Genomic DNA, 57,671 nt, shown 5'->3' on the forward strand with positions numbered 1-57,671 from the left:
CACTTATCAATATAAAGAAATCCGCACACCGATTTTTGAGCATACAGAACTGTTTGCCAGAGGCGTCGGAGAATCAACGGATATCGTACAAAAAGAAATGTATACCTTCGAGGACCGCAAAGGCAGAAGCCTGACGCTTCGTCCGGAGGGAACAGCTGCTGCGGTTCGCGCTTTTAATGAAAACAAGCTGTTCGCAAATCCTGTACAGCCGACAAAGCTTTATTATGTCGGGCCGATGTTCCGTTATGAACGTCCTCAGACGGGCCGTTACCGCCAGTTTTATCAGTTTGGAATTGAAGCGATTGGTTCGAAAGACCCTGCAATCGACGCTGAAGTAATGGCGCTTGCGATGAGTATTTATGAAAAAGCAGGTTTAGAAAACGTTAAGCTTGTCATAAACAGTCTCGGCGATCAAGATAGCCGCAAAAGCTACAGAGAAGCGCTTGTGAAACACTTCGAGCCTCGCATCGAAGAATTTTGTTCAGACTGCCAGTCCCGGCTGCACACGAACCCGCTTAGAATCTTGGACTGCAAAAAAGACCGAGATCATGAGCTGATGAAATCGGCACCTTCGATTTTGACATATTTAAATGAAGAATCAGCCGCTTATTTTGACAAAGTGAAACAATACTTAAATGATCTTGGCATTTCGTATGAAATCGATCCGAACCTTGTGAGAGGGCTGGATTATTACAACCACACCGCATTTGAAATTATGAGCAATGCGGAAGGCTTTGGCGCGATTACGACACTTGCCGGCGGCGGACGCTACGACGGGCTTGTCGAACAGATCGGCGGACCTGAAGCACCGGGCATCGGATTTGCGATGAGCATCGAACGCTTGCTTGCCGCAATTGATGCTGAAAAAAGAGAGCTGCCTGTTGATAAGGGAATCGACTGCTATATCGTCACACTCGGCGAAAAAGCAAAGGATTATTCTGTTTCATTGGTGTACAAACTGAGAGAAGCAGGCATTTCCAGTGAAATCGATTATGAAAATAAGAAAATGAAAGGCCAGTTTAAAACAGCTGATCGCTTAAATGCCAGATTTATTGCGATTTTGGGTGAAGATGAGCTTGCCCAAAACAAAATCAATGTAAAGGATGCACAGACGGGCGAACAGATTGAAGTGGCACTTGATGAATTTATACATGTGATGAAGGCAAACCAAAAGGGATAAGGAGTGAAACGCATTGTTTGGAAGAACATATTATTGCGGTGATATAACTGAAAAAGCAATTGGCGAATCTGTAACGCTGAAAGGCTGGGTCCAAAAAAGACGAGACCTCGGCGGATTGATTTTTATTGACTTGCGTGACCGTACGGGAATTGTTCAAGTCGTTTTCAACCCCGATGTGTCAAAAGAAGCGCTTGCTGTTGCGGAAGGCATCAGAAATGAATACGTGCTTGATGTTCAAGGAAAAGTAGTGGCGCGGGAAGAAGGAACAGTCAATCCGAATTTGAAGACAGGTGCGATCGAAATTCACGCTAACGGAGTGACAGTACTAAGTGCTGCAAAGACGCCTCCATTTGCGATTTCTGATCAAGCAGAAGAAGTGTCAGAGGACGTTCGTTTAAAACACCGTTACTTAGATTTGCGCAGACCGGCTATGTTTCAAACGATGCAGATGCGTCATAATGTGACGAAAGCTGTCCGCAGCTTTTTAGATGAAAACGGGTTTCTTGATATTGAAACGCCGATTTTAACAAAAAGCACGCCTGAAGGCGCACGTGACTACTTGGTGCCGAGCCGTGTGCACGAAGGTGAGTTCTACGCGCTGCCGCAGTCTCCGCAGCTATTTAAACAGCTTCTGATGGTATCAGGCATTGAACGGTATTATCAGATTGCCCGCTGTTTCCGTGATGAAGACTTGCGTGCGGACCGCCAGCCTGAGTTCACGCAAATTGATATTGAAATGTCCTTTATGAGCCAGGAAGACATTATGTCATTGGCTGAGGATATGATGGCAAAGATTATGCGTGAAACAAAAGGCGTGGAAATTAAGCTTCCTCTTCCCAGAATGACGTATGACGAAGCAATGAACAAGTACGGTTCTGATAAACCGGATACGCGTTTTGACATGCTTTTGACAGATGTGTCTGACATTGTGAAGGATACGGAATTTAAAGTATTCTCATCAGCTGTAGCAAACGGCGGTGTGGTCAAAGCCATCAACGTAAAAGGCGGTGCCGGCGATTACTCCAGAAAAGACATCGATGCTCTTGGCGCTTTTGCTGCAAACTATGGGGCGAAAGGACTTGCCTGGGTGAAAGTTGAAGCAGACGGAGTGAAAGGACCGATCGCTAAATTCTTTGATGAAGAAAAGCAGTCTAAGCTGATTGAAGCACTTGATGCTGCTGAAGGTGATTTGTTGCTGTTCGGAGCGGATCAATTTGAAGTTGTGGCCGCATCACTCGGCGCGCTGCGTTTAAAGCTTGGGAAAGAGCGCGGGCTGATTGACGAAAACCTGTTCAATTTCTTATGGGTCATTGACTGGCCGCTATTAGAGCATGATCCTGAGGAAGGCCGTTTCTACGCAGCGCACCATCCGTTCACAATGCCTGTCCGGGAAGACCTTGAGCTGATTGAAACAGCGCCTGAAGACATGAAAGCACAAGCTTATGACCTCGTCTTAAACGGCTATGAGCTTGGCGGCGGTTCAATCCGTATTTTCGAAAAGGATATTCAGGAAAAAATGTTTGCGCTTCTCGGCTTCTCACCAGAAGAAGCGGCTGAACAGTTCGGATTCCTGCTGGAAGCATTTGAATACGGCGCTCCTCCGCACGGCGGAATCGCACTTGGCTTAGACCGTCTCGTTATGCTTCTCGCAGGACGTACGAACCTGAGAGATACGATTGCATTCCCGAAAACGGCAAGTGCAAGCTGCCTGATGACAGAGGCGCCTGGAGAAGTAAGCGACGCTCAGCTTGACGAGCTTCATCTTTCTATCAAGAAAAAAGTTAAGAACTGAATGTGCAGTTGGATTCTTGAAAATCAAAATCGTCTGTGATATGATTTTGACAAGTTAAATAAAGTCCTGATGTGTTAGTTGTACACCTAGTTTTGACCGAACATTTTTTTGATTTGGGAGCCCGCATTTTTAAATGGCGTACATGCCTCTTTTCATTCGGTAAAGAGGACTTACAAGATTTAAAAGAGGGCACCCACCTGCTGAGAGCGGGTTCAAAACAAAGGAAAGCTGCAACGGCACTATTGGGACTTTATTTTTTGTGCGCAGAAAAACGGCTGCTCATGGATCAGCCATTTTATAGATGAAACCAGAATACGAATGTGGAGTGAGGTTCTTGTTACACCAGTTTTCACGCAATGAATTAGCTATCGGAAAAGAAGGCCTTGAAACGCTGAAAAACAGCACAGTTGCTGTGCTTGGAGTCGGAGGAGTTGGGTCGTTCGCGGCGGAAGCGCTCGCGCGGTCAGGCGTCGGCCGCATTCTGCTTGTCGACAAAGATGATGTCGACATTACAAATGTAAACCGTCAGCTTCACGCGCTGCTTTCAACTGTCGGACAGCCGAAAGTTGATTTAATGAAGGCGCGGATCGCAGACATTAACCCGGAGTGTGAAGTAATCTCGTTAAAAATGTTCTATACGGAGGAAACGTATGAGCAGTTTTTTGACTATGATCTTGACTATGTCATTGATGCGTCAGACACCATTTGTTATAAAATTCATTTAATGAAAGAATGTCTAAAACGGGATATTCCGCTCATCTCCAGCATGGGTGCTGCAAATAAAACGGATCCGACACGCTTCCAAATCGCTGATATCTCAAAAACGCACACTGATCCAATTGCGAAGGTCGTCCGTACGAAATTACGCAAAGAGGGGATCAAAAAAGGCGTCCAAGTGATTTTCTCTGATGAAAGCCCGATTGTCATTCGGGAAGATGTCAGAAAAGAAGTGGGAAATGACGAAGCGAAAATCCGTAAAGCAAAAATGCCGCCTTCCTCTAATGCTTTTGTGCCGTCAGTTGCAGGTTTGATTATGGGCGGACATGTTGTCATGGATCTTTTGAAAGACATAGAAATCAAACGTGTGAAGGATAAATAATGTATAAAAACAGCCTTGATGATCAAGGCTGTTTTTGTTTTATTTTCTTTTCATTAATTTATCATACACCTGCTTTAAGGCGGATTCGAATTTTCCTGTCTGTTTCGGCTTATAGTATTGCTTATTTTTCAGAGAATCAGGGAGGTATTGTTGTTCGACCCAACCGCTGTCGTAATTGTGCGGGTATTTATAGTCGATTCCTCTTCCTAATTCCTGAGCTCCTTTATAATGCGCGTCTTTTAAATGCTTCGGGACATCACCAATTTTTCCGGCTCTGATATCTGCCAGGGCCTCATCGATTGCCAGAATGGCAGAGTTTGATTTCGGTGAGAGGCAAAGCTCAATAACTGCGTTGGCCAGCGGGATTCGCGCTTCAGGAAACCCGACTCGCTCAGCGGTCTGAATAGCGTTCAGCACTCTAGGGCCGGCTTGCGGGCTTGCTAAACCGATATCTTCATAGGCGATAACAAGCAATCGTCTTGCGATGCTCTCCAGATCACCGGCTTCAATTAATCTAGCCAAATAGTGAAGAGCAGCGTTGGCATCAGAGCCGCGGATCGATTTTTGAAAAGCGGACAGTACATCATAATGCGCGTCACCATCTTTATCGTGAGAAAAGCTTTTTTTCTGCAAGCATTCTTCCGCGGTTTCTAATGTAATGTGAATTTCACCGTCTGCTGACTCCTTCGTTGACAACACGGCAAGCTCAAGCGCATTTAAAGCGGAGCGGACATCTCCTCCGCATCCGTGGGCAAAATGCTCCATCGCCTGATCATCAATGGATACAGAATAGGTGCCAAGGCCCCGATGCTCATCATGGAGCGCGCGTTCCAGTGCCTGTTTAATCAGATCAGGTGTTAACGGTTCAAGCTCAAAAATCTGGGTCCGGCTTCTGATCGCCGGATTAATGGCATGATACGGGTTAGCCGTCGTTGCTCCGATCAAAATGATCATCCCGTTTTCTAAATAGGGTAATAGAAAATCCTGTTTTCCTTTATCCAGCCTGTGGACTTCATCCAGAATCAAAATCACTTGGCCGGACATCTTGGCTTCCTGAGCTACGATTTCCATATCTTTTTTATTGTTAATGACAGCATTCAGCTTTCGAAAAGCAATACTTGTTGAACCGGCGATTGCTGTTGCGATTGATGTTTTTCCAATTCCGGGCGGCCCGTACAAAATCATGGATGACAAATGTTTTGCCTGGACCATTCTGCCAATAATTTTATCTTCAGCCACCAGATGCTGCTGGCCGATAATATCCTCTATTTTTGTCGGACGCATCCGATATGCCAATGGCTTCATCTATCATCTCTCCTTACTTAATTACAGGGTAACGGAAAACCGTACATTAGAAAAGGGTAAAGGCCCCTTTCCTTCTGCCTCAATGAAAATTCGCTGAAGGTATGTTATAATAACAGTTGGTCTATAAGATAATAAACGGACGAAACATATAGAAATTACCATTATAAATGTGGAAAATCATGAAATAACAGAGGTGTTCATGTTGAAAATATCAACTAAGGGAAGATACGGGCTCACCATTATGATCGAGCTTGCAAAAAAGCACGGTGAAGGCCCGACTTCATTAAAAAGCATCGCACAGACGAATAATTTGTCCGAGCATTATTTGGAGCAGCTGGTATCGCCGCTCAGAAATGCCGGTTTAGTGAAAAGCATCAGAGGCGCATATGGCGGATATGTATTAGGCAGTGAGCCGGATGCCATTACCGCGGGAGATATTATCCGTGTGCTTGAGGGGCCGATCAGCCCTGTTGAAGTGCTGGAAGATGAGGAGCCTGCCAAGCGTGAGCTCTGGATTCGCATCCGGGATGCTGTAAAAGAGGTTTTAGACAGTACAACATTAGAGGATCTTGCCAGCTATACAGACGGAGAGCAAGAAGCTTATATGTTCTATATTTAGATCAGAGGTGTAAACATAATGGAACGGATTTATTTAGATCATGCCGCAACGTCTCCGATGGATGAGCGCGTGCTGGAAAAAATGATACCGCACTTCTCCGGCAGTTTCGGTAATCCCTCCAGTATTCATTCATTTGGCAGAGAATCTCGAAAATGGGTGGATGAAGCAAGAGCGCAGATCGCAGCAGAAATCGGAGCGGCAGAGCAGGAGATCATTTTTACAAGCGGGGGAACGGAAGCTGATAACTTGGCGATCATGGGAACCGCACTTGCAAGAAAAGATCTTGGCAGACATATCATCACAACAAAAATTGAGCATCACGCCGTGCTTCACACATGTGAAAAACTTGAGGAAGACGGATTTGACATAACGTATCTGGACGTTGACCAAAATGGAAGAGTCAGTGCAAAACAGGTGAAAGAAGCACTGCGTGATGATACAATCCTTGTGACAGTGATGTATGGAAATAATGAAGTTGGAACAGTGCAGCCGATCGAAGAAATCGGTGAGCTGTTAAAGGAACACAAAGCTTATTTTCATACCGATGCTGTTCAGGCATTCGGGTTGCTGCCAATTGATGTGAAAAACAGCCATATTGACCTTCTGTCTGTTTCCGGGCACAAGCTCAACGGGCCAAAAGGGACAGGCTTTTTATATGCTAGTAAAGATGTGAAGCTTTCACCGCTTTTATTCGGAGGAGAGCAAGAAAGAAAACGCCGTGCCGGAACCGAAAATGTTCCAGGCATTGTCGGGCTGAAAGAAGCGATCAAGCTGTCAAGTGAAGAACGGGACGAAAAAAACGAGAAGTATCAATCGTTTAAAGCAATCTTTGCCGACACGCTTAGAGATGCAGGTGTGGCATTCGAGATCAACGGGGACAAAGAGCATAGTCTGCCGCATGTTCTGAATCTTTATTTCCCCGGTGTGTCAGTGGAAGCGCTGCTGGTCAATCTTGATATGGCGGGTGTCGCTGTCTCCAGCGGTTCAGCGTGTACGGCCGGTTCAGTCCTGCCGTCACATGTTCTGACTGCTATGTTCGGCGAAGAGAGTGACCGGCTGACGTCCTCTATTCGAATCAGCTTCGGCCTCGGCAATACGGCTGAGCAAGTGAAAACTGCTGCCAAACATGTGGCCGACGTTGTCAAACGGCTGACATAATAAGGCGGCGTAGTAATTGGAGTGAATGAAATGGAAAAACGGCCGGAGGATACAAGAGTCGTCGTCGGCATGTCCGGCGGAGTAGACTCATCTGTGGCGGCCCTGCTGTTAAAAGAACAGGGCTATGATGTAATCGGAATCTTTATGAAAAACTGGGATGATACGGACGAAAACGGTTTTTGCACGGCGACAGAGGATTATGAAGATGTGATCCGCGTCTGCAACCAAATCGGAATTCCGTATTATGCCGTAAACTTTGAAAAGCAATATTATGAGAAGGTATTTCAATACTTCCTTGATGAATATAAAGCAGGCAGAACACCAAACCCGGATGTATTGTGCAACAAAGAAATTAAATTCAAGGCCTTTTTGGAGCATGCATTGTCACTTGGCGCCGACTATTTAGCGACTGGCCACTATGCAAGAGTAGACAGAAGCGGCGAAAAAGTCAGAATGCTGCGCGGCATTGATGAAAACAAGGATCAAACGTACTTCTTGAATCAGCTGACAGAAGATACGCTGAGCAAAGTCATGTTCCCGATCGGCGAACTTCAAAAAAGCCGTGTGCGTGAAATCGCCAAAGAAGCAGAACTTGCAACGGCGACGAAAAAAGACAGTACAGGCATCTGCTTTATCGGCGAACGCAACTTCAAAACGTTTCTCAGCCAATATCTCCCTGCACAGCCGGGCGATATGATGACGATGGACGGCGAAGTAAAAGGCCGCCACGACGGGTTGATGTACTATACGATCGGACAGCGTCACGGCCTTGGCATCGGCGGAAGCGGCGAGCCGTGGTTTGCGGTAGGGAAAGATCTTGAAAAGAACATCCTCTACGTAGATCAAGGGTTCCATAACCCTCTTTTATATTCCGACAAAATCACAGCAACAAATATCAGCTGGGTACGTTCGGATATCATGAAGGGCGAAGAGATTTCCTGCACGGCTAAATTCCGTTACCGCCAAGAGGATCATAAAGTAACAGTGCGCATGACTGGCGAAGGTGAAGCGGAAGTCATCTTTGATGAACAAGTCCGCGCTGTAACGCCGGGACAAGCCGTTGTCTTCTATGACGGCGAAGAATGCCTTGGCGGCGGGACAATTGATGATGTGTACAAAGACGGAACAAAATTGTGGTACGTATAAAAGATGAAAAACCTCAACACTGAGTTGGGGTTTTTTAATGAAAGGAAGATGATCGGTGGATTATAATCAACTCGGTATAGAGGCGATGCAGGAAGGCGATTACGAGAAAGCGGCAGAGGCATTTACAAAAGCGATTGAAGAAAATAAAGAAGACGCGATTCCGTATATCAATTTTGCCAACCTGCTTTCATCCGTAAACGAGCTGGAACGTGCGCTTGCGTTTTATGATAAAGCGCTTGAATTAGACAGTAGCGCAGCCACTGCTTATTATGGAGCAGGAAATGTCTATGTTGTAAAAGAAATGTACAAAGAAGCGAAAGACATGTTTGAAAAAGCGCTTCGTGCGGGGATGGAAAACGGCGACCTATTTTACATGCTCGGAACGGTACTTGTCAAGCTCGAACAGCCTAAGCTTGCACTGCCATATTTACAAAGAGCGGTCGAACTGAATGAAAACGATACGGAAGCGCGTTTTCAATTCGGGATGTGCTTAGCCAACGAGGGCATGCTGGACGAAGCGCTCAGCCAATTCGCAGCTGTGACAGAGCAAGACCCGGGGCATGCAGATGCATTTTATAATGCCGGTGTCGCTTATGCTTATAAAGAAAACCGAGAAAAAGCGCTTGAAATGCTGGACAAGGCAATTGATATCCAGCCAGATCATATGCTTGCGCTTCATGCTAAAAAACTGATTGATCCATCATAACAGGCACAGGAGGAGGGACAGCTCGTGCAGCAGCATCCGGATCAGCTTAAACTGGAGGAAGAGCCCTATTTAAAAGGGACAGTCAACACAGTCATCTATCATAATGACACCAATTTATATACGGTTCTGAAAGTGAAAGTCACAGAGACCTCCGAAGCCATTGAAGATAAAGCCGTATCCGTGACGGGCTACTTCCCTGCGCTTCAAGAAGAAGAGACCTACACGTTTTACGGAAAGATCGTAACCCATCCAAAGTTCGGGCTCCAATTTCAGGCGGAGCATTTCAAAAAGGAGATTCCAACGACTAAGGAAGGCATCATTCAATATTTATCGAGTGATTTATTCGAGGGGATCGGCAAAAAAACAGCTGAAGAAATTGTGAAAAAGCTGGGCGACAGCGCCATTAATAAAATATTGGCTGATGCTTCAGTGCTTTATGATGTTCCCAGACTCTCAAAAAAGAAAGCCGACACGCTGGCTGGCGCATTGCAGCGGCATCAGGGACTGGAGCAAATCATGATTTCCTTGAATCAGTTTGGCTTTGGCCCGCAGCTGTCTATGAAAATCTATCAAGCCTATGAATCCGAGACGCTTGAAAAGATTCAGGAAAATCCTTATCAGCTTGTGAAGGATGTAGAAGGCATCGGGTTTGGGAAAGCGGATGAGCTGGGCAGCAGAATGGGTCTTTCGGGTAACCATCCTGAGCGGGTAAAAGCTGCTATTTTGTACACGCTTGAAACGACTTGTCTGTCAGAGGGGCACACGTACATAGAAACGGAACAGCTGATCATCGACACTCAATCACTGTTAAACCAGTCAGCAAGGGAAGGGCAGCGCATCACAGAAATGGATGCCGCTAACGCGATTATTGCCCTTGGAGAAAATAAAGACATTGTCATAGAAGATGGCCGCTGTTATTTTCCTTCGCTGTTTTACGCAGAACAAAACGTTGCAAAGCGTGTGAAACATATCGCTAGCCAAACCGAATATGAGAACCAGTTTCCCGAATCAGAGTTTTTGCTCGCGTTGGGAGAACTGGAAGAACGGATGAATGTTCAGTATGCCCCCAGCCAGAAGGAAGCGATTCAAAAAGCCCTTTCCTCGCCGATGCTTCTTTTAACAGGCGGCCCGGGAACAGGAAAAACGACGGTAATCAGAGGGATTGTCGAGCTCTACGGAGAGCTTCACGGTGTGTCACTAGATCCGTCAGCTTATAAAAAGGATGAAGCTTTTCCGATTGTTTTGGCCGCTCCGACAGGGAGAGCAGCAAAACGGATGAGTGAATCAACGGGACTCCCTGCAGTCACGATACACAGGCTGCTTGGCTGGAACGGTGCTGAAGGCTTTACTCATACAGAGGATCAGCCGATCGAAGGGAAGCTGTTAATTATCGATGAAGCCAGTATGCTTGATATATGGCTGGCGAATCATTTGTTCAAGGCGATCCCTGATCATATACAAATCATCATTGTCGGAGACGAAGACCAGCTGCCTTCCGTCGGTCCGGGACAAGTGCTCAGAGACTTGCTGGCATCCCAGGTGATTCCGACTGTGAGACTGACAGACATCTATCGCCAGGCGGAGGGGTCATCAATCGTCGAGCTTGCCCACCAGATGAAAAATGGATTGCTGCCGAACAATTTGACTGCCCCGACAAAGGACCGTTCCTTTATTCGCTGCGGCGGGTCGCAAATCAAAGAAGTAGTTGAGAAGGTTGTCGCCAATGCATTGAAAAAAGGCTATACAGCAAAGGACATTCAGGTCCTCGCTCCGATGTACAGAGGAAAAGCCGGCATTAATGAATTGAATGTGATGCTGCAGGACATTTTAAATCCTCCTAAAGAAAAACGGAGAGAATTGAAGTTCGGGGATGTTGTCTACAGAACCGGAGATAAAATTTTGCAGCTTGTCAATCAGCCGGAAAACAATGTGTTCAACGGAGATATTGGCGAAATCACGTCGATATTTTATGCAAAGGAAAATACAGAAAAAGAAGACATGGCCGTCGTTTCTTTTGACGGCAATGAAATGACATTTACGAAAAAAGATTTTAATCAATTTACCCATGCGTATTGCTGTTCTATTCATAAATCGCAGGGAAGTGAATTTCCGATTGTGGTTTTGCCTGTTGTGAAAGGCTATTATAGAATGCTCAGAAGAAACCTTCTTTATACCGCGATTACAAGAGCGAAGAAATTTCTCATTTTATGCGGGGAAGAGGAGGCGCTGGAGTGGGGCGTGAAAAATAATGATGCAACTGTCAGACAGACCTCCTTGAAAAACAGGCTGTCCGTACAGGTTGAGGAAATGGATGCCGAGCTTGAAGCTTTGCAAAAAGAGCTCCCGTTCAGCGTACACGACGCCAACATTGGCATGGAAGGCATTACACCATTCGATTTTATGAAAGAAGAACAGCAATAAAATGCTCCCGTGTAAGCGGGAGTTTTTTTCATTTGCAGTGGAATTGATTTCATCGTATGAGTCTAAGGCGCAAAGCAAAACCTAAGCCTGTTCAACAAAAGGTGGTTGATCACACTTTGAGAACATGCCATGAAGTAGAAGGATTCCCAGTATACTCAGAACGAACTTCTTGTTATCTCGGGGCAATTTCCGATATTTGTTTTTCTCTGAAAGGAGATTGTCTTGGGTTTATTCTTGCACAAAAACGCTTTTTGCATCATCATCATACGCTATTACGGGCGTGTGATATCTCTTCCATTCTTGATGACCGCATATTGGCTTCGGTCAGTTCAGAACAGCTTTTGCCTCTTCCGAAATCATGCTTCACATACGAGCAGATGAAGATGAAGCTTGTGAAATCGCAAGAGGGCGATATATTGGGGATGCTGGAAGATGTATACTTTTGTTTGGACAGGGGCATAATCGTAGCATATGAACTCTCGGACGGTTTCTTTTCTGACCTGGCGGGAAGCAAGCGCCAGATCCAAAGAGCGGATTCGCTTGTCGAGGTGCGGAAAGACGAGATCGTTCTGAACGGATAGAGGTGTGAGGTATGCTTATATGCCCGAATTGCAAAAGTAAGGATATCGGCAAAATCGGCGTGAACCAATATTATTGTTGGGGCTGTTTTATTGAACTGACAGTGGCGAAAGGGAAGATTGCAACTCATCAGGTGGAAGAAGACGGAACGTTAAGCAGCTTGGATGATTTGTTTTCTGAGGATGAACGCAGCATCAATTTTTAATCATGAAAGGAGATGCGCAGGATGAATCGGACGATGACTTCTCTTTTGGCAATGGGAGCCGGAGCTCTCGTGTACCGAATGGCGACTCAATCTGACATGCTGAATAATCGAAGCATGAAGCGGATGAGAAGAAGAATTACGAAAATGTTTTAATGCAAAAAGGATACTCTCCAAAGAGTATCCTTTTCTATGTTTGCCGGACCTCGAGGCGTCTTGCTGCGAGTGAAAGGCTGTAGTTGACTGCGAAATACATAAGGGCCGCAAGTAAAAAGATCGGGAAAAAATAACTGCCGTCTGCGCTTTGGCCGTTAATAATTTGCGCGTTGTGAATCAGTTCAGGCAGGGCGATCACAACAGCGAGCGATGTATCTTTTAATAAAGAAATAAACTGGCTTACGATGGGCGGAACCATGCGGCGAAGCGCTTGCGGCATAACGATAAAGAACAGGGTCTGTGTATAGCTCAGCCCGGAGGAGCGCGCCGCTTCAATTTGTCCTTTGTCAATTGATTTCAGTCCGCTTCGGATAATTTCAGATAGCATAGCGGATTCAAAAATCGTTAGTGCTGTAATTGCAGCAGCTGTAATTTCAAGCTTAATACCAATTTCCGGAAGGGCAAAAAACGTAAAGAAAATAATTAACAGCAAGGGGAGGTTTCTGATCGTTTCAACGAGAACCGCAATCAATTGAGAAAGAACGGGTACTTTCGCATATCGCAGGGTGCCTGCGATTAAACCGAAGAAAAAGCTCAGAATGATGGAGATGAAAGCAACGTACAAGGTGACGAGAAAGCCATCCCATAAAAACGCTAAATGCTCCTGTGAATAAGCACCGATGAAATCCAATGTAACTCACTCCTTATCAATAGCTTTTTTCCAGCCGTTTTTCCAGATAGTTAACACCGATGCTAAGCGGAATCGTCAGCACTAAGTAAAAAAGCGCCACGAAAATATAAACATCAAATACAACGAGTGTGCTCGACGAGACTAAATCAGCCTGGTACATAAGATCCAATCCGGCCACAACCCCAAGAATCGAAGAGTTTTTGACTAAGTTTAAAAATTGATTGCCTAAAGGCGGCATGACGATTTTGATTGCCTGCGGCAAAATGATATGGAGCATGGCTTGGCTGTAGGTAAAGCCTGACGAGCGTGCCGCTTCCATCTGCCCTTTTGAAACAGACTGGATTCCTGCTCTGATGGCTTCAGCGATAAACGCAGAGGTATAAATGGTGAGAGCAACCGTTCCCGCTTGAAAACCGTCAAGCCTCAGGCCTGCGTTTGGAAGTCCGAAATAGAAAACAAAGGTAATTAAAAGAAGAGGGATGTTGCGGATGAATTCTACATATACGGTCCCGAGCCATTGCAGCGGCTTAAAGACTGTTATTCTCATAACCGCTACAGTAACGCCGAGGACAAAACTGCCGGCCAGCGCGATAACACTTGCAAGCAAGGTATGGTAAAAACCGTCCATATACATGCCGAAGTTATCGAAAAGAATTGACACATTCATCTGCCTATTCACTCCTTATCAAATTGGGATGAGCATCGCCTGCTCATCCCGGGATGGTTGTTATTCAGCTGGGTCTTCTTTGATCCATTTTTTATAAATTTCATCGTATCTGCCATCCGACTTCATCTTTTTAAGTGAAGCGTTGATTTCTTTCGCGAGAGCAGATTGCCCTTTTTTCACGGCGATCCCGTAAGGCTCATCTGTAAAAGGCTTTCCTGTTAATTGATAATTTTTATTTTCATCAGCCATTCCATATAAAATCGCATTATCTGTGGTGAGGGCATCGCCTTGCCCCGATTTAAGGGCTGTAAAGGCTTCTGCGTAGTTTTCAAATTCTAAAACAGATGCTTCAGGCGCCTTTTCACGAATGTTTTGAGAGGAGGTGGAGCCTTTTACTGCAAGAACTTTTGAGCCTTTGTCAAGATCCTCGACACTCTTGATTTTGCTGCCTTTTTTCACGAGAAGCGATTGCCCGGCCTCGAAATAGACATCAGAAAAGTCAACTTCCTTTTTTCGTTCATCAGTGATCGTCATTGTGGCGACAATGGCGTCGATATCCCCGTTTTGCAGCATAGGAATCCTTGTTTTTGAGGTGACCTCTTTAAATTCAGCTTTTTTCTCATCAACTAAAATGTCTTTAGCGATTTGTTTGGCAATATCAATATCAAAACCCTCAATCTCACCTGAGCTTGGATTTTTAAGACCGAACAGTCGAGTGTCCGTTTTTACGCCGAAGACAATTTTGTCATTGTCTTTAATGGCGGCTAGCGTATCTTTTTTGCTCTCCTTTGAGGCTTCTCCGTTTGATCCCTTGCTGCTGCAAGCGGCAAGCAAGATGACAGCGAATAAAGAAATCAATGCTAAAGAAAAAATCTTTTTCATACAAGCTCCCCCATTCTGTTTTAATGATTTAAAATACGGCTTAAGAATAAGCGGGCCCGTTCTTCCTTTGGGTTCGCGTAAAACTCAGCCGGCATTGCTTCTTCTAAAATCTTTCCTTCGTCAATGAAGACAATCCGGTCGGCAACTTCTTTGGCAAACCCCATTTCGTGTGTCACGACAACCATTGTCATGCCTTCTTTGGCGAGTGTTTTCATGACATCTAGCACCTCACCGATCATTTCAGGATCAAGTGCTGATGTCGGCTCGTCAAACAGCATGACCTCCGGCTTCATCGCCAGTCCTCTTGCGATGGCAACACGCTGCTGCTGCCCGCCGGAAAGCTGGGAAGGATAGGCGTCAGCCTTGTCTGGGATGCCGACTTTTTCAAGATAGTACCGCGCCGTTTCCTTTGCTTGTTCAGGTGATTGTCTAAGCACTTTTACCGGAGCCAGCATGATGTTCTGCAGCACTGTTTTATGTGGATATAAATGAAAGTGCTGAAACACCATCCCGATATTTTGCCGCACTTTATTGATATCAGTTTTTCTGTCGTTAATGGCGGTGCCGTTTACTGTAAGCACTCCCTCATTGATCGTCTCAAGTCTGTTGATGCATCTGAGCAATGTGCTTTTACCGGAACCGGATGGGCCGATGATAACAACGACTTCACCTTTTTCGATTTGAAGATTAATTTGTTTTAACACGTGAAAATCTCCGTAATGCTTGTTTACATTTTGAAATGTGATCATCGCAATCCTCCTATCAGAAAATTTGACCAAAAAAGTAAATGATCAAACTTTTCTGAAAATTAAAAGCGAAAAAATGTCCATGACTTCTGACTGACTAAAGAAACATAAAGAATAATTCCGTGTAAACCTCAAAAGATATAGGTGAGGTGAAAGCAGATGCTCCAAAAACCGGTGCAGCTTTTGTTGTGGGTGGCTATTTGTTTGCTGGTTCTGTTAACAGTCTATGTCTTTTTTATGCTTGATATGTTATGGTCACCCTTTTGGCTCGTCATAAAAACGATCTTTATTCCCTTGATCATTTCTATTTTTATATCTTATTTATTGCTTCCGGTCACGGAATGGCTGCATGGCAAAGGATTGCCTAGGACTTTGAGCATCTTGGTCATTTATGTTCTTTTTTTTGGCGGGATTGGCTGGGCGTTGTATAAAGGGGTGCCTGTTTTAATCGTGCAGCTGACGGATTTGTCAGAAAATATACCCATGTTTGCCGAAACGTATAACGGGCTTCTTCTTCATGTGCATAACCATACGGATGACTGGCCTGATGGTATGCATCACCGTATAGATAAAATGATCCGCCAGACGGAGACGTTTTTTGCGGGAACGATCGAGGGTGCGATCAGCGGGATCCGCAATGTGCTTGATTACTTCTTAATTGCTGCAACAATCCCTTTTCTCGTGTTTTATATGGTGAAGGACATTGAATTAATGAAAAAGACAGTATGGTACTTGACTCCGAAGTCGTGGAGAAAGCGGGGCAGCGCCTTTTTGCGGGATGTGGATGATTCGCTTGGCGATTATATCCGCGGCCAGCTTTTGGTCTGCTTGATTCTTGGCGTGATTGCAGGCATTTCGTTCTGGGTATTTGGGCTTCCGTATCCACTGATACTTGGCCTTATCTCTGGAGTAACGAATGTCATCCCGTATTTTGGCCCTTTCATCGGAGCTGTTCCTGCGTTGTTAATTGCGATGACGATCTCAGTGAAGGCGGTTCTTGTTGTGGTGATTACGGTGTTTATTCTGCAGTTTATGGAAGGAAATATCCTCAGTCCGTTCATTGTCGGCAGAAGCCTTAAAATGCATCCGGTCGTTATCATGCTTGCACTCCTTGCCGGAGGGGAGCTTGCGGGAATCGTCGGGATGATTCTGGCTGTTCCTGCGACGGCTGTTTTAAAAGTAATGATGATCCATTTTTTGCGGATGAGGACGGAGCATTGACATCGGCGTGCCGCTTGTCTATAATTTCTCGTAGAATACATACGAATCTCGAGTGACGGATCTGAGTACGCCGAAGCCCTGTTAAAGAGAGAAGCTCCATAAGCTGAAAGGAGCTTTATCAGAAGATCGGAGGAAGCTAATCCTGAGTGCAGTTAATCACTGCCGCTTATCCTGCGTTACAGGGTTAAAGGTGACGGGCGAATAATGCCCGTAATCAGGGTGGTACCGCGAGACAGCTCTCGTCCCTGTGTAAACGTTGGTTTGCATAGGGGGGAGGGCTTTTTTGCTGTCACTGAAGAGAATTTCGATTTTTATAGAGGAGGAAATACAATGAAACACTTAACTTCTGCGGAAGTGCGTCAAATGTTTTTGGATTTCTTTAAAGAAAAAGGACATGCGGTAGAGCCAAGCGCGTCATTAGTGCCTCATGAGGATCCTTCACTGCTTTGGATCAACAGCGGTGTTGCGACGCTGAAAAAATATTTTGACGGCCGTGTCGTGCCGGAAAATCCAAGAATCGTAAACGCTCAAAAAGCGATCAGAACAAACGATATAGAAAATGTAGGTAAAACTGCGCGGCATCACACTTTCTTTGAAATGCTCGGAAACTTTTCCATCGGCGATTATTTCAAAGAAGAAGCCATTACATGGGCTTGGGAGTTTTTAACGAGCGACAAGTGGATTGGCTTCGACAAAGAGCTTCTCTCTGTTACGGTTCATCCTGAAGATGAAGAGGCATATGAGTTTTGGGCGAAAAAAATCGGTATTCCTGAAGAAAGAATTATCCGTCTGGAAGGGAACTTCTGGGATATCGGTGAAGGGCCGAGCGGACCGAATACGGAAATCTTTTACGACCGCGGTGAAGCATACGGTAATGATCCAGAAGATCCGGAGCTTTACCCAGGCGGAGAAAACGACCGTTACCTGGAAGTATGGAACCTTGTGTTCTCAGAGTTCAACCATAACCCTGACGGCACGTACACACCGCTTCCGAAGAAAAACATTGATACAGGCATGGGTCTTGAAAGAATGGTATCTGTCATCCAGAATGTTCCGACAAACTTTGACACCGATTTGTTTGTTCCGATCATTAAAGCAACAGAATCGATTTCTGGTGAAACATATGGCAAAGACAATGTGAAAGACACTGCGTTTAAAGTGATTGCTGACCATATCAGAACGGTTGCCTTTGCTGTCAGTGACGGTGCGCTGCCGTCAAATGAAGGCCGCGGCTATGTATTAAGACGCTTATTACGCCGTGCCGTGCGTTATGCCAAAACGATCAACATCCATCGTCCGTTCATGTTTGATTTAGTGCCGGTTGTCGCAGAAATCATGGCTGATTTCTATCCTGAAGTGAAAGAGAAAGCGGATTTCATCGCAAAAGTCATTAAAACCGAGGAAGAACGCTTCCATGAGACCCTTAATGAAGGGCTTGCGATCCTGTCAGAAATGATCAAAAAAGAAAAAGACAAGGGCAGCAGCGTTATCTCAGGTGCTGATGTGTTTAAACTGTATGATACGTATGGATTCCCGGTTGAATTGACTGAAGAATACGCAGAAGACGAGAACATGACGGTTGACCATGAGGGCTTTGAGGAGGAAATGAACCAGCAGCGTGAACGGGCAAGAAACGCCCGCCAGGATGTCGGCAGCATGCAGGTGCAGGGCGGCGCACTGCGCGACGTGACCGATGAAAGCACATTTGTCGGCTACTCTCAAACCAAAGCTGATGCCAATATCATTGTGCTTCTTCAGGACGGCCAATTAATCGAAGAGGCTTATGAAGGAGAAAGCGTTCAAATCATTCTTGATGAAACACCGTTCTATGCAGAAAGCGGCGGCCAAATCGGGGATAAAGGCTATCTCCGAAGCGAGCAGGCAGTTGTAAGAATTAAAGATGTTCAAAAAGCGCCAAACGGCCAGCATGTGCATGAAGGTGTTGTGGAGAGCGGTACTGTTCAAAAAGGCCTGCATGTTACGGCTGAAGTTGAAGACCATATGAGAAGCGGCGTCATTAAAAACCACACGGCAACGCATTTATTGCATCAGGCTCTAAAAGACGTTCTTGGAACTCATGTCAATCAGGCTGGCTCTCTTGTAACGGAAAACCGTCTTCGTTTTGACTTCTCGCACTTTGGCCAAGTGACAAAAGAAGAGCTCGAACAAATTGAAAGAATCGTAAACGAAAAGATCTGGGCGAGCATTCCGGTCAGCATTGATTTGAAACCGATCGCTGAAGCAAAAGAAATGGGTGCGATGGCACTGTTCGGCGAAAAATATGGCGATATTGTCCGTGTCGTTCAAGTTGGAGATTACAGCTTAGAGCTGTGCGGCGGCTGCCATGTCAGAAATACAGCAGAAATCGGCTTGTTTAAAATCGTTTCTGAATCCGGAATCGGAGCAGGCACAAGACGGATTGAAGCTGTAACGGGACAAGGCGCTTACGTCGAAATGAACAGCCAGATTTCTGTATTGAAGCAGACCGCTGACGAGCTGAAAACAAATATCAAAGAAGTGCCGAAACGGGTTGCGGCTCTGCAGGCTGAACTGAAGGAAGCACAAAGAGAAAATGAATCTCTTCTTGCAAAACTAGGCAACGTGGAAGCAGGAGCAATCCTGTCGAAAGTAAAAGAAGTTGACGGCGTAAACGTGCTTGCGGCAAAAGTAAATGCAAAAGACATGAATCATCTCCGCACTATGGTCGATGAACTCAAAGCAAAGCTTGGCTCTGCGGTGATCGTGCTTGGTGCGGTACAAAACGATAAAGTTAATATCTCTGCCGGAGTCACAAAGGACCTCATTGAGAAAGGCCTTCACGCCGGCAAGCTGGTTAAACAAGCTGCGGAAGTTTGCGGCGGAGGCGGCGGAGGCCGTCCGGACATGGCGCAGGCAGGCGGTAAACAGCCGGAAAAATTAGAAGAAGCTTTGGCTTCTGTAGAAGATTGGGTGAAATCCGTTTTATAATTCGCCCATGTAGTGTAGAATGATGGTAAGATTAGGACCCCAGGCTGAACTTTGCCTGCGAATTTGGGAAAGAGGTGCAAAACGGTGAGCTCGTTTGATAAAACGATGAAATTTAATTTCTCCGATGATTCTGCTGAGACTAACGTAAATGAGGTGCTGATTACAGTGTATGACGCGCTTCAGGAAAAGGGCTACAATCCAATCAACCAAATTGTCGGGTACTTGCTGTCAGGTGATCCCGCTTATATTCCTAGGCATCGTGACGCTCGCAATTTAATTCGCAAACTTGAAAGAGACGAATTAATCGAGGAATTGGTAAAGTCTTATTTAGAACAGCATAAAGAGGCGTAAATAAACAATGAGAATATTAGGGCTCGATTTAGGAACCAAAACACTCGGTGTTGCTCTGAGCGATGAAATGGGCTGGACTGCTCAAGGCATTGAGACCATAAAGATAAATGAAGCAGAGGGCGATTATGGTTTATCCCGTTTATCTGAACTGATAAAGGACTATACTATAGATAAAATCGTGCTCGGCTTTCCTAAGAACATGAACGGAACAGTCGGCCCAAGAGGCGAAGCCAGCCAAACATTTGCGAAAGTGCTTGAAACAACGTACAATGTTCCTGTTGTGCTGTGGGACGAGCGTCTTACCACAATGGCGGCTGAAAAAATGCTGATTGCAGCTGACGTCAGCAGGCAAAAACGAAAAAAAGTCATTGATAAAATGGCGGCTGTTATGATTTTACAAGGATATCTTGACAGCTTAAATTAAAGCCAGAGGTGAAGAAAATGGAACACGGCGAAAAAAATATTACAATTGTTGACGATCAAGGAAATGAACAGCTTTGTGAAGTGCTGTTTACATTTGAAAACGAAGAGTTTGGCAAGTCTTATGTCTTGTACTATCCAATCGAATCAAAAGATGACGAGGAAGTAGAAATTCTTGCTTCCAGCTTCACGCCAAACGAAGACGGTGAAAACGGTGAGCTATTCCCGATTGAAACTGACGAAGAATGGGATATGATCGAAGAAACACTAAACACATTCTTAGCGGACGAAGACGAAGAATAAAACATCGCGCCAAACCAAAGCCGGAGCTATACTGCTCCGGCTTTTTTCTGCTTTATGCAGGCCTCTTTTTGTAATAAATTGCCGAAATACAATGAATCATGTAGTATAAGAGCTGATGGGAGGAGACCTAATGTATATCAATCAGCAAAAAAAATCGTTTTTTAATAAAAAAAGAATCATACTGTCTTCCATTGTTGTGCTGTTTCTCATCATTGGCGGGGCATTTTTATATGGGAAATCATTGCTTGAACCTGTTGAAAAAGACAGTAAAACGACAGTTAATATTAACATTCCGAGCGGTTCGTCTGTTTCAGCCATCGCATCGATATTAAAGAAAAATGATGTCATAAAAAGCGAGAAGGCGTTTCAGTACTATGTGAAATATAAAGGTGCTTCCGGGTTTCAGGCCGGATTCTACCATCTAAATAAAGGTATGGATTTAGATGCCATTATTCAGAAGCTGACAAGTGGGGCTACAGGTTACGCTTTTCAAATCACAGTGACTGAGGGAGCACAGCTGACCCAAATCGCGGCTGCTATTGCTGATGAAACAAAATACTCTAAAAAACAAGTCATAGCGAAGCTGGACGATGAAACATTTATCAATCAGCTGAAGAAAGAATTCCCGGACACTGTGACAAATGATGTTTTCAATAAAAACATTAAGCACCCGCTTGAAGGGTACCTATTCCCGGCTACATACCCTTTTAACGATCCGGACACATCACTTGAAGACATTATCAAGGCAATGATTAAGCAGACAAATTCTTATGTGGAAACATATAAATCAGAAATGAAGAAAAACAAAGTTTCTGTGCATAAGCTGCTGACAATGGCTTCTTTGATAGAAGAAGAAGCGACTGAAAAAGCCGACCGCCATAAAATTGCGAGCGTCTTTTATAACCGCCTGAAAAAGAAAATGCCGCTCCAAACAGATCCGACCGTCCTGTACGCGGCAGGCAAGCATAAAGATCGGGTTCTTTATAAGGATCTGGAAATCGATTCACCATACAATACGTATAAAAACACAGGGCTGACGCCAGGGCCGATTGCCAATGCCGGCATGTCGTCATGGGAAGCGGCGCTGCATCCGGATAAAACGGACTATCTGTATTTCTTGGCCAAATCAAATGGTGAGGTCGTATTTACAAAAACGCTAAAAGAGCATAATAAAGCAAAAGAAAAATACATTTCCTCAAAAAATGAGAAATAAAAGGAGAGCAAAAAGCTCTCCTTTTGTTCGCTTTCCGCAAGGTTTTATGATAAAATATATCGGGTTGTTTACCGATGTATCATGATGTATTCAGAGAGTGTCCTGCGCATAAGACTGGGGCACTCCTTTTTAGAACGGGAGGCTGTTTGTAGTGACTGACCGGTATGAACAAATAAATGACTATATAGAAGCATTATTAAAGCCTCGGCCGGATAACGTGAAGAAGCTTGAAGCATATGCAGAAGAACATCATGTCCCGATTATGGAAAAAGCGGGCATGGAGGTGCTGCTTCAAATTTTGTCTGTGAAACAGCCGAAAAAAATACTAGAAATCGGAACGGCCATTGGTTATTCAGCCATTCGGATGGCGCTGGAGCTGCCGTCTGCTGAAATATATACAATTGAACGCAATGAGAAACGGCATGAAGAAGCGGTAAACAATATCAAGGAATTTCAGCTTGATGACCGGATTCATGTTTTTTACGGAGATGCGCTTGAATTAGCCGACGCCGTTCATGTAACCGCGCCTTACGATGTCATTTTTATTGACGCTGCAAAAGGTCAGTATCAAAACTTTTTTCATTTATATGAACCGATGCTTTCACCGGACGGGGTGATTATAACAGACAACGTGCTGTTTAAAGGTCTGGTGGCAGAGGATTACAGCAAAATAGAACCGAAGAGAAGGCGCAGGCTTGTAGCAAAAATTGATGAATATAATCATTGGCTGATGAATCATCCGGATTATCAAACTGCGATTATTCCTGTCGGGGACGGACTTGCGATTAGTAAAAAGAAGAGGTGAACGTCATGAAAAAACCAGAGCTCTTAGTGACGCCGACGAGCACAGCGGACATTTTGCCGCTCATACAGGCGGGGGCAACTGCGTTTTTAGTTGGGGAACAGAGATACGGCTTGAGATTAGCCGGAGAATTTTCTCGTGAAGATGTAACAAAAGCCGTAGAGATTGCTCACAAAGAAGGAGCAAAAGTATACGTTGCTGTAAATGCAATTTTCCATAACGATAAAGTGGGTGAGCTTGGCGAATATCTGGCTTTCTTAGCAGAAGCCGGTGTCGATGCAGCGGTATTCGGCGATCCTGCCGTGCTGATGGCTGCCCGTGAATCTGCGCCTGCTCTGAAGCTTCATTGGAGCACAGAAACGACAGGCACCAACTATTATACATGCAACTACTGGGGACGCAAGGGTGCGGCGCGCTCTGTGCTTGCCAGAGAATTAAACATGGACAGCATTGTTGAGATTAAAGAAAATGCGGAAGTCGAAATTGAAATCCAGGTGCATGGAATGACATGCATGTTCCAATCGAAGCGTTCTTTGATTGGAAACTATTTTGAATATCAGGGCAAAGTCATGGACATTGAAAGAAAGAAAAAAGAATCAGGCATGTTTTTACACGATAAAGAACGTGATAATAAATATCCGATTTTCGAAGATGAAAACGGCACTCACATCATGAGCCCGAACGATGTGTGCATCATTGATGAGCTCGAGGAATTGATAGATGCCGGAATTGATTCTTTCAAAATCGATGGTGTTTTGAAAACGCCTGAATACCTAATAGAAGTCACCAAAATGTACAGAGAAGCAATTGATTTGTGCGTGGAAAACCGTGACGAATACGAAGCGAAAAAAGAAGACTGGATCGAACGCATTGAAAGCATCCAGCCAGTAAACAGAAAAATTGATACCGGATTCTTCTTCAAGGAAACGGTTTATTAATCAAAAGGAGGTTAAGCTATGACTGCCGTAAATGATAAAATATCCACAATCGTTAATGGAAAGCGTGTGATTACGAAAAAGCCGGAACTTCTCGCACCTGCGGGTAATCTTGAAAAGCTGAAAATCGCTGTTCATTACGGAGCGGACGCGGTCTTTATCGGGGGACAGGAATACGGGCTTCGCTCGAATGCCGATAACTTTACGATCGAAGAAATTGCAGAAGGCGTTGAATTCGCAAAGAAATATGGCGCGAAGATCTACGTAACAACGAATATTTTCGCTCATAATGAAAACATGGACGGGCTTGAAGACTATTTAAAAGCGCTTGGAGACGCCAACGTTGCCGGTATTATTGTGGCAGATCCGCTTATTATTGAAACATGCCGCAGAGTGGCGCCGAATGTTGAGGTTCACTTGAGCACACAGCAGTCTCTTTCAAACTGGAAGGCTGTCCAGTTCTGGAAGGAAGAAGGTCTCGACCGCGTCGTGCTGGCACGTGAAACTAGCGCTCTTGAAATCAGAGAAATGAAAGAAAAGGTAGATATCGAAATCGAATCCTTCATTCATGGCGCAATGTGTATCGCATATTCCGGCCGCTGCGTGCTGAGCAATCACATGACAGCGCGGGATTCCAACCGCGGAGGCTGCTGCCAGTCATGCCGCTGGGATTATGATCTCTATCAAACAGACGGTGCCAACGCCGTTGCTTTGTATGGTGAAGAAGATGCACCATTTGCGATGAGCCCGAAAGATTTGAAGCTGATTGAATCCATTCCGAAAATGATCGAAATGGGAATAGACAGCTTAAAGATTGAAGGCCGCATGAAATCCATTCACTATGTAGCAACTGTTGTCAGCGTATACCGCAAAGTAATCGATGCTTATTGCGCTGATCCAGAGAACTTTGTGATTCAAAAAGAATGGCTTGAAGAGCTCGATAAGTGCGCCAACCGGGACACTGCGACAGCTTTCTTTGAAGGAACGCCAGGCTATGAAGAGCAAATGTTCGGCGAACACGCCAAGAAAACGACATATGATTTTGTCGGCTTAGTGCTGAATTATGATGAAGATACACAAATGGTCACGCTTCAGCAACGCAATTTCTTCAAAAAAGGCGACGAAGTGGAATTTTTCGGTCCAGAAATCGAAAACTTTACACATACGATTGAAACCATTTGGGACGAAGACGGAAATGAGCTAGATGCTGCCCGCCATCCCCTGCAAATTGTCAAATTCAAACTAGACAAAAAGATTTATCCGAGCAACATGATGAGAAAGGGGAAGTAACAGCCCATGGGTAAGAATCCAGTAGTCATTGGAATCGCAGGAGGTTCCGGTTCAGGAAAAACGAGTGTCACACGGTCCATTTATGAACAGTTTAAAGGACACTCAATTTTAATGATCCAGCAGGACCTTTATTATAAAGACCAAAGCCATCTTCCGTTTGAAGAAAGGCTGAACACAAACTACGATCATCCGCTTGCGTTTGATAATGACTATTTAATCGAGCATATTCAGGATCTATTGAATTACCGCCCGATTGAAAAGCCGATTTATGACTATAAGCTTCACACACGTTCAGAAGAAACGGTTCACGTAGAGCCAAAGGATGTTATTATCCTTGAAGGCATTCTTGTTCTTGAAGACAAAAGGCTTCGTGATCTGATGGATATCAAGCTTTATGTTGATACGGACGCTGACTTGCGTATCATCAGACGGATTATGAGAGATATTAATGAGCGCGGACGCTCTATTGATTCTGTCATTGAACAATATGTGTCAGTGGTCCGTCCGATGCATAACCAATTCGTCGAGCCGACGAAACGATACGCTGATATTATTATCCCGGAAGGCGGTCAGAATCACGTCGCAATTGATCTGATGGTCACAAAAATTCAAACCATTCTTGAACAAAACGCGATTTTGTAATACCATAGCATAGACATAAATAACTCTGACCATATTATGTATAGGCAGGAAGGGAATGTGCGAATTCCCTTCTTTCCCTGTTTATAAACGCGAAATATTTGCAGAACGACACGATTCAGTTTAAGATAAACAGTACCTATATGGGAGAGAAGAACGAGGACTGCCCTGTGTTCTCATTCTTGTATTTTTTAGTTTATGCTCTCATACATAATCGAAGATGTTGAGGGACAACCAGAAGGAGTGAAGGGACATGGCACAAGAGAAAGTTTTTCCTATGACTGCAGAAGGAAAACAAAAACTTGAACAAGAATTAGAATATTTGAAAACGGTTAAACGAAAAGAAGTAGTAGAGCGAATCAAAATTGCGAGAAGCTTCGGAGACCTTTCCGAGAACTCTGAATACGATTCAGCGAAAGAAGAGCAGGCATTTGTAGAGGGCCGCGTGACGACTCTTGAAAATATGATTCGCAATGCGAAAATCATTGAAGATGACGGCGGCTCTAACGTTGTCGGTTTGGGTAAAACCGTCACTTTCGTCGAACTGCCTGACGGTGATGAAGAATCATATACGATCGTCGGAAGCGCGGAAGCTGACCCGTTTGAAGGGAAAATCTCAAACGATTCACCGATCGCAAAAAGCCTCTTGGGCAAAAAAGTAGATGAAGAAGTCACAGTACAAACACCGGGCGGAGAAATGCTTGTGAAAATTGTGAAAATTTCATAATATCTGTTTAGCAGCGAAACACCTCGTCCACAATGTGGGTGAGGTGTTTTTTTATGAAGATATCGAAACGAATGAAGCTGGCAGTCATCGCTTTTTTGATTGTATTTTTTCTGCTTCTGCTGAGGCTTGCGGAAATCCAGCTGTTTTTCACAGAATCATTTTCTAAAAAGAAAATTAATTTGATTCAAGAAAGTGTGAAACAGCGGACGGAGGAAGTGCTCATTTCAGATGGAAGAGGCTCTTTTTTAGATCGAAACGGGCGGGCGCTGACAGGACAAAGCGAGCCCGCGGTTGTTTTGTTCCCTTTTCTGCTGACGCAGGATTGGCCGATCAAAAAAGTTGCGGACATCCTCGGCATGTCTGAAGATAATTTGCGCCAGACACTAGGTCAGGCAAAAAAACCGGTCATTTTGCAGCAAAAGAAAATCAAAACACTTTCAAAACAATCTATCACAAAAATCAATTCTTTGAAATATCCCGGCATTTACGGCGTATATATGGAGAATGAAGACAAGCCCAGCCTTGCTTCACATACGATAGGGAGCACGAACCAAGATCCGGCGCTGCTTCGCAAGAAATATCCTGACAAGGGAAGTCTTCCGATTACAACAGAAATCGGAACAACCGGCTTAGAACGGACATTTGACGAGTTTTTGCTTCCGGAACAAGACACAAAGCTTTTATATCATGTGGACGGAAAAGGAAACCCTTTGTTTGGCATGGACGTCAAATATACAGCTGAAGCCAATACATTTTATCCGCTCCAGGTCAAAACAACGATCGATCAAAGCATTCAAAAAGCGATGGAGGAGGTATTGGATGAACAGGGGCTGAAAAAGGGAGGAGCTGTGCTGCTGGACATCGAAAATAGCAGTGTTCTGGGAATTGTAAGCAAACCAGATGCAGACGTGTCCCGGCAAAACACACTTCAAAATTATATGCTGACGCCAATCTATCCCGGATCAGTTTTTAAAACAGTCATTGCCGCAGCTGCAATCGAAAATAATATGGTGAAGCCTAGTCAAACCTTTAATTGCAATTTTAACCTGTACGGGGAACCGGGGGACGACAAAGGAACCTTGTCTTTTGATGAAAGTTTTGCCCAAAGCTGTAATTACACATTTACGAGTCTTGCAGAACAATTAATGAAAAAAGACAGCTCAGTTATTGAAGATATGTCCGAGAAGCTGGCTCTCACTGATCGGGCAGGCTGGGAGGGAAAACTGTACCACGAAACCGATTTCCGCCAGCTGTATAACGAAAAAAGCGGCGTGATTTGGGGGGATGAAAAAGACAAATCAGTCAAAAAAGCCATTGCGCAAACAGCAATCGGGCAGAAAAATGTAAAGGTAACGCCGCTAGAGGTAGCCAATATGATGGCGACAATCGCCCGCGGCGGAGAAAAACGGCAGGTGAAAATTGCCGAACAAATTGAGTATAAGAACGGCACAACGCTCGTTACATTTAAGGATCAGAAGCTCAAAGGGGAAACGATAGACAAATATACGTCACAGCAGCTTCAAAAAATACTGCGGCGGGTGGTAGAATCTCCTTCTGGAACGGGCAGAAGGTTTCAAGATCTTCCGTATACTGTAGCAGGGAAATCGGGCACAGCCCAAACAGGCAAGCTTTCAAAAGAGAAGGAAACGCTCTATGAAAAATGGTTTGCCGGATATTTTCCCGCGGATAAGCCGAAATACGCTCTGGTTGTTTTACACATGGATACACCGGGAGATAAGGCTCTGACAAATTCGGTGTTTTATGATATTGTTAAAAAAGTACACGAAATTGAAATCAATCAGAAATAGAACAACTTCTCAGCACATGTTAAAATATATGCTGAGCCAAGAGGGATAAAGGAGTGCAGAATTATTGAGCAATAATCAATCTCGTTATGAAAATCGTGATAAACGCAGAAAAGCCAATTTAGTGCTTAACATTTTAATCGCAATCGTATCCATACTAATTGTCGTAGTAGCAGCGAATCTCTTCATTAACAGTCCTTCTAGCAAAGATGTCAGCAAGGATTCTGAAACGGCGCAAAAACAGGAATCTCCGGCTTCAGGAAAGACGGAAAAGAAATCGGATGAGGATATAAAAGACAGCAAGAAAGATACATCTGACAGCGAAAAGGATTCTGAGAAGTCTTCTGACTCTGATTCCAAAAAAGATGATTCTTCTTCTAAAAAGGATGATTCTGATTCAGATTCAAGCTCAGATTCAGCCAGTGATGGGCTTAAAGATGCAAAAGTAACAGAAGGCGGCTCATCGAGCGATGTGGAAAAAACGTATGAAAATCCTGACTGGAAAGCAGTCGGAACTGAGCAAACAGGCGAGCATGCCGCTACTTATGATTCAAGCTCGCAAGACTGGGCTGAGATGCTGAAAGCCATTTCATACGCAACTGGTGTCTCAACAGATAACATGACGGTGCTCTGGCTTGGAAATAACGGCAGCCCTCAGGATGCCAAAGGCAAGATTTTGGACAAGGCGACTGGGAATAAATATCAAGTCACGATTACATGGGTCGATGAAAAAGGCTGGAAGCCGACAAAAGTAGAAAAGCTAAAATAAACAAAAGCAGCCGGGTTACAACCGGCTGCTTTTGTTTTAGGCTTCAGCTGCGAAATGAACCACCGCGCTGTACAATATTCTTCCTTCTGCCACAGCAGTTTGGTGTGAAACAGATTTCACCCGGAGCATGATGGCTTTATTGTTTTCAATTTGTGTATTGATTTTCTTTTCAAGCTCTTGCAATGAAGCCGCTTCAAAAAATTCCACTTTGTCTTTAATCAGATCTAATTGAAAATTCATGTCTTGACCCTCCAGCTTTCACAAGTCATATGAAGTATAAGCTTTTTTGCGGTCAATGCGCAATATGAGATGGCATAAAATACACAAAGTGTTTTAGTACCTGCTTTTCAGAAGATGTGGTATTATAGGAACTGTTCCATCATTAATTCATAGTATGCTTATAGGAATTATTAAATATGGAGTGTGACAAATATGGGACGTGAATTTATCCCTCTCTTTGAAGATTGGGCAGCAACTTATGACCAAACAGTACAAGGTTTAGATATTCAGTATAAAGAAGCGTTCAGAGGCTATGATCATATCCTTGATGCCATCGTCAGCAAATCTGGAACGCATGTGTTAGAATTTGGCCCTGGGACAGGGAATTTGACGGCTAAGCTGCTCGATGCAGGCAAAACTGTATTTGGAATCGAACCTTCTCCAGCAATGCGTAAACTGGCTTCTGACAAGCTTTCAGGCAGGTCGGAAATCGTTGATGGAGACTTCCTGACATTCCCTGAGCCGCCATTTCAGGCTGATACAATTGTCAGTTCATATGCTTTTCATCATTTGACTGACGAAGAAAAGCGGGCTGCCATAAAGCAATATGGCAAATACCTTCACTTGCATGATAAAATAGTGTTTGCCGATACCGTCTTTGAAGATGCGCAAGCGTATCAAAAGGCTATCGATAAAGCCCGTTCTCAAGGCTTTTATCAGCTTGCAAATGATTTAGAGACAGAGCATTATCCTACATTGGATGCGTTGAAAGAAATGTTTACAGCTGAAGGTTTTGCAGTCCGATTCACTCAGCAAAACGACTTCGTGTGGATAATGGAGGCGATCAAACGGTAAAGTGAAGGGAATGTGAATAGATGAGACTAGCAGTCATCGGAGCAATGGAAGAGGAAGTTACCATCTTAAGAGACAAACTTGAAAATGCAAAAACAGAAACGATCGCACACTGTGAATTTACAACAGGCGAATATGAAGGAACTGAAGTGATTCTTTTAAAATCAGGAATTGGAAAAGTAAATGCTGCTATCAGCACGACGCTTCTGCTTGACCGTTACAAGCCTGATTATGTCATTAACACAGGCTCAGCCGGCGGATTTCATCATACATTGAATGTAGGGGATGTCGTCATTTCCACTGACGTTCGCCACCATGATGTAGACGTAACGGCTTTTGACTATGAATACGGCCAAGTGCCGGGTCTTCCGGCTGCTTATGCGGCGGATGAAAAGCTGATCAGCATCACTGAAGAAGCGGTATCTGAACTCGACGGCATTCAGGTTGCAAAAGGAACGATTGCAACAGGCGATTCTTTCATGAACGATCCGAAGCGGGTTGAAGAGGTGCGTGCGAGATTTTCTGATCTGTACGCGGTTGAAATGGAGGCTGCGGCAGTGGCTCAAGTGTGCCATCAATTTAAAACGCCGTTTGTCGTCATCAGAGCATTATCTGATATTGCAGGAAAAGAATCACATGTTTCATTTGACCAATTTTTAGAGCAGGCGGCTGTCCATTCAACAGAGCTTGTGTTAAAGGTGATCAAACGAATTCATTAAAACGGGGAGAATGTTCTCCTCCGTTTTTTCTAAAAACACCCTCTAATAAGGAGGAGGACATATATGACAGTGATTACGGACATTACCGAGCTGATTGGGAATACACCGCTTCTCCGCTTGAAGAACTTTGATGTTCCAGAAGGAGTCGCGGTGTATGCCAAGCTTGAAATGATGAATCCAGGGGGAAGCATCAAAGACAGACTGGGAGATATGCTGATTCGTGACGCGCTCGATTCAGGCAAGGTAAAACCTGGCGGAGTGATTATAGAAGCTACGGCAGGCAATACAGGGATCGGCCTTGCGCTGAGTGCCAGAAAATATGGGCTGAAAGCGATTTTCTGTGTCCCTGAACATTTCAGCAGAGAGAAACAGCAAATTATGCAAGCGCTTGGCGCATCAATCATTCATACACCGCGTCAAGACGGAATGCAGGGCGCCATTCAAAAAGCCATTCAGCTGGAGTCTGAAATTGAAAATTCTTATTGCGTTTTGCAATTTAAAAACCGAGTAAATCCATCGACTTACTATAAGACGCTTGGGCCTGAAATGTGGGAAGCGCTTGATGGGAATATTCATACATTTGTCGCAGGGGCAGGATCAGGGGGCACGTTCGCAGGAACAGCTTCCTTCTTAAAAGAAAAAAATCCAGCAGTCAAAACGGTGATTGTTGAACCGGAGGGCTCGATTTTAAACGGAGGAGAGCCTCACGCTCATAAAACAGAGGGCATCGGAATGGAGTTTATCCCCGATTATATGAATAAGAGCCACTTTGATAAGATCTACACCGTAACGGATGAGAATGCGTTTAGACTTGTGAAAGAAGCGGCAGAAAAAGAAGGCCTGCTGATCGGAAGCTCTTCAGGTGCAGCGCTTTATGCAGCATTGGAGGAAGCGAAAAAAGCATCGGCGGGAACTAACATTGTCACAGTATTTCCTGACAGCAGCGATCGATATATCAGCAAACAAATATACGAAGGAGGCATCTGATATGAAGAAAAAAACTTTGATGATACATGGCGGAATCACAGGTGATGAGAAAACAGGCGCAGTTTCCGTGCCCATTTATCAAGTAAGCACGTACAAGCAGCCGAAAGCAGGACAGCATACAGGCTACGAGTATTCAAGAACGGCCAATCCGACTCGAACCGCTCTCGAAGCACTTGTGACAGAACTGGAAAGCGGGGAAGCAGGTTATGCGTTCAGTTCGGGAATGGCTGCCATTACAGCAGTTATGATGCTGTTTAACAGCGGAGATCATGTCGTGTTGACTGATGATGTGTACGGCGGAACATATCGCGTGATGACAAAGGTGCTTAACCGTCTTGGCATTGAATCAACATTTGTTGATACGAGCAGCAGGGAAGAAGTTGAAAAAGCGATTCGCCCTAATACAAAAGCCATTTATATTGAAACACTGACAAATCCGTTGCTCAAAATCACCGACTTGACGCTCATGGCTGATATCGCAAAAAAAGCGGGTGTTCTGCTTATCGTAGACAACACCTTTAATACTCCTTATTTTCAGCAACCGCTTACTTTAGGCGCTGATATCGTACTTCACAGTGCGACAAAATATCTTGGCGGACACAGTGATGTCGTCGGAGGTTTAGTTGTGACAGCTTCGAAAGAGCTTGGAGAAGAGCTGCATTTTGTGCAAAACTCCACAGGCGGCGTGCTCGGCCCTCAAGATTCCTGGCTGTTAATGAGAGGAATCAAAACGTTGGGACTCAGAATGGAAGCGATCGATCAAAATGCGCGGAAAATCGCAAGCTTTCTTGAGAATCACCCTGCTGTCCAAACGTTATATTACCCTGGTTCTTCAAATCATCCCGGACATGAGCTTGCAAAAACGCAAGGATCGGGCTTTGGCGGCATGATCTCCTTTGATATTGGCAGTGAAGAACGGGTTGATGCGTTTTTAGGAAATCTGAAACTGTTTACCATTGCTGAAAGCCTGGGGGCGGTTGAAAGCTTAATTTCTGTTCCTGCAAGAATGACACATGCCTCTATTCCGAGAGAACGCCGGCTTGAGCTCGGCATTACGGACGGCTTGATCAGAATTTCTGTAGGAATTGAAGATGCGGAAGACTTGTTGGAAGATATCGGCCAAGCGCTTGAAAATATATAACAAATGGATAGAATTACTTTCTCTGTAAGCCGCCGGATTATATTATAATAGTCGTATACTATGAATCTGGCAGGTGATTCTTTTGCACAAAAATAGAATGAAATCTTTAAAAGAAGACTACAAGCATTTTGCTTTTACATTGCTTGCAGTCAGCACTTTTTTATATATAGGTGCAGTTCTCCCTGATCAAGGCTTAACATTAGGCCAGAAATCGACGATGTTTTTAGCGGATTGCGTATTTTTAGCCGGTGCCTTCTTTTGCGCTGACCGTTCACTTATTTACAAGAAGCGTCTGGAAGAAGCTGACGAATAAAAAAACAGCCATCATCAGCGATGGCTGTCAGCTTGTAGAGAAAACGACGTTTTTTCTACAAGCTTTTTTGTTTTATACAGTTTCTTTAGATATTCATCAGGTTTCAGATGCAGAAAAAGCGCTCCCACATGCCTAGCCCTGCTTGGCTAGGTATGTGGCAATCTTCTTCATGTTCTGGCATGCGGCTGTGAGGAGAACTTGTTCACTCACATTTCGTTTTCCCCTCAACCTGCAATAGCGAAGCCCATGCAGCTGTTTTGAATCTGCAAAGCTTCGCTCTATTTTTTCTTTTCTTTTTTTGTAGAGGTTTTTTCCTGAAACAGACAAGCGATTTTGTCTGACCTTTTCTTTATGATCTTCCCATACATGTCGAGTAATCACTTTCTGCCGATTCTTTGATTTTGTACAGTTTTCAAGCAGTGGGCATGAGGAACATATTTCAGGATTTGATTTATATGACCGGTAGCCTTTTCGGTCAGTTGTTGAGTATGTAAGTGTTTGGTGATTTGGACAAATGTATCTGTCTTGTTCACTGTCATAATGAAATTTCCATTTTGGAAACAAGCCTCGGATAGGGTGATAACGTCTATGTGCGATGACACCAAAGATTTGGCGGTCAGATAATCCTTTACAGATCGGAGTCGTTAAATATCCGGAATCAAGGGCGACGGCTTCTACTTGAAAACCAAATCGTGCGATTTGGTGGTCTAATCGGTCAAGATAAGGCACAGAATCATGGACATTTCCAGGTGTGACGTAGGCATCGGTGATAATGTTGTATTTCATATCTGTTGTGCGGTGATCTAAATAGAAAAAACCTTCTGGTTTGTTTTCACGATACAGATAGCCACTTTCCGGATCGGTTGTACTGTGGCGGATCTCTTTTTCAGCTTTCACCTCCTCTTTGGCTGTTAATGGTTTTTTTCCGTGTTCCTCCCGATCCTCTTGAATGGCTTCATTTAAATCCTTGATATAGTTTTGGGTATCCTGCGCAATTGTTTTTCTTGTGTATTTATGCTTGTTGGCATTGGCTTTAAGGTGTGTGGAGTCGGTGAATAGGACTCGTCCGCCCACCATGTCATGATTGATGGCCTGAAGAACGATCTCATCAAAAATGTCTTGGAAGATGGTTGTATCTTTAAAGCGTGTGCGTCTGTTCCAGCTGATGGTGGAGTGGTGTGGAACCGGGTCGTTTATGTTCAATCCGAGAAACCATCTGTACGCCATATTGTAGTAAATTTCTTTTTCAAGCTGTCTTTCTGAACGGATACCATAGAGGTATCCGATAAACATCATTTTAAATAAAATAAGCGGATCAAGTGAGGGGCGGCCTTTGTTTTCACTGTAGTAAGGTTTCACCTTTTCAATGATGAAAGAGAAGTCTATGTGTTTATCAATTTTCCGAAGCAGGTGATCCTCTTCAACGAGTTGGTCAAGCAGAACAAATTCGGCTGTGTTTTGAGAAGAGTTTCTTGTGTGGAACATGAGAAAGACACCGTCCTTTTAAGTCTTTCTTTTATTTTATTACAGAAGAATGGATATTTTAAAGAAAAATAAAGGCTGTCGAGATTTTCTCGACAGCCTGACAGCCATCATCAGCGATGGCTGTTTTTCTGTTATTTTTCTCGAAGTTCTTTTCCCATGCCTTTTAAAAACTGAAGGCCGAAGCCGACGGCTCTGTTGATGTCAGGGTCGTTCATTGCTTTTAACAGGTCGAGAACCCCGACTTTCTTGTCTTCTTTTAAAAAGCTTTGTGCCTGTTCAGTCCCAGCCATTACGCTTTCTAAAAGCTTTGCTGTAAACTCAGGATCGGCTTTTGTCAATGCGCCTCCGGCGGCCATCATCGTGTTGATGAGGTTGGTGACAGGCTCGCGGGAAACTTGGCCAAGCGCAATCTTGGCAATGTCTTCCTTCGCTCTGAGCATGCTTGTTGCCGCATCAAAAATTCCAAGATCATTGAGTTCATTCATTAACGTCATCGTTTTAGAGACGGCGTCCTCATTTTCCGCCAGCAGCTCTTTCAGTTCTTCTATTTTTTCAAGCTTAATTTGCTCAGCTGTTTTTGTTTCTTTTTTGATCGTCGTAATCGGAGTGGCCATTCGTTTTCCTCCTATCGTTTAATCAGTCAGATGGACATAGCCAGGGCGGTTCCATTTTCTTTCTGCTTCGACTCCGTTTTGCGGATGCCGTTTTTTGTTGCGCGGATTTGTTTTTGGAAGCGGCGCTGTTTCACAGCCGCCAAGCACTTCCATGCGGACCTTTGTCTGTTTATAAGCAGGCGTGTTCGTCCGTTTATCAGCTGCAGGGCCCGTCAAGAAGTTAATTGCTGACTCCTTGTCTGTCGAGTTCATTGGCAAATAGAGTTCATTTTTCCGTACCCGGTCTGTGATCAGCGCGTTCAATTTGACTGCTCCGAACGGAGAAACGAGCCGTACAAGCGAACCGTCACAAACACCTCGCTCTTGTGCAAGCTCAGGTGAGATCTCAACGAATACATTTGGCACTTTCGCTTGGATGCCTTTCGATTTATTTGTCATGTTTCCTTCGTGGAAATGCTCCAGCATCCGGCCGTTATTGATATGAAGGTCATATTCCTCCGGAAATGCCGCTGGCTCGGTCCAATCAGAAAGGGCAAAGCGGGCTTTTTTGTCAGGGAAATTAAATCCGTCTTCATACAGAAGCGGTGTGCTTTCACCTGTGAAGCTGCCCCATAGGAAGCTGTTCCAGCCTTCAAGCACCTCATAGCTTGCTTTGGCAAACAGAGGAGAAAGACTCGCCATTTCAGAGAAAATGTCACTTGGATGGCTGTAATTCCAATTCGCTCCTAAACGGTTTGCCACCTCTTGAATAATCCACCAGTCCGGTTTTGCGTCACCAAGCGTCGGAAGCGCCTGATACAATCGCTGGACACGGCGTTCTGTGTTGGTAAATGTTCCGTCTTTTTCAAGTGAAGGAGTGGCCGGCAAGACGACATCAGCATATTGAGCTGTTCTTGACAGGAAGATGTCCTGTACCACGAAGAAATCAAGGCTTGATAAAATATCATGCACATGGTTCGCGTTTGAATCGACCAGTGCCATATCCTCACCGACAAGATACATAGCTTTCATTTTTCCTTCTTCAATGGCATGAAGCATTTGAATATTATCTAAACCAGGCTTTCCATCAATCTCGACACCATATGCCTCTTCAAATTTAGCGCGGGCCTTGTCATCTGTAATATGCTGATATCCCGGCAGCCAGCCAGGCAATGTTCCCATATCACATGCGCCTTGCACGTTATTGTGTCCGCGCAGAGGATAAGCGCCGGCACCTGGACGGCGATAGTTGCCCGTAGCGAGAAGCAGGTTTGAAATGGCTGCTGATGTATCAGAACCGCCTGTATTTTGTGTGACACCCATTCCCCAAAGGACACAAGTACCGTCAGCATCACGGATCATTTCAGCAATTTGAATGATGTTTTCTTTTGAAAGGCCTGTGATGCGTTCTGCATAATCAAGCGTATACGTTTTAAGAGTTTCTTTATAATCTTCAAAGTAATTAACATTCTCATCAATAAACGCCTGATCGTGCCAGCCTTGGTCGATCATATATTTCGTAACAGCCATCAGCCAGACTTGGTCTGTGCCTTGTTTAGGGCTGATGAACAGATCAGATCGCTCGGCCATCTCATTTTTACGCAGGTCGGCAACAATCAGTTTTTGACCGTGAAGCTTGTGCGCCCGTTTGACGCGTGTTGCGAGCACCGGGTGTCCTTCCGCCGGATTGGCGCCGACGATGATGACGAGACCGGCTTTGGCAATATCTTTAATCGTGCCAGCGTCACCGCCCATGCCGACAGTGCGGAACAATCCGTCTGTAGCAGGAGACTGGCAGTAGCGTGAGCAGTTATCGACATTGTTTGTTTCAAATACCTGACGCGCTAGCTTTTGAATGACGTAGTTTTCTTCATTCGTAATTTTAGAAGAAGAAATAAACCCGACAGAGCCTTTACCGTACTGCTCTTTAATTGATCCTAATCTGCTTGCGACAAGATCGAGGGCCTCTTCCCAAGAAGATTCCACAAAGGCTCCATTTTTACGGATTAAAGGCTTTGTGATTCGCTCCTCAGAATTGACGAAATCCCAGCCGAATTTCCCTTTGACACATGTGGAAATCGCGTTAACCGGAGCATCAGAAACAGGCTGGATCTTTAAAATATCCCGTCCTTTTGTCCATACTTCAAATGAACACCCGACACCGCAGAACGTACATACAGTTTTCGTTTTTTTCGTTCTCGTTTCACGCATTGCCGCTTCGACTTCAGAAATGGCAAAAATGCTGCCATACCCCGGTTCAACATTTTTCACGAGGTCAATCATCGGTTCCATGACGTCCTCTTTAATCCCTGTCATAAAGCCAGCCTGCCCGAGCATTGATTTTTCCATCAGTGCATTACATGGACATACTGTGACACACTGACCGCAGCTGACACAGGAAGATTCATTGATCGGAACTCCCTCATCCCAAATGACGCGAGGGCGTTCGCGTTCCCAGTCGATTGAGAGTGTTTCATTTACCTGAAGGTTTTGACAGACCTCAACACACTGGCCGCAGGCAATACATTGGTTTGGATCATAGCGGTAAAAAGGATGAGACATATCAACTGCGCAAGAAGGATCTTCTTTTGGCGTGTATGGGTATTTTTGATGCTCGATCCCCATCATTTCCGCTGTATTATGCAGCGTACAGTTTCCATTGTTGTTATCGCAAACTGTACAATACAGCAAATGATTTTCAAGAAGGCGGTCCATCGCTTCGGTTTGCGCTTCTTTCACTCGATTTCCTGATAGATCAATAGACATCCCGTTTTCTGCAACCGTCGCGCATGAACGAACCAGCTTGCCGTTTGCCTCTACTATGCAAGTATCACAAGTTTGAATCGGGTCAACCTCTGGTACGTGGCAAATCTGCGGGTACTCAATTCCGTTTTCATTTAAAATATCTAATATTGTGGCCCCTGCTCGTGCTTGAATTTCTGTTCCGTCTACACGGACACTGATCGACTTACCGTCCATCATATTCATATTCCCCTCCATCTTTCTTTCAAGAAGTCAAAAAAAGCCATGTATAGATACACCTGCCCTTAATTCTAAGAAGGTGTAAACACACATGGCGGAATAGTTCACTAGCAAGTCTTACTAACAGACCAATCCTTGATTTTTATAAAACGATAGACTCATAACAAGATCCTATTACAAATCCATCAACACTGCTTTTATTATAATGTGATATTTATTATAATACAATATGGCAGGAAAATTTTAACCAAGTGAAATGTCCTAAGGGGAACCGGGAAAAGCCTTTATAAGGCAATATCGGAAGGGGTAATCAGCATGTCTAAAAAAATTCACGAATTCAATGATATCATTCGAAAACTTCGCAAAGAATTGTTCGGAAAAGGGCCTGAGAGAATTCATACTGTATTTGTAGAAAACATGGCAGTTTCAACACTGTACGGAAATCTGAGTGCAAGCGAGCAGTTTATCGCCCGCACGCCTGAAGGAAGAGAGATGGTGCATGCGGCCCGGACAAGCTTGATTCAAGACCTTTATTCCAAACAAACGCCGGAAGGAATGGAGGAACTCATGGGAGCTAAGCTAGTCCATTTGTTTTCTGATATTAAAATTGAGGAAAACATCGCTGTATCTGTATTTGTTTTTGACCGAAAAATAGATGAGCAAAAAGAAGTTCTGCAAAGCTAGTATATTTGTCATTGACACAAATTTGTCACATTTGATATGATGTTGCTACAGTTATAGAAGGCTAAAGCAATGGAATGTATGCACGAACTGTATATATTCTCTTTCAATATCTTCATACTGCTTGATATTGTTGTATGGGTATGCATACAAGTTAGGCAGCATTCAAACGCCTGGTTTGACACAGGTTATTTGAGTGCTGCCTTTTTTATTGCCTTTCTTGCATAACTGTGAGTAAAGAAGAAGTAATGGAGGCGTTTTATTATGGCTTTTCGAAAACCGGATGAAATAGCGGAAGCAGCAATTGAAGCAGGGATGAAAAAAATAAAGCTCCCGTTGCCGTCACTGCTTGCGCTGGGGTTTTTAGGCGGTGCATTTATTGCGCTTGGGTATTTGCTTGATATCAGGGTAATCGGCGATCTTCCGAAAGAATGGGGGAGCCTGTCCAGTTTGATTGGTGCAGCAGTATTTCCCGTCGGTCTGATCCTTGTCGTTCTCGCTGGCGCTGAACTGATCACAGGCAATATGATGTCAGTTGCGATGGCGTTATTTTCGAGAAAAATATCAGTAAAAGAGTTAGCGATTAACTGGGGAATCGTCACAATTATGAACTTAATCGGCGCATTGTTTGTTGCGTACTTTTTCGGGCATTTGGTTGGATTGACTGAAACAGGTCCTTATTTAGAAAAAACGATTGCCGTTGCCCAAGGAAAGCTTGATATGAGCTTTGGCAAGGTTCTCATTTCCGCCATCGGCTGTAACTGGCTTGTATGTCTTGCAGTGTGGCTTTCTTTCGGCGCCCAAGACGCAGCAGGAAAAATCCTTGGCATCTGGTTCCCAACCATGGCTTTTGTGGCTATCGGATTTCAGCACGTTGTCGCCAACATGTTTGTGATTCCTGCTGCCATTTTTGCAGGCTCATTCACGTGGGGGCAGTTCATCGGAAACATCATTCCGGCTTTTATCGGTAATGTCATCGGCGGAGCTGTATTTGTCGGTCTCATTTATTTTATTGCATATCATAAGAAAGACCGCTCCAGAAAAGAAATGAAGCAGGTGTCATGACCAACGGGCAAATCCATTCGATGATTTGCACAATTTCCGTCCATTTTTAGAAAAAGATGTTTACAAAATGGAATTTGGTGGATATACTTACAAAGTAAGAAAAAAGCAAAGGAGGCTGAACCAAAATGACAATGAGACAACGACGTCAACCTGTACGTGATACACATGTAAAAGTTCATAGTTTATTCAGCCTGTGGAAGAGTTCGTGTCCTTCCTTAACCGATGCTTATCGCACGCATTAAATTCGGAATAGTCGGACATACGCAACTCCCCGCAGGCAGTAGAGGCATTGGTGTCTTCTTTTGTCTGCGGTTTTTATTTGCCCGCAGCAGAAGAGTGTGCCGCGGGTTATTTCGCTTGTGCGGACTTTGAAAGGGGGTGAGTGATATGACGATTAACCTATTCTTTTTAACGTTAACGATTAAAAAACGGTTTAAAAGCCTGGAAGAATTCGAACGAGAACAGCAGATTGAGCAGATTTATGATGAAATGAAAGAGTCTCAGTTAAAGCATCTTTATTTAACAAACTGGCGTTAAAAGCAACGAAAAAAACTGAAGGGGGAATGGCATATGCTTAGAATGGAACTATTGATGCATTATACTATGGAGAAGGACCAAGTTTAGCGAAACAGCTGTCAAGAAAATGCCTGCCTGCATACAATAAATCAACGTTACTGTGAGGCAGGTGATGGCATGATGAACGATTATCAAAAAAGACTGCCGTCGATTGGCCATGGTTATGCGTCCATGCCGCATTCCTTCAAACATGGTTATGGAAATCCATTCCGACAGCAGAGGCTGATGGCAATGCAGCAGCAAAGGCTGTATGTATTCCCTTATCATTGGCATTAGAGAGAGGGCAGAAAACATTTTGTTTTCTGCTTTTTTGCGGAAAAAAATGAAAAAGTTTAGTTCTATTGAAACATTTTTCAATACATTGCCGTCTAGTTGGTACCTTCCTTCACTTTTAGAATGAAGATGATGTTTATTTTTTGAATATAATAAATAAACATAGGAAACCAAAAGCAGGTGTTTAAAATGCTAGAAAATAGACTCTATAAACGATCGGATTTTTGGAAATTATTTTCTCGGAAATATAAGCTAACCAAAACAATTGAGCATATGATGATTGACTCTATAGATATACAAGAAAATGACAGAATTTTAGAAATTGGAATTGGAAACGGCACTGTCTTTAAAAGCATAACCAAGAAACTAAAAAAGGGAAGCCTAAAAAGCATTGATCCTTCAAAACGAAAGGTAAGACAGATATCACGTGCGAATCGAAAGAACATGGGGAACGGGGAGGTTTTTCATGGCTATCCAGAGGACATTCCCTTTGATGACCGTACCTTTAATAAAGTCTTTTCTTTACATACGGTTCAAAGCTGCACCAATATTAGGCTTGCATTAAGAGAAATTTACAGGGTGCTTCAAATTGACGGCCGGTTTTATATCAGTATTGACACAAATACCGGTGAAAAAAAGAAAACGTATATTCAACTGCTGAAAGACCAGCATTTCAGGGATCTTTCTGTTATCAGGCGTGATTCCTGTCTATGTATTATGGCTGTTAAATAAAAAATTTCTCGGGAAATATATCCAAGATCCTCGCATTAGGATTTGGGTATATTTTCTTAATTTTTTATTTTTTGCATATACTTTATATTAAAAAAAGTTTTTTTCATATAAACTTATAACAGAAGAAAGAACAAAGAGGTGATATCAGATAGGGCAGATATTATTTATGAATAAAAGGAATGAATATTCATTCCGCAAACGAATCGGAGGTTGTAGATTACATGTTATCCGCATCCAGCAGTAAATACGACATGATTATGAAAGCGTCAGTCTCACTTTTTACGGAAAGGGGTTTTGACGCTACCACTATTCCTATGATAGCTGAACGTGCTCATGTAGGGACAGGAACGATCTATCGTTATTTTGACAGCAAAGAAACACTCGTTAACGTACTGTTTCAAGAAAGCATCCAGCGATTTACGGAAAAACTGAAGCAAGACGTTTCAGAATTGCCTGTCAGAGAAGGCTTTCACCACGTATTTTGCTGTCTCGTTCAGTTTACGAAAGAGAGCGACTATGCGCTTTTTTTTCTTGAAACAAAAAAAGATGCTCATTACTTAAATCATACAAGCAAAAAAATGATAGAAAATCTGACTCAAATGCTTGATGACTATTTTAATAAGGGAAAAGCGGAAGGCGTGATTCGCAGCCTGCCCTCTAATGTGTTAATTGCGATTGTATTAGGGGCGTTTCTCAAGATATATCAGCTCGTTCAAACAGGTGATATAGAGATGGACACTGATTTAATTACTGAATTGGAACAATGCTGCTGGGACGCCATTAAGCTTCATTCATCACAAAAATAGGAAAGGGAGATGTTAATGAAACAGGCAAGCGCAATACCTCAGCCCAAAACATACGGACCTTTAAAAAATCTTCCGCATCTGGAAAAAGAACAGCTTTCTCAATCCTTATGGCGGATAGCTGATGAATTGGGGCCGATTTTCCGTTTTGATTTTCCGGGAGTATCCAGTGTTTTTGTCTCGGGCCACAATTTTGTGGCTGAAGTATGTGATGAAAGCCGCTTTGACAAGAACCTTGGCAAAGGCTTGCAAAAGGTGCGCGAATTCGGGGGAGATGGCTTATTTACAAGTTGGACGCACGAACCGAACTGGCAAAAAGCCCACCGCATTTTGCTGCCGAGTTTTAGTCAAAAAGCGATGAAAGGCTACCATTCTATGATGCTGGATATCGCAACCCAGCTGATTCAAAAATGGAGCCGGTTAAACCCTAATGAAGAAATTGATGTAGCAGACGATATGACACGTCTGACGCTTGATACGATTGGGTTATGCGGGTTTAACTATCGATTCAACAGCTTTTACCGTGATTCACAGCATCCGTTTATCACCAGTATGCTCCGTGCCTTAAAAGAGGCGATGAATCAATCAAAAAGACTGGGCCTGCAAGATAAGATGATGGTGAAAACGAAGCTGCAGTTTCAAAAGGATATAGAAGTCATGAACTCCCTGGTTGATAGAATGATAGCGGAGCGAAAGGCGAATCCGGATGATAACATCAAGGATCTCTTGTCTCTCATGCTTTATGCCAAAGATCCAGTAACCGGTGAAACGCTGGATGATGAAAACATAAGGTATCAAATCATCACATTTTTAATTGCTGGACATGAGACAACAAGCGGTTTGCTTTCCTTTGCGATTTATTGTCTGCTTACACATCCGGAAAAACTGAAAAAAGCTTAGGAGGAAGCGGATCGCGTGTTAACGGATGACACGCCTGAATATAAACAAATCCAGCAGCTCAAATACACTCGGATGGTTTTAAATGAAACCCTCAGACTGTATCCAACAGCTCCGGCTTTTTCTCTATATGCGAAGGAGGATACTGTTCTAGGCGGGGAATATCCGATCAGCAAAGGGCAGCCAGTCACTGTTTTAATTCCAAAACTGCACCGGGACCAAAACGCTTGGGGGCCGGATGCGGAAGATTTCCGTCCGGAACGGTTTGAGGATCCTTCAAGTATCCCTCACCATGCGTATAAGCCGTTTGGAAACGGACAGCGCGCTTGTATTGGCATGCAGTTTGCTCTTCAAGAAGCGACAATGGTTCTCGGTCTTGTATTAAAGCATTTTGAATTGATTAACCATACTGGCTACGAACTAAAAATCAAAGAAGCATTAACGATCAAGCCGGATGATTTTAAAATTACTGTGAAACCGCGGAAAACAGCGGCAATCAATGTACAGAGAAAAGAACAGGCAGAAATCAAAGCAGAAACAAAGCCAAAAGAAACCAAACCTAAACACGGCACACCTTTACTCGTTCTTTACGGTTCAAACCTTGGGACAGCTGAGGGAATAGCCGATGAATTGGCTTCTCAAGGCCGCCAGATGGGCTTTACAGCTGAAACGGCTCCGCTTGATGATTATATCGGCAAGCTCCCTGAAGAAGGGGCAGTCGTCATTGTAACGGCTTCTTATAATGGGTCGCCGCCTGATAATGCTGCCGGCTTTGTAGAGTGGCTGAAAGAGCTTGAGGAAGGCCAATTGAAAGGTGTTTCCTATGCGGTATTCGGCTGCGGGAACCGGAGCTGGGCCAGCACGTATCAGCGGATTCCCCGCCTGATTGATGACATGATGAAAGCAAAGGGGGCATCGCGTTTAACAGAGATTGGGGAAGGTGACGCCGCCGATGATTTTGAAAGCCATCGCGAGTCTTGGGAAAACCGCTTCTGGAAGGAAACGATGGACGCATTTGATATTAACGAAATAGCCCAGAAAGAAGACAGGCCTTCATTATCGATTGCTTTTCTCAGTGAAGCGACGGAAACGCCGGTTGCTAAAGCATATGGCGCGTTTGAAGGGGTTGTGTTAGAGAATCGAGAACTCCAGACAGCTGACAGCACGCGTTCAACCTGCCATATTGAATTGGAAATTCCGGCTGGTAAAACATATAAAGAAGGCGATCATATCGGAATCCTGCCGAAGAACAGCAGGGAGCTTGTTCAGCGGGTTCTCAGCCGATTCGGTTTGCAGTCCAATCATGTGATAAAAGTAAGCGGAAGCGCTCATATGGCTCATCTGCCGATGGATCGGCCGATCAAAGTTGCGGATTTATTGTCGTCCTATGTAGAGCTGCAGGAACCGGCATCAAGGCTTCAGCTTCGGGAGCTGGCCTCTTATACAGTTTGTCCGCCGCATCAAAAAGAGCTGGAACAGCTCGTTTCAGATGATGGCATTTACAAAGAGCAGGTACTTGCAAAACGTCTTACCATGCTTGATTTTTTAGAGGATTATCCTGCTTGCGAAATGCCGTTTGAACGGTTTTTAGCACTTTTGCCATCACTAAAACCGAGATACTATTCCATTTCAAGCTCACCGAAAGTTCATGCAAATATCGTGAGCATGACGGTAGGAGTTGTGAAAGCCTCAGCATGGAGCGGCCGAGGTGAATACCGGGGTGTCGCCTCTAATTATTTAGCAGAGTTGAATACAGGTGATGCAGCAGCCTGCTTCATTCGTACGCCGCAGTCCGGATTCCAGATGCCGGATGAGCCTGAAACGCCTATGATTATGGTCGGGCCGGGCACAGGAATTGCGCCATTCAGGGGCTTTATTCAGGCAAGATCGGTTTTGAAGAAGGAAGGAAGCACCCTTGGTGAAGCACTTTTATACTTCGGCTGCCGCCGCCCGGACCATGACGACCTTTACAGAGAAGAGCTGGATCAAGCGGAACAGGAAGGTTTGGTCACAATCCGCCGATGCTACTCGCGCGTCAAAAACGAACCAAAAGAATATGTCCAGCACTTGCTCAAGCAAGATACGCAGAAATTGATGACACTCATTGAAAAAGGGGCTCATATTTACGTATGCGGTGATGGATCACAAATGGCTCCTGATGTAGAGAAGACTTTGCGATTGGCGTATGAAGCTGAAAAAGGAGCAAGTCAGGAAGAATCAGCTGAATGGCTGCAAAAGCTGCAAGATCAAAGACGTTATGTGAAAGACGTTTGGACAGGAATGTAAAATATAAAATCCCGCCAATCTGATTGGCGGGATTGCTTTGCATATGAGAAAACCGGCACGATAATGAAATCTACTGAAAAGGATGTTATAGGGAGTATCGCGCCGGCCTTATTATTCATATCGGCATGCAGAGGCAAAAGTTTAGTTCTTTTTGCCTTATTTTTAAAAATGAATAGTCTAAAAGTCTTGTTTTTGATTTTCAACTCAGGCTTTTGGCATTTTGTTCTTGCTTATTCCTTAAGATCAGTCATCTGTTGAAGATTGATGCTTGAATTGCTGTTCCACATGCTTACGGTAATGAAAGTCATGAATCAGCCGAATGGTCGGCCTAATTAACAGCAGCAAACTTCCGATCGCAAACAGCCATATCCCTGCCGACATTAATCGGTCATAAAAAAAGAAAAAGCTCCCGACGAGAAACAAAGCACCAATGATAAAATCGTTTACTGTATAAAGAATCTTATATCGTTTTTTGAAAAAAAGTTCATATCGTTTCAGCTCTTTTTGGAAGTCATGTTCTTCATTTACTGTCACCATCATCCCTCCATTCTATTTTGGCTTACCCTTACGTAAACGGAATGTAAACATAAGGGCAGCCTTGCTGAAAGGAGACATAATCAACGATCAGAAACTAAAGTGAAAAAGTGATCCGCATAGAATCTCTTTTTTACGATTTCATCGCCTGAACAATAAGAGCAGTCAAAGTTTTTGCCCCTTTAGGAACCAAGTGAACACCATCAGGGGTAAAATATTCCGGATGCTGAAGAGCTTCTGTATGCCAGTCAACTAACGTAACATTTTGATGTGCGTGGGCCTGTTGCTGCAAAGATTCATTTACCTTGCTTTCCCATTGGCGGGGAACCCGTGTATTGACAAGATAGATATGGGCTTTTGAGAAAGATTGAAGCAGTTGTTCGATTTGGCTGTTTGTAAAGTAGCCATTGGTTCCAAGCTCAATGATGACAGCCTTGTTCGGCTGATTAAAAGACTTGTACTCCCTTGCGAGTTCCAAAGCTTGAGACATTTGTCTTCCTACCTTTCCATCAATCGTCACATGTGAAAGTGACTGACGCAGGTGTGAAGAAATATCAAGCATGACGGAATCTCCTATAGCTAACACCTCTTTCGCAGTATCTGCGGGTTCTTTCGTCTGTTGAGATTGCGTGTCTTTCTTTTTATGAGTCTCTTGCCCACTATCTTTGTTTTCCTTTTGACCCTGAATGGAATCTGTTGTTTTTTGTTCAGGATTGTGTTTTTTATCTGCTGCAGCGTTCTTTTTATCCCCAGAAGCCTGGCTGGTGTCAGCATTTGTTTCTTGTGAGCTATAGGTCCATTTAGTAGGATGCTTTTGCTCTCCGGCTAGCCCTGACAGCCCGCCTGCAAAAATAAGTATAGCGAAAATAATGAAACCAATTGACATTTTGCTGATGACAGATGTCGTTTTCCATTCCTTGATTCTATGTATCAAAACACGGCGGAAAAATGGCCTAAATCCCTGTGTCCGTACCGGCTTCTCAATAAAAAGATAGGAAAGCTCGGCAAGTATACATGTCACAATGACCTTTAGCACGATATGCCAAAAAACAGGGTTTCCGATTTCTTGAACTGGCGTGCTTAACACAATAACAGGGTAGTGCCAAAGATAAATTCCGTAAGACCTCGCTCCAAGCCACCGAAGCGGCCTCCATGAAAGCAGATTGCCTAAAAAGCTGCTCGGATGGCAAACACATGCAATAAGGATTGCGGCAGTTACGCTAATGAATAGCATTCCGCCTCTGTAAAGAAAAGGCTCGTATTCATCTGTGAAATAGACACACAACACTAAAATACAAAATGCCGAAAATTCAGTCGCGTGCAAAGTGTGCTTCAGTTTGCTAGGCAGCCTGTTGGAAGACAGCCTTTTCATCGGCCATACCAACCAAAGCCAAGGCACATCCGATGAGAAGTCCAAACGAACGAGTGTCTGTGCCATAGTAAACGCGGCTCGGATCTCCGCCAGTTTCATACAGTACGCTCATCATTACGGCTGAACAAAGCGCAAGCAATGATATCACCGCAGCCAATCTGGCGCGGCTTTTCATTATGTACATTCCAACAACTAAAAACATCGGCCATATGATATAAAATTGTTCTTCAATCGCCAGCGACCAAAGGTTTTTTAGAGGTGATGGGGAACCGAAACTATCAAAATGATAGCTTGTGAAAAATAAACCACCAATTGCTCATATAAAAGAGAGAAGAGATCGCATCTCCACGTACAGTGTGTAATAGTTCTCGATCAAACAATACGACCCACACAACAGTGGAAAAGATCATAAGGTAAGCCGCCGGCAGAAGCCGCCGAATGCGGCGCACCCAAAAATCCCGAAAATCAAGATTGATATCATTTCCATATGCCGGTAATAGAATAGATGTAATCAAATATCCGGATAAAACAAAAAAGATATCAACTCCGATAAAACCACCGTTAGCCCAATTGAAATTTAGGTGATAAGCGATAACTGACAGGACGGCAAAAGCGCGAAGGCCTTCAAGTCCAGGGATGTATCGATGATGCTGTGTCTTGTGATACATGGGTATTCCTCCAATAGTATGCAAATATTCTCGTTGTTTTTGATAGCGAGGTTACGACCTCGAATAGAGAAGAGAGAAAACATCCATAATCTTTAGATGGATGTTTTTATTTTATCGAATATAACGTTCTCCCACGAGCAAGTTTGAAATGACGCTTGTTGGAATTGTAAACTCGGTAACGCCCATATAGCCGGGGGCGACTTCATATTCGTCAAATGAGATCACAAGTTTATGGTCTTCAGTAATGTAAAACGTCTGATCAGGAAGAATCGTTTTGAACGGTTCTGCATCTTCGTCAGTGAGCCAATATATTTTATTTGGATCTTCCTTCATTTGCTGTTTCATTTGCTCTCTAATATTTTGACTGATGACTTTAATATAGCGCTCATCTTTGAATAAGCTTTTTAATGTAAGTAAAATATCATTCTTTTTGTCAATTGTAATATAACGGCTTTGTGTGTAGGAAGATGCTTGTGTTTTTTCAATATTGCGCCGGATAGAGAGTAAATCTGGCGTGTCTGTGACCGTCTCGTAATCACTGTAGATGCTGAGATGCCCTTTTTTGTTTTTGGATGTGGACTGTATAAACTCTTTATACAGCTGCTGGCTTTCTTTCAAGTATTTTTGGTTAATGCTGTTTTCCAGCTCTTTATTAGAAAGCCCGGACAAAGCAGGTGTTTTGACATCAATGCTTGATTGGTCTTTTTCCTCTTTGATTTCAATAAAGGTGATCGCTTTGACGATTTTGCCGATGACAGGGATCCTTGACATAGCCTGAGCAGCGTCAGGGTTGATATTAACAAGCGCAGTGAATAAAATAGCTGCAGCGATTGCTGCTGATGTCGGCCACATGACGATTCTTTTCTTTTTTGGTTCTTGCTGAAGGGCTTTTTCAACAATGATATCCAATTCTTTAGGAATCGGAACATTTTTATATTCTTCTCTTAATTGCTGTAATCTCTTATCCATTAAGAAAGATCCTCCTTCGTCAGCTGAATGCGCATCAGCTTCAATGCTCTGTATAGGCGCGTTTTGACGGTATTCGTGTTTTCTCCTGTAATTTCCGCAATTTCTTCTAATTTGAGGTCTTCAAAAAAACGTAAAATAATAATGGTTTTATAGCGGTACGGCAATTCGTCAAGCGCTTCATAGAGATCAGTATCCTTGTAATGGTCTTCCTTTCCTTTGCTTAAAAATTCTATCGTTTCGTCGTCCATCACTCTTATCTTTTTTTGTTTGCGCAAAAAATCAATGGCTGTCCGCACTAAAATTTTATAAAACCAGCTTTTTATCGTCTCAGGGTTCCTGACCGTTTCAACTGAGCTCAGCGCTTTTTTTATCGATTCCTGAACAATATCTAATGCGTCATCTTGATTTTTCACATAACTGAAAGCCAACCTGTAGAAATCTTGCTTATGGTCAGTTATGCATGTGACAAGCAACGCTTTTGTTGTTTGTTTTTTCTTCATTGCAATAAAGGGCTCCTTTTTGAATATACGTATATCGTAGGCTGTTACCTAGGATAGACGCGGCAGGCTGAAAAATAGTTTGCGCAGAATCACATTTTTTTAAAAGAGAGAAGTAAATCAGCATGGGGGGTTTATGCATAAAAAAACAAGGCTTGTTTTGTACAAGCCTTGTTTTGGTTAAGCGATGCGAATATTATTCCAAATAATGTTTTTTGAAATCTGAATGGATAGAAAATTTACGGCGCAACTGGATGAGATTTTTCCCGAAGCTCTCTTCTAAAAGCTCTCTATGCTTTTTCAGAATTTCCATGAGGTACAGATCATGAATGATCACTTCAGTAATAGGCATGACTAAACCTACATGCATCGTCCATGCAGCACGGCTGTCGTTGCCAAGTGAGACAATGCCCGCTACGACTTCTGAATCATCTCCGCTATAGACAAGCCACCGTCCGTCATACTCTTCTGTAATTTCACTGCTCATATCATGAAGGTAAACATTGGCAAAATCAGATACGATGTCTCCGTACGCAATAATGGTGACAATAACGCCTTGTTCTGCCGCCTGTTTGAGCTCTGCTTCTATCTCCTCAAAATCCTCTTTCCATATTTCTAAGAGGATTCTTTTTTTGGCAGATAAAATACAAGCCTTCACCTTTTCAAGAATTTCACTGCGGCCGGTGATATTCCAGATGTTTTCCCGGTCATTAGCAGTCTGCTCGAACTTTTCAAAATATTTCTCAGCCTGATCAAAATGCTCTTCCGCTTTGAGCCGGCGGTTTTTAATCAGTTCTTTTGCGGGGACAGGAACATACTGAGGCGTATTTCCATGACTGACAAAAACATCTCCCCTTAACACAAGGCTTTCCAAGACTTCATAAATTTTAGAACGGGGAACTCCGGATTTTTTGGCAACGGCATAGCCTGTTAAAGGTGATTCTTGCAATAATGCCAAATACGCTTTCGATTCATATTCTGTAAAATTGAGGTTTTTTAAAATGTCTAACATATTTTCTTTCATATATCCTCCAATATAAAGAGCAATCGCTGCCTTAGTAATCGCTATTTTAACAAACCATATTGATTTATTCCAAACACATTGATACACTTTTTATAAGTAGTTACTTTTGTAGTCACTATATGATTAAGGGGATTTTTTAAAGGGGGAGAGAACAATGCACAGCTTACTCGCATACATACCGATCGCTGCCATGATGGTTATCATACCGGGGGCAGATACGATGCTTGTGATGAAAAATACGCTTAGGTATGGCCCGAAAGCCGGCCGTTATAACATTCTCGGATTGGCAACAGGACTTTCCTTTTGGACGGTGATTGCCATTTTAGGATTATCAGTGGTGATCGCAAAGTCAGTGATTCTTTTCACAACGATCAAATATTTGGGAGCGGCATACTTAATTTATTTAGGTGTAAAAAGTTTTTTTGCTAAAAGTATGTTTTCGTTAGATGACATGCAATCCCAAGCAAAAAATATGGCAAGTTCTCCGAAACGTTATTATAAAACTTCCTTTATGCAAGGATCACTCAGTAACATTCTCAATCCTAAAACTGTTTTGGTGTATGTTACAATCATGCCCCAATTTATCAATTTGAACGGAAATATAAACCAGCAGCTCATTATTTTAGCTTCAATCCTAACCTTATTAGCGGTGTTGTGGTTCCTGTTTCTTGTTTATATTATTGATTACGCAAAAAAATGGATGAAAAACTCGAAGTTCCAGAAAGTGTTTCAAAAAATTACCGGAATAATATTAGTAGGTTTCGGCATCAAAACTGGTTTGAGTTAACACTTAAATGAAGTGAATGAAATTTGCAACCAAAGTTTAATTTAGTGTTTGACCCATAAAAAAGACAAGGGAGTGAGTATCCCTTGTCTTTTTTTTATTTCATCTTATGTCCTCTGCGGGTTTGTACCTTATACAAAATAATCAATAAAACAAACCAGACCGGGGTGACAAACAAAGCAATACGTGTATCATCCGCGAGTGCCAATATGACAAGAATGAACGCGAGAAATGCAAGTGTTAAATAGTTGGATAATGGGTAAAAAGGCATTTTAAATTTGTTTGCTTTCGCTTCATGCTGCCTTGTTTTTCGATATTTCAAATGGCAAATCACCGTGATGCCCCAAATAAAAATGAAGCATATTGTAGAAACACTTGTAATCAGTGTGAAGACTTGCTCGGGCATTAAATAATTCAGACTAACGCCAATCAGAATGGCGATGGATGAAAAGAACAGCGCATTGCTTGGCACGTTAGAAGAAGTTAATTTCTTTAATAGTCCAGGTGCGTGATGATCCTTTGCAAGTGAATAGACCATTCGGCTTGTGCTGAATAAAGCGCTATTTGCAGCTGATGCGGCTGATGTTAATACAACAAAATTGATCAAACTGGCAGCCACAACGATGCCTACTGCAGAGAAGACCTGAACAAATGGGCTTTCATTTGGATTCAACACATTCCAAGGATAGATACACATAATCACGAAAAGTGCGCCAACATAAAAAAGTAAAATCCGGACAGGAATTTGATTGATGGCTTTAGGGATCACTTTTTGGGGATTTTCTGTTTCACCTGCTGTCAGTCCAACAAGTTCAATACCCACGAAAGCGAAGACGACCATTTGGAACGATAGGATAAACCCATGCCATCCATTTGGGAACATGCCGCCGTGGCTCCAAAGGTTGTTGAGGCTGGCAGGGCCGGAAGCTGCGGAAAAACCTTTCGCAATCAGGAGAATACCAGTTACGATCAGAGCCAGTATGGCAATGACTTTGATCAATGCAAACCAAAATTCTAATTCTCCGAAAAGTTTAACGGTGGCAAGGTTCATGATCAGCAGGATAATAAGCGCAAGAAGACCCGGCAGCCATTGAGGCACATCGGGAAGCCAATATTGCGTATAAATGCCGACCGCCGTTAAATCAGCCATCGCGAGGGAAATCCAACAGAACCAGTAGGTCCACCCAGTGATAAATGCTGCCATGTTTCCTAAATAGTCCCTTACAAAATCAACAAAAGAGTGGTATCCCGCATTTGATAAGAGCAGTTCTCCGAGCGAACGCATAATGAAAAAGCAAAATACGCCGGTGATCAAGTAAGCAAATAAAATGGATGGTCCTGCAAAGTGGATGGATTTACCTGAACCTAAAAATAAACCTGTACCGATTGCACCTCCAATCGCCATTAATTGTATATGCCTGTTTTTAAGGCCTCTAGACAATTTCTGTTGCTGGCCAAAATTGTCTTTGCTAGAATTGCCTATCAATTTTATTTTCCTCCAGTAATAAAAAGATGAGTAAAGTTTTATCGGATATTATAACATTTAAAAGAATAGATACTTTTATTTTTAAATTTTAAAACTATTTTAAGTGCTGTTACATGTCTTCTGGCTCTATTTTTCACTCGTGATTCTACCTGAATAGCAGAGTAAAACAGGAAAGTCATTTGGACAATCTGACAGGCTAGTTTTAATCGGTAACGATTTGTATAATTGCATACCCACTATGTTTGAGACCTGCAGGGGGGATCAAATCGAGAGAATCGGAGATAAAGTTTTTAAGCTTACAGATTTCTTAACCTTCAAAGTGGATTGCAAAAATGACGAAGTTTTGCAAATTGTAATACTGTGGCGGTCACATAGAGTGTCCGCCTTTTTTGTTGTGAACGAACTTAAGGGGTTGTATTTAGGCAATTCGTCCTGATCTATAAGATTCATTTTTTGTCATTGATCATTTTGACATCATTACATTCCCCAAGAATGATAAACTGTTTACTGATTATTACTTTTGAAGGGGACTGGCCCTCCAGAACTGAGCATCTATCATACTAATATGAGATGCAAATGATTCAACATGTAAACATATACGCATAAAAGCCAGTTTTGTCAATCTGCTATAGAGACCTTTTTAAACGTGTATCAGCAGATAATCTCAACGCGGACTATAAAGTTTCGAAATATTCTTGTTAATGGCTTATCTAATAAGGACAAAGGATGATAGACGTGAGAAGAATAGATAAAATATACCATCAGCTCAAGCATAATTTTCATGATTCAACCTTAGATCATCTTTTAAAAATACAAGGGAATTCAGCAAAGGAGATTGCCGAGCAGCTGAAAATGGAGCGGTCCAATGTCAGCTTTGAATTGAACAATCTCGTCCGGTCCAAAAAGGTCATCAAAATTAAAACGTTTCCTGTAAGATACATCCCAGTCGAGATAGCAGAAAAATTATTCAACAAGAAATGGGATACAGAGATGATGGAAGTGAAAGACCTTCAGGCGTTTTCCGGAAATTCAAAGCAAAATCATCAACACATTTCCACGAATCCCCTAGAGCTTATGATAGGGGCAAAAGGGAGTTTGAAGAAAGCGATCTCCCAGGCAAAAGCAGCTGTCTTTTATCCGCCGACCGGTCTGCATATGCTCCTCCTAGGGCCGACTGGTTCCGGTAAATCCCTTTTTGCGAACCGAATTTACCAGTTTGCCATTTACTCTGACATATTGAAGGCCGGCGCACCATTTATTACATTTAACTGTGCAGACTACTACAACAATCCTCAATTATTGCTTTCTCAATTATTCGGACACAAAAAAGGTTCATTTACAGGTGCTGCCGAGGATAAGGCGGGTTTAGTCGAACAGGCCAATGGGGGCATTCTTTTTATGGATGAAATCCACCGTCTCCCTCCCGAGGGACAAGAAATGCTGTTTTATTTTATTGACAGCGGTTCTTATAACAGGCTTGGAGAATCTGAACATAAACGAACATCGAACGTATTGTTTATTTGTGCGACTACAGAAAATCCGAGTTCTGCACTATTGAAAACGTTTTTGCGAAGAATCCCAATGACCATACATATTCCTTCGCTTGAAGAACGATCACTTAAAGAAAGAGTGGATCTGACGACGTTTTTATTAGGGAAAGAAGCAGAGCGAATTAAGAAGAATCTGAGTGTGCATATCGATGTCTATAATGCGCTTATTCACTCTGCGAAATTTGGGAATGTCGGACAGCTGAAATCAAATGTCCAGTTAGTTTGCGCACACGGATTTTTGCATAACCTTGACAGAAATGAAGTTATTGAACTGACTGTTCGCGATCTGCCTGATGAAATCAAGCAAGAATGGATGTCCAGCAGCAAAAACATGCAAAGAAGCAAAGCCATTTCTGAATATGTCAATATTACAACGATTATCTCTCCGATTGTAGAAGATGAAACAACAAAAATTGACGAAGACCTCTCATTTAACTTATATCATTTGATTGAGGAAAAAGTGAAAACGCTTATGAAAGAAGGTTTATCCAAAAAGGATATTAACCAGTACATCTTGACTGATGTCCATTTGCATGTCAGAAGTTTTTTTCATCATCAAGCTTTTCAAAAAGACAACCTGCTGACATTCGTTGAAGATGATGTGATTCAAATGACAAAACAGTTAAAAGAAATAGCTGAACATGAGCTGGATTGCACATTTGACCGTAAGTTTATTTATTTCTTGAGTATGCATATTGACGCATTTTTAAAGCGAGGAAAGCAAATTGATGTTTTGAATACACAGGAGACAGATGAAATTCGTGATACCCATGTGAAAGAATATCGGGTGGCGATGATTTTTAAAGATAAAATTCAGGAATATTTTAAAGTGGCTATTCCTGAAATAGAAGTCATCTACTTAACGATGTTAATTCATTCCATCAAATCGTTAAAGGAGAACAAAAGAGTCGGTATTATCGTGGCTGCTCATGGAAACAGCACGGCGAGTTCAATGGTTGAAGTCGCGACAGAACTGCTGGGGAGTACGCCGATTGCAGCAGTTGACATGCCGCTTACTGTTTCACCTTCGGACATTCTTGAATGCGTAGCAGAAAAAATGAAACAGGTTGATGAAGGCGAAGGTGTTTTAATGCTGGTAGATATGGGGTCGCTTGCAATGCTGGAAAGCAGGCTGGAGGAAAAGACAGGCATCTCTATTAAAACGATCAGCAATGTTACGACTTCAATGGTGCTGGATGCTGTCAGAAAGGTCAACTATTTGAATTTAAATTTGCATGCGATCTATCAATCGGTCACGAAGGATTTTATCGAGTTGTGGGAGCGTCAGCCAGCGGCACCCGGCAAAAAGAAGGCATTGGTATCCATCTGCACCACGGGGAGCGGGACGGCCAAAAAGCTGGAAGACATTCTAACCACGATCGTAAACAAGGCCTCCGATACACCGATTCACATATTGACCGTATCATCGATTAAGCTGGCCAACAGCATAAAAGAAATCGAAAAAGAGTATGAAATCCTTGCGACAGTCGGAACGAAAGACCCTAAAATCAATGCTCCGCATGTATCTTTAGAAGTGTTAATTGAAGGGGAGGGAGAGAAGCTGATTCAACAGGCGATTACAAAAGGAAGCATCCCCTTGAGCAATGGATTGAACGAAGCAAATATGATTGTCAGGGAGCTTTGCGAGGATAGCCTGAAAAAATACCTTGTCTTCTTGAATCCCCATCATGTGATCGAAATGTTATTGGAGTGGCTGCAAACCGTTCAAGATGAGCTGGGGGTCATTTTCAATAATGCGGTTTTGATCAAAGTCATTATGCACACGGCTTTCGCCTTTGAAAGGGTAATTAAGCAAAATCCGATCGCTTTCTCAGAGGAAGAAGAGATCAATGATCAGCTGAAGGAAATGGTGTACGTGACAGAGCGAACATTAGCCCCTTATGAAGAAAAGCTCGGACTTCGCATAAGTGATGATGAAAAATTATTTATAGCCGCCATATTTGCTGAAGAAGTGCATGGCCAGCTGTTTTAAAAACAGTTTTTTCATATGAACCTGTATTAAATGGAACACCATTTTAATACAGGTTTATTTTTTTCGTTTTAAGTGTTTCAACAACAAATTGCGATTGGCTGAAATAACAATGAAAACGCTTAACACAACTGTGTTGGCACGATCCTTGCATTATATATGGATGTACAAAACAGGAAAGGAGCAATAGATATGATTTCAGTTATTATCAGCGGTCATGGAGATTTTCCCATAGCATTAAAAGAATCTTCAGGGATGATATTCGGTGAAGAAAATAACCTGATTGCAGTGCCGTTTTTTAAAGGGGAAGGAATACAAACGCTGCAAGAAAAATATCATCAGGCGCTCAAGGATATCCCGGAAGAACATGAAGTGCTTTTTTTAGTCGATATTTTTGGAGGGACGCCATATAACGCGGCAGCTTCCTTTATTGCTGAGGATCAAAGAATGGATATGGCAGCCGGCGTAAACCTGCCGATTCTGCTGGAGGTATTAAGCCAGAGAGAACATCTGGCTCTCAAAGATTTGCTGAACAACTTAAAAGCAATGAGTCAGCAAAGCTTTCAAGTGTGCAGTGAACATTTAGAAAAAGTAAAAACAGCCAATCAAGATACAAGAGAGGATGAATTATGATGAACATTGTGTTAGCAAGAATCGATGACCGCTTTATTCACGGCCAAATCCTGACAAGGTGGATAAAAGTCCATGCAGCCGACCGAATCATCGTTGTCTCCGACGATATTGCTCAGGACGAAATGAGAAAAACGCTGATCCTTTCTGTTGCGCCTTCAAATGTAAAGGCGAGTGCCGTCTCGGTTTCTAAAATGGCAAAAGCATTTCATAGTCCGCGCTACGAAGGCGTAACAGCAATGCTCTTGTTTGAAAATCCGTCCGATATTGTATCTCTTATAGAAGCAGGTGTACCGATCAAAACCGTAAACGTCGGGGGAATGCGTTTTGAAAATCACCGCAGGCAAATCACAAAATCAGTCAGTGTCACAGAACAAGATATAAAGGCATTTGAAACATTAAGTGACAAGGGCGTGAAACTGGAATTGAGGCAGCTGCCTTCAGATGCCAGTGAGGATTTTGTACAGATTTTACGGAACGTAACAAAATAATCAAGGGGATGAGAATATGTCTTCATTACAAATTATTTTGTTGTTAATCATTGCAGCAATCACCGGAATCGCAAGTGTATTGGATGAAGGGCAGACACACCGTCCGCTTGTGGCCTGTACGTTAGTTGGCTTGGTGCTCGGGGACTTAAAAACGGGAATTATTCTTGGAGGCACACTGGAGCTGATGGCGCTCGGCTGGATGAACGTCGGGCTTGCCATGGCACCTGATACAGCGATCGCCTCTGTCATCTCAACCATTTTAGTTATTACCGCTGATCAGG

General features: G+C 43.3%; 55 protein-coding genes, 1 other RNA gene and 2 pseudogenes (2 of these 58 only partly in view). 42 read left to right on the top strand and 16 right to left on the bottom strand.

From position 1 onward, the window contains the following. The 4 genes from hisS to PUN35_RS00865 all read left to right on the top strand — a co-directional run. Positions 1-1,180 carry the 3' portion of a histidine--tRNA ligase gene (gene hisS / locus PUN35_RS00850; protein WP_014480430.1) on the top strand. It extends 95 nt beyond the left edge of the window, so only the last 1,180 of its 1,275 coding nucleotides appear in the window; its start codon lies off the left edge, out of view; the stop codon is at positions 1,178-1,180. A gap of 13 nt (positions 1,181-1,193) precedes the next feature. Beyond that, positions 1,194-2,972 carry an aspartate--tRNA ligase gene (aspS, locus tag PUN35_RS00855; RefSeq protein WP_014480429.1) on the top strand — a complete coding sequence of 593 codons (1,779 nt, stop codon included), beginning with the start codon at positions 1,194-1,196 and terminating at the stop codon, positions 2,970-2,972. Between the two features lie 60 nt (positions 2,973-3,032). Continuing rightward, positions 3,033-3,225, top strand: a non-coding RNA gene (ssrS, locus tag PUN35_RS00860) — 6S RNA. A gap of 81 nt (positions 3,226-3,306) precedes the next feature. After that, the gene (locus PUN35_RS00865) at positions 3,307-4,071 is read left to right on the top strand and encodes a tRNA threonylcarbamoyladenosine dehydratase (protein ID WP_014480428.1); all 765 of its coding nucleotides are present in this window, start codon (positions 3,307-3,309) and stop codon (positions 4,069-4,071) included. A gap of 39 nt (positions 4,072-4,110) precedes the next feature. Here the strand turns inward: PUN35_RS00865 and PUN35_RS00870 are convergent, their stop codons facing one another. After that, a complete protein-coding gene (locus tag PUN35_RS00870) occupies positions 4,111-5,376 on the bottom strand; it encodes a replication-associated recombination protein A (protein ID WP_014480427.1) in 1,266 nt (421 codons plus the stop codon). 202 nt (positions 5,377-5,578) lie between these two features. Between PUN35_RS00870 and cymR the strand changes: the two genes are divergently transcribed. From cymR to PUN35_RS00910, 8 genes are all read left to right on the top strand, one after another. Then, positions 5,579-5,995, top strand: coding sequence for a cysteine metabolism transcriptional regulator CymR (cymR, locus tag PUN35_RS00875; RefSeq protein WP_003225879.1), 417 nt, complete (start codon positions 5,579-5,581; stop codon positions 5,993-5,995). Between the two features lie 18 nt (positions 5,996-6,013). Next, a complete protein-coding gene (locus PUN35_RS00880; protein ID WP_014480425.1) occupies positions 6,014-7,153 on the top strand; it encodes a cysteine desulfurase family protein in 1,140 nt (379 codons plus the stop codon). A gap of 30 nt (positions 7,154-7,183) precedes the next feature. After that, a complete protein-coding gene (mnmA, locus tag PUN35_RS00885) occupies positions 7,184-8,299 on the top strand; it encodes a tRNA 2-thiouridine(34) synthase MnmA (protein WP_014480424.1) in 1,116 nt (371 codons plus the stop codon). Between the two features lie 85 nt (positions 8,300-8,384). Beyond that, positions 8,385-9,005 carry a tetratricopeptide repeat protein gene (locus PUN35_RS00890; protein WP_206697897.1) on the top strand — a complete coding sequence of 207 codons (621 nt, stop codon included), beginning with the start codon at positions 8,385-8,387 and terminating at the stop codon, positions 9,003-9,005. A gap of 24 nt (positions 9,006-9,029) precedes the next feature. Then, entirely contained in the window at positions 9,030-11,426 is a 2,397-nt protein-coding gene (locus tag PUN35_RS00895; RefSeq protein ID WP_014477509.1) for an SF1B family DNA helicase RecD2, read from the top strand. A 56-nt stretch (positions 11,427-11,482) separates the two neighbouring features. Further along, on the top strand, positions 11,483-12,007 hold the full coding sequence (locus PUN35_RS00900; RefSeq protein WP_072592550.1) for a PRC-barrel domain-containing protein: 525 nt from the start codon (positions 11,483-11,485) through the stop codon (positions 12,005-12,007). Between the two features lie 11 nt (positions 12,008-12,018). Then, positions 12,019-12,210 carry a hypothetical protein gene (locus PUN35_RS00905; protein ID WP_003225893.1) on the top strand — a complete coding sequence of 64 codons (192 nt, stop codon included), beginning with the start codon at positions 12,019-12,021 and terminating at the stop codon, positions 12,208-12,210. A gap of 21 nt (positions 12,211-12,231) precedes the next feature. After that, complete coding sequence (locus PUN35_RS00910; protein WP_003229780.1) at positions 12,232-12,363, top strand: YrzQ family protein; 132 nt, start codon at positions 12,232-12,234, stop codon at positions 12,361-12,363. A 34-nt stretch (positions 12,364-12,397) separates the two neighbouring features. Here PUN35_RS00910 and PUN35_RS00915 read toward each other — a convergent pair whose 3' ends face one another. From PUN35_RS00915 to PUN35_RS00930, 4 genes are read right to left on the bottom strand one after another with little or no spacing between them, the layout of a single operon-like run. Continuing rightward, positions 12,398-13,054 carry an amino acid ABC transporter permease gene (locus PUN35_RS00915; RefSeq protein ID WP_003229784.1) on the bottom strand — a complete coding sequence of 219 codons (657 nt, stop codon included), beginning with the start codon at positions 13,052-13,054 and terminating at the stop codon, positions 12,398-12,400. A 16-nt stretch (positions 13,055-13,070) separates the two neighbouring features. Continuing rightward, positions 13,071-13,721 carry an amino acid ABC transporter permease gene (locus PUN35_RS00920; RefSeq protein ID WP_014480421.1) on the bottom strand — a complete coding sequence of 217 codons (651 nt, stop codon included), beginning with the start codon at positions 13,719-13,721 and terminating at the stop codon, positions 13,071-13,073. A gap of 60 nt (positions 13,722-13,781) precedes the next feature. After that, positions 13,782-14,603, bottom strand: a complete 822-nt coding sequence (gene glnH, locus PUN35_RS00925; protein WP_014480420.1) for a glutamine ABC transporter substrate-binding protein GlnH — start codon at positions 14,601-14,603, stop codon at positions 13,782-13,784. A 20-nt stretch (positions 14,604-14,623) separates the two neighbouring features. Next, complete coding sequence (locus PUN35_RS00930; RefSeq protein ID WP_014480419.1) at positions 14,624-15,352, bottom strand: amino acid ABC transporter ATP-binding protein; 729 nt, start codon at positions 15,350-15,352, stop codon at positions 14,624-14,626. 156 nt (positions 15,353-15,508) lie between these two features. Between PUN35_RS00930 and PUN35_RS00935 the strand changes: the two genes are divergently transcribed. The 13 genes from PUN35_RS00935 to PUN35_RS00995 all read left to right on the top strand — a co-directional run bounded on the left by PUN35_RS00935 (position 15,509) and on the right by PUN35_RS00995 (position 28,791). Further along, positions 15,509-16,570: an AI-2E family transporter gene (locus PUN35_RS00935; RefSeq protein WP_033881628.1), complete on the top strand. Its 1,062-nt coding sequence runs from the start codon at positions 15,509-15,511 to the stop codon at positions 16,568-16,570. Between the two features lie 330 nt (positions 16,571-16,900). Further along, a complete protein-coding gene (gene alaS, locus PUN35_RS00940) occupies positions 16,901-19,537 on the top strand; it encodes an alanine--tRNA ligase (RefSeq protein ID WP_014480417.1) in 2,637 nt (878 codons plus the stop codon). An 84-nt stretch (positions 19,538-19,621) separates the two neighbouring features. Then, entirely contained in the window at positions 19,622-19,888 is a 267-nt protein-coding gene (locus PUN35_RS00945) for an IreB family regulatory phosphoprotein (RefSeq protein WP_003225903.1), read from the top strand. Positions 19,889-19,895: 7 nt separating this feature from the next. Then, positions 19,896-20,312: a Holliday junction resolvase RuvX gene (gene ruvX, locus PUN35_RS00950; protein ID WP_003229795.1), complete on the top strand. Its 417-nt coding sequence runs from the start codon at positions 19,896-19,898 to the stop codon at positions 20,310-20,312. A 17-nt stretch (positions 20,313-20,329) separates the two neighbouring features. Beyond that, on the top strand, positions 20,330-20,611 hold the full coding sequence (locus PUN35_RS00955; protein ID WP_003246199.1) for a DUF1292 domain-containing protein: 282 nt from the start codon (positions 20,330-20,332) through the stop codon (positions 20,609-20,611). Between the two features lie 130 nt (positions 20,612-20,741). Next, positions 20,742-21,824 (top strand): endolytic transglycosylase MltG, encoded by a 1,083-nt coding sequence (gene mltG / locus PUN35_RS00960; protein WP_003229799.1) that lies wholly within the window; start codon positions 20,742-20,744, stop codon positions 21,822-21,824. Positions 21,825-21,975: 151 nt separating this feature from the next. Continuing rightward, positions 21,976-22,629: an O-methyltransferase gene (locus PUN35_RS00965; RefSeq protein WP_014480416.1), complete on the top strand. Its 654-nt coding sequence runs from the start codon at positions 21,976-21,978 to the stop codon at positions 22,627-22,629. Between the two features lie 5 nt (positions 22,630-22,634). Beyond that, a complete protein-coding gene (locus tag PUN35_RS00970; protein WP_014480415.1) occupies positions 22,635-23,564 on the top strand; it encodes a peptidase U32 family protein in 930 nt (309 codons plus the stop codon). Positions 23,565-23,582: 18 nt separating this feature from the next. Continuing rightward, the gene (locus tag PUN35_RS00975; RefSeq protein WP_003229802.1) at positions 23,583-24,851 is read left to right on the top strand and encodes a peptidase U32 family protein; all 1,269 of its coding nucleotides are present in this window, start codon (positions 23,583-23,585) and stop codon (positions 24,849-24,851) included. A 6-nt stretch (positions 24,852-24,857) separates the two neighbouring features. Next, a complete protein-coding gene (gene udk, locus PUN35_RS00980; protein WP_003225916.1) occupies positions 24,858-25,493 on the top strand; it encodes a uridine kinase in 636 nt (211 codons plus the stop codon). Positions 25,494-25,743: 250 nt separating this feature from the next. Further along, positions 25,744-26,217: a transcription elongation factor GreA gene (greA, locus tag PUN35_RS00985; RefSeq protein ID WP_004399078.1), complete on the top strand. Its 474-nt coding sequence runs from the start codon at positions 25,744-25,746 to the stop codon at positions 26,215-26,217. A 53-nt stretch (positions 26,218-26,270) separates the two neighbouring features. Further along, a complete protein-coding gene (locus PUN35_RS00990; RefSeq protein WP_014480414.1) occupies positions 26,271-28,025 on the top strand; it encodes a peptidoglycan D,D-transpeptidase FtsI family protein in 1,755 nt (584 codons plus the stop codon). Positions 28,026-28,089: 64 nt separating this feature from the next. Next, positions 28,090-28,791, top strand: a complete 702-nt coding sequence (locus PUN35_RS00995) for a YrrS family protein (protein ID WP_014480413.1) — start codon at positions 28,090-28,092, stop codon at positions 28,789-28,791. Between the two features lie 36 nt (positions 28,792-28,827). Here the strand turns inward: PUN35_RS00995 and PUN35_RS01000 are convergent, their stop codons facing one another. Beyond that, positions 28,828-29,031 carry a YrzA family protein gene (locus PUN35_RS01000; RefSeq protein WP_014477495.1) on the bottom strand — a complete coding sequence of 68 codons (204 nt, stop codon included), beginning with the start codon at positions 29,029-29,031 and terminating at the stop codon, positions 28,828-28,830. Between the two features lie 192 nt (positions 29,032-29,223). Here PUN35_RS01000 and PUN35_RS01005 point away from each other — a divergent pair, with 192 nt between their 5' ends. From PUN35_RS01005 to PUN35_RS01025, 5 genes are all read left to right on the top strand, one after another. Next, positions 29,224-29,865, top strand: coding sequence for a class I SAM-dependent DNA methyltransferase (locus PUN35_RS01005; protein WP_014480412.1), 642 nt, complete (start codon positions 29,224-29,226; stop codon positions 29,863-29,865). Positions 29,866-29,885: 20 nt separating this feature from the next. Next, positions 29,886-30,581 (top strand): 5'-methylthioadenosine/S-adenosylhomocysteine nucleosidase, encoded by a 696-nt coding sequence (gene mtnN, locus PUN35_RS01010; protein ID WP_031600735.1) that lies wholly within the window; start codon positions 29,886-29,888, stop codon positions 30,579-30,581. A gap of 63 nt (positions 30,582-30,644) precedes the next feature. Then, on the top strand, positions 30,645-31,568 hold the full coding sequence (locus PUN35_RS01015; protein WP_014480410.1) for an O-acetylserine dependent cystathionine beta-synthase: 924 nt from the start codon (positions 30,645-30,647) through the stop codon (positions 31,566-31,568). 1 nt (position 31,569) lies between these two features. Beyond that, positions 31,570-32,709, top strand: coding sequence for a bifunctional cystathionine gamma-lyase/homocysteine desulfhydrase (locus tag PUN35_RS01020; RefSeq protein ID WP_014480409.1), 1,140 nt, complete (start codon positions 31,570-31,572; stop codon positions 32,707-32,709). 82 nt (positions 32,710-32,791) lie between these two features. Next, positions 32,792-33,022 (top strand): YrhC family protein, encoded by a 231-nt coding sequence (locus PUN35_RS01025; RefSeq protein ID WP_014480408.1) that lies wholly within the window; start codon positions 32,792-32,794, stop codon positions 33,020-33,022. Positions 33,023-33,154: 132 nt separating this feature from the next. On the opposite strand, the gene PUN35_RS01030 is transcribed toward PUN35_RS01025, so the two are convergent. The 3 genes from PUN35_RS01030 to fdhF all read right to left on the bottom strand — a co-directional run bounded on the left by PUN35_RS01030 (position 33,155) and on the right by fdhF (position 38,082). Further along, positions 33,155-34,507, bottom strand: coding sequence for an IS1182 family transposase (locus tag PUN35_RS01030; RefSeq protein ID WP_014478984.1), 1,353 nt, complete (start codon positions 34,505-34,507; stop codon positions 33,155-33,157). 131 nt (positions 34,508-34,638) lie between these two features. Continuing rightward, on the bottom strand, positions 34,639-35,121 hold the full coding sequence (locus PUN35_RS01035; RefSeq protein ID WP_014480407.1) for a helical membrane plugin domain-containing protein: 483 nt from the start codon (positions 35,119-35,121) through the stop codon (positions 34,639-34,641). A gap of 18 nt (positions 35,122-35,139) precedes the next feature. Further along, positions 35,140-38,082, bottom strand: a complete 2,943-nt coding sequence (gene fdhF, locus PUN35_RS01040; protein WP_072592607.1) for a formate dehydrogenase subunit alpha — start codon at positions 38,080-38,082, stop codon at positions 35,140-35,142. Positions 38,083-38,397: 315 nt separating this feature from the next. Between fdhF and PUN35_RS01045 the strand changes: the two genes are divergently transcribed. The 7 genes and pseudogenes from PUN35_RS01045 to cypB all read left to right on the top strand — a co-directional run bounded on the left by PUN35_RS01045 (position 38,398) and on the right by cypB (position 45,395). Next, positions 38,398-38,766, top strand: coding sequence for a Na-translocating system protein MpsC family protein (locus PUN35_RS01045; protein ID WP_003229814.1), 369 nt, complete (start codon positions 38,398-38,400; stop codon positions 38,764-38,766). 261 nt (positions 38,767-39,027) lie between these two features. Next, the gene (locus PUN35_RS01050; RefSeq protein ID WP_014480405.1) at positions 39,028-39,828 is read left to right on the top strand and encodes a formate/nitrite transporter family protein; all 801 of its coding nucleotides are present in this window, start codon (positions 39,028-39,030) and stop codon (positions 39,826-39,828) included. Between the two features lie 387 nt (positions 39,829-40,215). Then, complete coding sequence (locus PUN35_RS01055) at positions 40,216-40,365, top strand: YrzI family small protein (RefSeq protein ID WP_004399102.1); 150 nt, start codon at positions 40,216-40,218, stop codon at positions 40,363-40,365. Positions 40,366-40,521: 156 nt separating this feature from the next. Further along, positions 40,522-40,680: a hypothetical protein gene (locus PUN35_RS01060; protein ID WP_003229817.1), complete on the top strand. Its 159-nt coding sequence runs from the start codon at positions 40,522-40,524 to the stop codon at positions 40,678-40,680. Between the two features lie 186 nt (positions 40,681-40,866). Beyond that, a complete protein-coding gene (locus PUN35_RS01065) occupies positions 40,867-41,409 on the top strand; it encodes a class I SAM-dependent methyltransferase (RefSeq protein WP_014480403.1) in 543 nt (180 codons plus the stop codon). Between the two features lie 221 nt (positions 41,410-41,630). Then, positions 41,631-42,215 carry a transcriptional regulator FatR gene (gene fatR / locus PUN35_RS01070; RefSeq protein ID WP_021480200.1) on the top strand — a complete coding sequence of 195 codons (585 nt, stop codon included), beginning with the start codon at positions 41,631-41,633 and terminating at the stop codon, positions 42,213-42,215. Between the two features lie 15 nt (positions 42,216-42,230). Then, a pseudogene (cypB, locus tag PUN35_RS01075) lies at positions 42,231-45,395 on the top strand (bifunctional cytochrome P450/NADPH--P450 reductase CypB). A 243-nt stretch (positions 45,396-45,638) separates the two neighbouring features. Here cypB and PUN35_RS01080 read toward each other — a convergent pair. The 5 genes and pseudogenes from PUN35_RS01080 to PUN35_RS01100 form a co-directional block, all read right to left on the bottom strand. Continuing rightward, entirely contained in the window at positions 45,639-45,929 is a 291-nt protein-coding gene (locus tag PUN35_RS01080; protein WP_087614863.1) for a YrhK family protein, read from the bottom strand. 133 nt (positions 45,930-46,062) lie between these two features. Continuing rightward, positions 46,063-47,969: pseudogene (gene oatA, locus PUN35_RS01085) on the bottom strand (peptidoglycan O-acetyltransferase OatA). A gap of 111 nt (positions 47,970-48,080) precedes the next feature. After that, positions 48,081-48,938, bottom strand: a complete 858-nt coding sequence (gene rsiV / locus PUN35_RS01090) for an anti-sigma-V factor RsiV (protein ID WP_014480396.1) — start codon at positions 48,936-48,938, stop codon at positions 48,081-48,083. Further along, positions 48,938-49,438 (bottom strand): RNA polymerase sigma factor SigV, encoded by a 501-nt coding sequence (sigV, locus tag PUN35_RS01095; protein WP_014480395.1) that lies wholly within the window; start codon positions 49,436-49,438, stop codon positions 48,938-48,940. The genes rsiV and sigV overlap by 1 nt, the downstream gene beginning before the upstream one ends. Positions 49,439-49,631: 193 nt before the next feature. Beyond that, on the bottom strand, positions 49,632-50,459 hold the full coding sequence (locus PUN35_RS01100) for a TrmB family transcriptional regulator (RefSeq protein ID WP_014480394.1): 828 nt from the start codon (positions 50,457-50,459) through the stop codon (positions 49,632-49,634). A gap of 154 nt (positions 50,460-50,613) precedes the next feature. Between PUN35_RS01100 and PUN35_RS01105 the strand changes: the two genes are divergently transcribed. Next, positions 50,614-51,246 (top strand): LysE family transporter, encoded by a 633-nt coding sequence (locus PUN35_RS01105; protein ID WP_003229828.1) that lies wholly within the window; start codon positions 50,614-50,616, stop codon positions 51,244-51,246. 94 nt (positions 51,247-51,340) lie between these two features. Here the strand turns inward: PUN35_RS01105 and PUN35_RS01110 are convergent, their stop codons facing one another. Then, positions 51,341-52,729, bottom strand: a complete 1,389-nt coding sequence (locus tag PUN35_RS01110) for an amino acid permease (RefSeq protein ID WP_033881345.1) — start codon at positions 52,727-52,729, stop codon at positions 51,341-51,343. Between the two features lie 38 nt (positions 52,730-52,767). After that, the gene (locus PUN35_RS01115; protein ID WP_121517033.1) at positions 52,768-52,908 is read right to left on the bottom strand and encodes a hypothetical protein; all 141 of its coding nucleotides are present in this window, start codon (positions 52,906-52,908) and stop codon (positions 52,768-52,770) included. Between the two features lie 556 nt (positions 52,909-53,464). Here PUN35_RS01115 and levR point away from each other — a divergent pair. The 4 genes from levR to levF all read left to right on the top strand — a co-directional run. Continuing rightward, positions 53,465-56,272, top strand: coding sequence for a transcriptional regulator LevR (gene levR / locus PUN35_RS01120; RefSeq protein WP_014480392.1), 2,808 nt, complete (start codon positions 53,465-53,467; stop codon positions 56,270-56,272). Between the two features lie 189 nt (positions 56,273-56,461). Further along, positions 56,462-56,902 carry a PTS fructose transporter subunit IIA gene (gene levD, locus PUN35_RS01125; protein WP_014480391.1) on the top strand — a complete coding sequence of 147 codons (441 nt, stop codon included), beginning with the start codon at positions 56,462-56,464 and terminating at the stop codon, positions 56,900-56,902. Beyond that, the gene (gene levE / locus PUN35_RS01130) at positions 56,902-57,390 is read left to right on the top strand and encodes a PTS fructose transporter subunit IIB (protein WP_004399158.1); all 489 of its coding nucleotides are present in this window, start codon (positions 56,902-56,904) and stop codon (positions 57,388-57,390) included. Before levD ends, levE begins: the two co-directional genes overlap by 1 nt. Before the next feature lie 16 nt (positions 57,391-57,406). Continuing rightward, positions 57,407-57,671: the start of a PTS fructose transporter subunit IIC gene (gene levF, locus PUN35_RS01135; protein WP_014480390.1), read on the top strand. It continues 545 nt past the right edge of the window; 265 of the gene's 810 nt are visible here — the first part of the coding sequence; the start codon lies at positions 57,407-57,409; the stop codon falls past the right edge of the window.

Origin of the sequence: Bacillus sp. N3378-2at, from assembly GCF_033412715.1 — a bacterium.
GTDB classification, from domain to species: Bacteria; Bacillota; Bacilli; order Bacillales; family Bacillaceae; genus Bacillus; species Bacillus subtilis.

Excerpts from the sequence above, each read along its gene's own strand:
- greA (WP_004399078.1), top strand. The coding sequence starts at position 25,744 with ATGGCACAAGAGAAAGTTTTTCCTATGACTGCAGAAGGAAAACAAAAA.
- PUN35_RS01020 (WP_014480409.1), top strand. The coding sequence starts at position 31,570 with ATGAAGAAAAAAACTTTGATGATACATGGCGGAATCACAGGTGATGAG.
- PUN35_RS00930 (WP_014480419.1), bottom strand. The coding sequence starts at position 15,352 with ATGATCACATTTCAAAATGTAAACAAGCATTACGGAGATTTTCACGTG.
- PUN35_RS01115 (WP_121517033.1), bottom strand. The coding sequence starts at position 52,908 with ATGACTTTCCTGTTTTACTCTGCTATTCAGGTAGAATCACGAGTGAAA.
- levE (WP_004399158.1), top strand. The coding sequence starts at position 56,902 with ATGAACATTGTGTTAGCAAGAATCGATGACCGCTTTATTCACGGCCAA.
- glnH (WP_014480420.1), bottom strand. The coding sequence starts at position 14,603 with ATGAAAAAGATTTTTTCTTTAGCATTGATTTCTTTATTCGCTGTCATC.
- mtnN (WP_031600735.1), top strand. The coding sequence starts at position 29,886 with ATGAGACTAGCAGTCATCGGAGCAATGGAAGAGGAAGTTACCATCTTA.
- PUN35_RS01015 (WP_014480410.1), top strand. The coding sequence starts at position 30,645 with ATGACAGTGATTACGGACATTACCGAGCTGATTGGGAATACACCGCTT.
- fatR (WP_021480200.1), top strand. The coding sequence starts at position 41,631 with ATGTTATCCGCATCCAGCAGTAAATACGACATGATTATGAAAGCGTCA.
- PUN35_RS00880 (WP_014480425.1), top strand. The coding sequence starts at position 6,014 with ATGGAACGGATTTATTTAGATCATGCCGCAACGTCTCCGATGGATGAG.
- PUN35_RS01050 (WP_014480405.1), top strand. The coding sequence starts at position 39,028 with ATGGCTTTTCGAAAACCGGATGAAATAGCGGAAGCAGCAATTGAAGCA.
- alaS (WP_014480417.1), top strand. The coding sequence starts at position 16,901 with ATGAAACACTTAACTTCTGCGGAAGTGCGTCAAATGTTTTTGGATTTC.
- PUN35_RS01055 (WP_004399102.1), top strand. The coding sequence starts at position 40,216 with ATGACGATTAACCTATTCTTTTTAACGTTAACGATTAAAAAACGGTTT.
- PUN35_RS01060 (WP_003229817.1), top strand. The coding sequence starts at position 40,522 with ATGATGAACGATTATCAAAAAAGACTGCCGTCGATTGGCCATGGTTAT.
- PUN35_RS01045 (WP_003229814.1), top strand. The coding sequence starts at position 38,398 with ATGTCTAAAAAAATTCACGAATTCAATGATATCATTCGAAAACTTCGC.
- PUN35_RS00935 (WP_033881628.1), top strand. The coding sequence starts at position 15,509 with ATGCTCCAAAAACCGGTGCAGCTTTTGTTGTGGGTGGCTATTTGTTTG.
- PUN35_RS00870 (WP_014480427.1), bottom strand. The coding sequence starts at position 5,376 with ATGAAGCCATTGGCATATCGGATGCGTCCGACAAAAATAGAGGATATT.
- PUN35_RS00990 (WP_014480414.1), top strand. The coding sequence starts at position 26,271 with ATGAAGATATCGAAACGAATGAAGCTGGCAGTCATCGCTTTTTTGATT.
- sigV (WP_014480395.1), bottom strand. The coding sequence starts at position 49,438 with ATGAAGAAAAAACAAACAACAAAAGCGTTGCTTGTCACATGCATAACT.
- udk (WP_003225916.1), top strand. The coding sequence starts at position 24,858 with ATGGGTAAGAATCCAGTAGTCATTGGAATCGCAGGAGGTTCCGGTTCA.
- PUN35_RS00970 (WP_014480415.1), top strand. The coding sequence starts at position 22,635 with ATGAAAAAACCAGAGCTCTTAGTGACGCCGACGAGCACAGCGGACATT.
- PUN35_RS01005 (WP_014480412.1), top strand. The coding sequence starts at position 29,224 with ATGGGACGTGAATTTATCCCTCTCTTTGAAGATTGGGCAGCAACTTAT.
- PUN35_RS01030 (WP_014478984.1), bottom strand. The coding sequence starts at position 34,507 with ATGTTCCACACAAGAAACTCTTCTCAAAACACAGCCGAATTTGTTCTG.
- PUN35_RS00890 (WP_206697897.1), top strand. The coding sequence starts at position 8,385 with ATGCAGGAAGGCGATTACGAGAAAGCGGCAGAGGCATTTACAAAAGCG.
- mnmA (WP_014480424.1), top strand. The coding sequence starts at position 7,184 with ATGGAAAAACGGCCGGAGGATACAAGAGTCGTCGTCGGCATGTCCGGC.
- PUN35_RS01035 (WP_014480407.1), bottom strand. The coding sequence starts at position 35,121 with ATGGCCACTCCGATTACGACGATCAAAAAAGAAACAAAAACAGCTGAG.
- PUN35_RS01100 (WP_014480394.1), bottom strand. The coding sequence starts at position 50,459 with ATGAAAGAAAATATGTTAGACATTTTAAAAAACCTCAATTTTACAGAA.
- levD (WP_014480391.1), top strand. The coding sequence starts at position 56,462 with ATGATTTCAGTTATTATCAGCGGTCATGGAGATTTTCCCATAGCATTA.
- mltG (WP_003229799.1), top strand. The coding sequence starts at position 20,742 with ATGTATATCAATCAGCAAAAAAAATCGTTTTTTAATAAAAAAAGAATC.
- PUN35_RS01105 (WP_003229828.1), top strand. The coding sequence starts at position 50,614 with ATGCACAGCTTACTCGCATACATACCGATCGCTGCCATGATGGTTATC.
- PUN35_RS00975 (WP_003229802.1), top strand. The coding sequence starts at position 23,583 with ATGACTGCCGTAAATGATAAAATATCCACAATCGTTAATGGAAAGCGT.
- PUN35_RS01065 (WP_014480403.1), top strand. The coding sequence starts at position 40,867 with ATGCTAGAAAATAGACTCTATAAACGATCGGATTTTTGGAAATTATTT.
- PUN35_RS01000 (WP_014477495.1), bottom strand. The coding sequence starts at position 29,031 with ATGAATTTTCAATTAGATCTGATTAAAGACAAAGTGGAATTTTTTGAA.
- PUN35_RS00910 (WP_003229780.1), top strand. The coding sequence starts at position 12,232 with ATGAATCGGACGATGACTTCTCTTTTGGCAATGGGAGCCGGAGCTCTC.
- PUN35_RS00900 (WP_072592550.1), top strand. The coding sequence starts at position 11,483 with ATGAGTCTAAGGCGCAAAGCAAAACCTAAGCCTGTTCAACAAAAGGTG.
- PUN35_RS00905 (WP_003225893.1), top strand. The coding sequence starts at position 12,019 with ATGCTTATATGCCCGAATTGCAAAAGTAAGGATATCGGCAAAATCGGC.
- PUN35_RS00955 (WP_003246199.1), top strand. The coding sequence starts at position 20,330 with ATGGAACACGGCGAAAAAAATATTACAATTGTTGACGATCAAGGAAAT.
- rsiV (WP_014480396.1), bottom strand. The coding sequence starts at position 48,938 with ATGGATAAGAGATTACAGCAATTAAGAGAAGAATATAAAAATGTTCCG.
- fdhF (WP_072592607.1), bottom strand. The coding sequence starts at position 38,082 with ATGATGGACGGTAAGTCGATCAGTGTCCGTGTAGACGGAACAGAAATT.
- PUN35_RS00920 (WP_014480421.1), bottom strand. The coding sequence starts at position 13,721 with ATGAATGTGTCAATTCTTTTCGATAACTTCGGCATGTATATGGACGGT.
- ruvX (WP_003229795.1), top strand. The coding sequence starts at position 19,896 with ATGAGAATATTAGGGCTCGATTTAGGAACCAAAACACTCGGTGTTGCT.